The sequence below is a fragment of the Labrenzia sp. 5N genome (assembly GCF_012395805.1).
Classification (GTDB): Bacteria; Pseudomonadota; Alphaproteobacteria; order Rhizobiales; family Stappiaceae; genus Roseibium; species Roseibium algicola.
Genome location: NZ_JAAZTM010000014.1, coordinates 285662 through 342290, shown reverse-complemented (window position 1 = coordinate 342290; position 56629 = coordinate 285662). Strand labels below are relative to the sequence as shown.

56 protein-coding genes (2 of these 56 cut by a window edge) are annotated in these 56629 nt (G+C 59.8%); 38 read left to right on the top strand and 18 right to left on the bottom strand.

The features are described 5' to 3' along the window. Positions 1-182 carry the 3' portion of a helix-turn-helix domain-containing protein gene (locus tag HEP89_RS15155; RefSeq protein ID WP_077292189.1) on the top strand. 178 nt of this gene lie to the left of the window's left edge, so only the last 182 of its 360 coding nucleotides appear in the window; its start codon lies beyond the left edge, outside the window; the stop codon is at positions 180-182. Between the two features lie 37 nt (positions 183-219). Here the strand turns inward: HEP89_RS15155 and HEP89_RS15150 are convergent, their stop codons facing one another. Next, entirely contained in the window at positions 220-1350 is a 1131-nt protein-coding gene (locus HEP89_RS15150; RefSeq protein ID WP_208993780.1) for a hypothetical protein, read from the bottom strand. 439 nt (positions 1351-1789) lie between these two features. Here HEP89_RS15150 and HEP89_RS15145 point away from each other — a divergent pair, with 439 nt between their 5' ends. The 4 genes from HEP89_RS15145 to HEP89_RS15130 all read left to right on the top strand — a co-directional run bounded on the left by HEP89_RS15145 (position 1790) and on the right by HEP89_RS15130 (position 4660). Further along, positions 1790-2014: a hypothetical protein gene (locus HEP89_RS15145; protein ID WP_145915727.1), complete on the top strand. Its 225-nt coding sequence runs from the start codon at positions 1790-1792 to the stop codon at positions 2012-2014. A 43-nt stretch (positions 2015-2057) separates the two neighbouring features. Next, the gene (locus HEP89_RS15140) at positions 2058-2300 is read left to right on the top strand and encodes a hypothetical protein (RefSeq protein WP_022997977.1); all 243 of its coding nucleotides are present in this window, start codon (positions 2058-2060) and stop codon (positions 2298-2300) included. Between the two features lie 459 nt (positions 2301-2759). Continuing rightward, on the top strand, positions 2760-3320 hold the full coding sequence (locus HEP89_RS15135) for a DUF3775 domain-containing protein (protein ID WP_353622309.1): 561 nt from the start codon (positions 2760-2762) through the stop codon (positions 3318-3320). Positions 3321-3700: 380 nt separating this feature from the next. Next, positions 3701-4660, top strand: a complete 960-nt coding sequence (locus HEP89_RS15130) for a heparan-alpha-glucosaminide N-acetyltransferase (RefSeq protein WP_168692404.1) — start codon at positions 3701-3703, stop codon at positions 4658-4660. 36 nt (positions 4661-4696) lie between these two features. Here HEP89_RS15130 and HEP89_RS15125 read toward each other — a convergent pair whose 3' ends face one another. Beyond that, positions 4697-5662, bottom strand: coding sequence for a choline/ethanolamine kinase family protein (locus HEP89_RS15125; protein WP_168692403.1), 966 nt, complete (start codon positions 5660-5662; stop codon positions 4697-4699). Between HEP89_RS15125 and HEP89_RS15120 the strand changes: the two genes are divergently transcribed. The 3 genes from HEP89_RS15120 (at position 5661) to HEP89_RS15110 (ending at position 9523) form a co-directional block, all read left to right on the top strand. Beyond that, positions 5661-5960 (top strand): SelT/SelW/SelH family protein, encoded by a 300-nt coding sequence (locus HEP89_RS15120; protein ID WP_168692402.1) that lies wholly within the window; start codon positions 5661-5663, stop codon positions 5958-5960. The genes HEP89_RS15125 and HEP89_RS15120 overlap by 2 nt on opposite strands. A 142-nt stretch (positions 5961-6102) precedes the next feature. Next, complete coding sequence (locus HEP89_RS15115) at positions 6103-6813, top strand: transporter substrate-binding domain-containing protein (RefSeq protein WP_168692401.1); 711 nt, start codon at positions 6103-6105, stop codon at positions 6811-6813. 187 nt (positions 6814-7000) lie between these two features. After that, positions 7001-9523: a HAMP domain-containing methyl-accepting chemotaxis protein gene (locus HEP89_RS15110; protein WP_168692400.1), complete on the top strand. Its 2523-nt coding sequence runs from the start codon at positions 7001-7003 to the stop codon at positions 9521-9523. A 154-nt stretch (positions 9524-9677) separates the two neighbouring features. Here the strand turns inward: HEP89_RS15110 and HEP89_RS15105 are convergent, their stop codons facing one another. Both HEP89_RS15105 and HEP89_RS15100 read right to left on the bottom strand, forming a co-directional pair. Further along, positions 9678-10058 carry a carboxymuconolactone decarboxylase family protein gene (locus tag HEP89_RS15105; protein WP_062487764.1) on the bottom strand — a complete coding sequence of 127 codons (381 nt, stop codon included), beginning with the start codon at positions 10056-10058 and terminating at the stop codon, positions 9678-9680. Beyond that, entirely contained in the window at positions 10012-10488 is a 477-nt protein-coding gene (locus tag HEP89_RS15100; protein ID WP_168692399.1) for a MerR family transcriptional regulator, read from the bottom strand. The genes HEP89_RS15105 and HEP89_RS15100 overlap by 47 nt, the downstream gene beginning before the upstream one ends. A 249-nt stretch (positions 10489-10737) precedes the next feature. Between HEP89_RS15100 and HEP89_RS15095 the strand changes: the two genes are divergently transcribed. From HEP89_RS15095 to HEP89_RS15085, 3 genes are all read left to right on the top strand, one after another. Then, positions 10738-11328, top strand: coding sequence for a TetR/AcrR family transcriptional regulator (locus tag HEP89_RS15095; RefSeq protein WP_168692398.1), 591 nt, complete (start codon positions 10738-10740; stop codon positions 11326-11328). Between the two features lie 91 nt (positions 11329-11419). Further along, entirely contained in the window at positions 11420-11980 is a 561-nt protein-coding gene (locus HEP89_RS15090) for a carboxymuconolactone decarboxylase family protein (protein ID WP_168692397.1), read from the top strand. Between the two features lie 98 nt (positions 11981-12078). Continuing rightward, positions 12079-13386 (top strand): SRPBCC family protein, encoded by a 1308-nt coding sequence (locus HEP89_RS15085; protein WP_168692396.1) that lies wholly within the window; start codon positions 12079-12081, stop codon positions 13384-13386. Positions 13387-13518: 132 nt separating this feature from the next. Here the strand turns inward: HEP89_RS15085 and HEP89_RS15080 are convergent, their stop codons facing one another. Further along, positions 13519-15093 carry an ABC transporter substrate-binding protein gene (locus HEP89_RS15080; protein WP_035909848.1) on the bottom strand — a complete coding sequence of 525 codons (1575 nt, stop codon included), beginning with the start codon at positions 15091-15093 and terminating at the stop codon, positions 13519-13521. Positions 15094-15307: 214 nt separating this feature from the next. Here HEP89_RS15080 and betC point away from each other — a divergent pair, with 214 nt between their 5' ends. After that, the gene (betC, locus tag HEP89_RS15075; protein ID WP_077292176.1) at positions 15308-16825 is read left to right on the top strand and encodes a choline-sulfatase; all 1518 of its coding nucleotides are present in this window, start codon (positions 15308-15310) and stop codon (positions 16823-16825) included. A gap of 409 nt (positions 16826-17234) precedes the next feature. Further along, positions 17235-17603, top strand: a complete 369-nt coding sequence (locus HEP89_RS15070; RefSeq protein WP_197923222.1) for a mannan-binding lectin — start codon at positions 17235-17237, stop codon at positions 17601-17603. Between the two features lie 33 nt (positions 17604-17636). Here HEP89_RS15070 and HEP89_RS15065 read toward each other — a convergent pair whose 3' ends face one another. Beyond that, complete coding sequence (locus HEP89_RS15065) at positions 17637-17993, bottom strand: hypothetical protein (protein ID WP_077292175.1); 357 nt, start codon at positions 17991-17993, stop codon at positions 17637-17639. Between the two features lie 494 nt (positions 17994-18487). Between HEP89_RS15065 and HEP89_RS15060 the strand changes: the two genes are divergently transcribed. The 3 genes from HEP89_RS15060 (at position 18488) to uvrB (ending at position 22373) form a co-directional block, all read left to right on the top strand. Further along, positions 18488-18751 carry a hypothetical protein gene (locus HEP89_RS15060; RefSeq protein ID WP_168684768.1) on the top strand — a complete coding sequence of 88 codons (264 nt, stop codon included), beginning with the start codon at positions 18488-18490 and terminating at the stop codon, positions 18749-18751. Positions 18752-18884: 133 nt separating this feature from the next. After that, complete coding sequence (locus tag HEP89_RS15055) at positions 18885-19157, top strand: DUF1344 domain-containing protein (RefSeq protein ID WP_077292174.1); 273 nt, start codon at positions 18885-18887, stop codon at positions 19155-19157. 285 nt (positions 19158-19442) lie between these two features. Next, entirely contained in the window at positions 19443-22373 is a 2931-nt protein-coding gene (gene uvrB, locus HEP89_RS15050) for an excinuclease ABC subunit UvrB (protein WP_168692394.1), read from the top strand. Positions 22374-23436: 1063 nt separating this feature from the next. On the opposite strand, the gene HEP89_RS15045 is transcribed toward uvrB, so the two are convergent. From HEP89_RS15045 to HEP89_RS15035, 3 genes are all read right to left on the bottom strand, one after another. Next, a complete protein-coding gene (locus tag HEP89_RS15045; protein ID WP_077292173.1) occupies positions 23437-23724 on the bottom strand; it encodes a GIY-YIG nuclease family protein in 288 nt (95 codons plus the stop codon). A gap of 338 nt (positions 23725-24062) precedes the next feature. Next, positions 24063-24236, bottom strand: coding sequence for a hypothetical protein (locus HEP89_RS15040; protein ID WP_022997999.1), 174 nt, complete (start codon positions 24234-24236; stop codon positions 24063-24065). A gap of 262 nt (positions 24237-24498) precedes the next feature. Next, positions 24499-26406 (bottom strand): OmpA family protein, encoded by a 1908-nt coding sequence (locus HEP89_RS15035; RefSeq protein WP_156912448.1) that lies wholly within the window; start codon positions 26404-26406, stop codon positions 24499-24501. Positions 26407-26642: 236 nt separating this feature from the next. On the opposite strand from HEP89_RS15035, the gene HEP89_RS15030 reads away from it, so the two are divergent. After that, positions 26643-27848 (top strand): DUF1176 domain-containing protein, encoded by a 1206-nt coding sequence (locus HEP89_RS15030; RefSeq protein WP_077292171.1) that lies wholly within the window; start codon positions 26643-26645, stop codon positions 27846-27848. Positions 27849-27969: 121 nt separating this feature from the next. Here the strand turns inward: HEP89_RS15030 and HEP89_RS15025 are convergent, their stop codons facing one another. Both HEP89_RS15025 and HEP89_RS15020 read right to left on the bottom strand, forming a co-directional pair. Continuing rightward, positions 27970-28344, bottom strand: coding sequence for a hypothetical protein (locus tag HEP89_RS15025; RefSeq protein WP_077292170.1), 375 nt, complete (start codon positions 28342-28344; stop codon positions 27970-27972). A gap of 101 nt (positions 28345-28445) precedes the next feature. Next, positions 28446-28736, bottom strand: a complete 291-nt coding sequence (locus tag HEP89_RS15020; RefSeq protein WP_022998004.1) for a hypothetical protein — start codon at positions 28734-28736, stop codon at positions 28446-28448. Between the two features lie 267 nt (positions 28737-29003). Between HEP89_RS15020 and HEP89_RS15015 the strand changes: the two genes are divergently transcribed. Next, the gene (locus tag HEP89_RS15015; RefSeq protein ID WP_022998005.1) at positions 29004-30485 is read left to right on the top strand and encodes a hypothetical protein; all 1482 of its coding nucleotides are present in this window, start codon (positions 29004-29006) and stop codon (positions 30483-30485) included. A gap of 175 nt (positions 30486-30660) precedes the next feature. Beyond that, a complete protein-coding gene (locus HEP89_RS15010; protein ID WP_168692393.1) occupies positions 30661-31263 on the top strand; it encodes a sugar transferase in 603 nt (200 codons plus the stop codon). A 9-nt stretch (positions 31264-31272) separates the two neighbouring features. Here HEP89_RS15010 and HEP89_RS15005 read toward each other — a convergent pair whose 3' ends face one another. The 3 genes from HEP89_RS15005 to clpS form a co-directional block, all read right to left on the bottom strand. After that, on the bottom strand, positions 31273-32421 hold the full coding sequence (locus HEP89_RS15005; RefSeq protein ID WP_168692392.1) for an aminotransferase class V-fold PLP-dependent enzyme: 1149 nt from the start codon (positions 32419-32421) through the stop codon (positions 31273-31275). Next, a complete protein-coding gene (locus HEP89_RS15000; RefSeq protein WP_168692391.1) occupies positions 32421-33425 on the bottom strand; it encodes an NAD-dependent epimerase/dehydratase family protein in 1005 nt (334 codons plus the stop codon). Before HEP89_RS15000 ends, HEP89_RS15005 begins: the two co-directional genes overlap by 1 nt. A gap of 284 nt (positions 33426-33709) precedes the next feature. Continuing rightward, positions 33710-34012, bottom strand: coding sequence for an ATP-dependent Clp protease adapter ClpS (gene clpS, locus HEP89_RS14995; RefSeq protein WP_022998009.1), 303 nt, complete (start codon positions 34010-34012; stop codon positions 33710-33712). 430 nt (positions 34013-34442) lie between these two features. On the opposite strand from clpS, the gene HEP89_RS14990 reads away from it, so the two are divergent. Both HEP89_RS14990 and HEP89_RS14985 read left to right on the top strand, forming a co-directional pair. Next, positions 34443-35006, top strand: a complete 564-nt coding sequence (locus tag HEP89_RS14990) for a chalcone isomerase family protein (protein ID WP_077292166.1) — start codon at positions 34443-34445, stop codon at positions 35004-35006. After that, positions 35003-36328, top strand: a complete 1326-nt coding sequence (locus tag HEP89_RS14985) for an MFS transporter (protein WP_208997670.1) — start codon at positions 35003-35005, stop codon at positions 36326-36328. Before HEP89_RS14990 ends, HEP89_RS14985 begins: the two co-directional genes overlap by 4 nt. Before the next feature lie 59 nt (positions 36329-36387). Here HEP89_RS14985 and HEP89_RS14980 read toward each other — a convergent pair whose 3' ends face one another. Beyond that, positions 36388-38535 carry a bifunctional diguanylate cyclase/phosphodiesterase gene (locus HEP89_RS14980; RefSeq protein ID WP_168692390.1) on the bottom strand — a complete coding sequence of 716 codons (2148 nt, stop codon included), beginning with the start codon at positions 38533-38535 and terminating at the stop codon, positions 36388-36390. Between the two features lie 183 nt (positions 38536-38718). Between HEP89_RS14980 and HEP89_RS14975 the strand changes: the two genes are divergently transcribed. Next, positions 38719-39108, top strand: a complete 390-nt coding sequence (locus HEP89_RS14975) for a DUF6665 family protein (RefSeq protein ID WP_209014714.1) — start codon at positions 38719-38721, stop codon at positions 39106-39108. Positions 39109-39332: 224 nt separating this feature from the next. Further along, complete coding sequence (locus tag HEP89_RS14970) at positions 39333-40337, top strand: DUF1402 family protein (RefSeq protein WP_031268221.1); 1005 nt, start codon at positions 39333-39335, stop codon at positions 40335-40337. 131 nt (positions 40338-40468) lie between these two features. On the opposite strand, the gene HEP89_RS14965 is transcribed toward HEP89_RS14970, so the two are convergent. After that, on the bottom strand, positions 40469-41158 hold the full coding sequence (locus tag HEP89_RS14965) for an MBL fold metallo-hydrolase (RefSeq protein ID WP_031268222.1): 690 nt from the start codon (positions 41156-41158) through the stop codon (positions 40469-40471). A 169-nt stretch (positions 41159-41327) separates the two neighbouring features. Between HEP89_RS14965 and HEP89_RS14960 the strand changes: the two genes are divergently transcribed. The 8 genes from HEP89_RS14960 to HEP89_RS14920 all read left to right on the top strand — a co-directional run bounded on the left by HEP89_RS14960 (position 41328) and on the right by HEP89_RS14920 (position 47626). Further along, a complete protein-coding gene (locus HEP89_RS14960; RefSeq protein ID WP_022998016.1) occupies positions 41328-42425 on the top strand; it encodes a DUF1176 domain-containing protein in 1098 nt (365 codons plus the stop codon). Between the two features lie 214 nt (positions 42426-42639). Beyond that, a complete protein-coding gene (locus tag HEP89_RS29850) occupies positions 42640-43479 on the top strand; it encodes a cold-shock protein (RefSeq protein ID WP_022998017.1) in 840 nt (279 codons plus the stop codon). Between the two features lie 236 nt (positions 43480-43715). Further along, a complete protein-coding gene (locus HEP89_RS14945; protein WP_168692389.1) occupies positions 43716-44243 on the top strand; it encodes a GNAT family N-acetyltransferase in 528 nt (175 codons plus the stop codon). Further along, entirely contained in the window at positions 44240-45088 is an 849-nt protein-coding gene (rlmJ, locus tag HEP89_RS14940; RefSeq protein WP_168692388.1) for a 23S rRNA (adenine(2030)-N(6))-methyltransferase RlmJ, read from the top strand. The genes HEP89_RS14945 and rlmJ overlap by 4 nt, the downstream gene beginning before the upstream one ends. Positions 45089-45185: 97 nt before the next feature. Further along, positions 45186-45632 (top strand): hypothetical protein, encoded by a 447-nt coding sequence (locus HEP89_RS14935; RefSeq protein WP_208984223.1) that lies wholly within the window; start codon positions 45186-45188, stop codon positions 45630-45632. Between the two features lie 29 nt (positions 45633-45661). Next, positions 45662-46318 carry a ribonuclease T gene (locus HEP89_RS14930; RefSeq protein ID WP_055655794.1) on the top strand — a complete coding sequence of 219 codons (657 nt, stop codon included), beginning with the start codon at positions 45662-45664 and terminating at the stop codon, positions 46316-46318. A gap of 47 nt (positions 46319-46365) precedes the next feature. Beyond that, a complete protein-coding gene (locus HEP89_RS14925; protein ID WP_022998022.1) occupies positions 46366-47016 on the top strand; it encodes a glutathione S-transferase family protein in 651 nt (216 codons plus the stop codon). A gap of 148 nt (positions 47017-47164) precedes the next feature. Then, positions 47165-47626: a DUF6165 family protein gene (locus tag HEP89_RS14920; protein WP_286201051.1), complete on the top strand. Its 462-nt coding sequence runs from the start codon at positions 47165-47167 to the stop codon at positions 47624-47626. Here HEP89_RS14920 and HEP89_RS14915 read toward each other — a convergent pair. Then, positions 47561-48394, bottom strand: a complete 834-nt coding sequence (locus HEP89_RS14915) for an FkbM family methyltransferase (protein WP_168692387.1) — start codon at positions 48392-48394, stop codon at positions 47561-47563. The genes HEP89_RS14920 and HEP89_RS14915 overlap by 66 nt on opposite strands. 173 nt (positions 48395-48567) lie before the next feature. Here HEP89_RS14915 and HEP89_RS14910 point away from each other — a divergent pair, with 173 nt between their 5' ends. The 5 genes from HEP89_RS14910 (at position 48568) to HEP89_RS14890 (ending at position 53173) form a co-directional block, all read left to right on the top strand. Beyond that, positions 48568-49335: an FkbM family methyltransferase gene (locus HEP89_RS14910; RefSeq protein WP_062487718.1), complete on the top strand. Its 768-nt coding sequence runs from the start codon at positions 48568-48570 to the stop codon at positions 49333-49335. A 22-nt stretch (positions 49336-49357) separates the two neighbouring features. Continuing rightward, positions 49358-50737: a tetratricopeptide repeat protein gene (locus HEP89_RS14905; RefSeq protein WP_082809687.1), complete on the top strand. Its 1380-nt coding sequence runs from the start codon at positions 49358-49360 to the stop codon at positions 50735-50737. A gap of 160 nt (positions 50738-50897) precedes the next feature. Further along, positions 50898-51458 (top strand): hypothetical protein, encoded by a 561-nt coding sequence (locus tag HEP89_RS14900; RefSeq protein ID WP_168692386.1) that lies wholly within the window; start codon positions 50898-50900, stop codon positions 51456-51458. A gap of 16 nt (positions 51459-51474) precedes the next feature. Then, on the top strand, positions 51475-52260 hold the full coding sequence (locus HEP89_RS14895; RefSeq protein WP_168692385.1) for a hypothetical protein: 786 nt from the start codon (positions 51475-51477) through the stop codon (positions 52258-52260). Between the two features lie 91 nt (positions 52261-52351). Then, positions 52352-53173, top strand: a complete 822-nt coding sequence (locus tag HEP89_RS14890; protein WP_168692384.1) for a hypothetical protein — start codon at positions 52352-52354, stop codon at positions 53171-53173. 131 nt (positions 53174-53304) lie between these two features. On the opposite strand, the gene HEP89_RS14885 is transcribed toward HEP89_RS14890, so the two are convergent. Next, positions 53305-53529 (bottom strand): tautomerase family protein, encoded by a 225-nt coding sequence (locus HEP89_RS14885; protein WP_168692383.1) that lies wholly within the window; start codon positions 53527-53529, stop codon positions 53305-53307. A gap of 149 nt (positions 53530-53678) precedes the next feature. Between HEP89_RS14885 and HEP89_RS14880 the strand changes: the two genes are divergently transcribed. Both HEP89_RS14880 and HEP89_RS14875 read left to right on the top strand, forming a co-directional pair. Then, positions 53679-55286: a winged helix-turn-helix domain-containing protein gene (locus tag HEP89_RS14880; RefSeq protein ID WP_168692382.1), complete on the top strand. Its 1608-nt coding sequence runs from the start codon at positions 53679-53681 to the stop codon at positions 55284-55286. Between the two features lie 372 nt (positions 55287-55658). Further along, on the top strand, positions 55659-56629 hold the 5' portion of the coding sequence (locus HEP89_RS14875) for a glyceraldehyde-3-phosphate dehydrogenase (RefSeq protein ID WP_055655809.1). 463 nt of this gene lie beyond the right edge of the window; only the first 971 of its 1434 coding nucleotides appear in the window; its start codon is at positions 55659-55661; the stop codon falls past the right edge of the window.

Sequence of the window (56629 nt, the reverse complement as noted above, 5' to 3'; positions counted from 1 at the left end):
TGACCCAGGAACTGCGCCACCTGGAAGAGATTGGACTGGTCGCTCGTACCGAACTGGACGACGCCCACCGCCGCGTCCGCTATGCCCTCACACCGAAAGGCCGGAGCCTGACCGAAATCCTTGGACGGGTCTACCTTTGGGCCGTGGAACACCACGGCAGTGACGCAGCATCAGCGGCATAAAAGTACTGTTTCAGTCGCTCTCAGTGCCTGTCGAGGGTCAGCTTCTCGTTTCAAGGATCAGCTTCGGATCGTCCTTGTCCTCATCGATGATCGTGCACTTGAAGCGCTTTTTCTTGGTCTGGCCATTGAGCACCGTCACCGGCACCGACAGGGGAACTTCCGAGGCGTCTTTGGCAGAGGTCAACAGGGACGCATAATTGCTCGGGTGAAGCAGCATCTCGGTGATCGGACGGCTGTCGAGGACGTCCGATGTCAGATGGTAGGTCTTCATCGCTGCGTTGTTCGCCGCGATGATGATCTTTGACTTGATGTTGACCACCAGGATCGGCGCGCTGCACGCTTCGAAGACCCTGGCAAAGTCGACATCACCGCCGGCATGGCCGGCTGAAAACAGCACCCCGCCCACCGTTCCGCCGACACGAAAATACATGGCGTCATATTTCAGTTCGACGCTGTCGTTGGACGCCAGCAGAAACTTGCCACGCCCGGTCGCACTGGCCCGGCGCGTCAATGCCGCGAGCGTCAGGGAGACGATCGTTCGCCCGACCCGGTTCTGGATATGGGCAATGTTGCGCCCCAGGATCAGGCGAGCATCCTCGATCTGGAAGCTCTTGAGAAAACCATCGCTGGCAAAGCGCACGTAGCCGAAATTGTCGACCAGCAGCACAACACGGGTGGAGGACGCGACGAAATGCTGGAGGATCGGCGCCAGTCCCAGTACGACCCGGCCCGGATTATTGTCATTCTCACCGATGGAGGGGAAGCAGATCGCAAGGATCTTGCCGTCTGGCAACTCGTATCGATAGGCAACGATCGGAATGCCCGGGATACGGTGGTCCGGCCCGCCGCCGACGTCGAACGGCCCGGCCTGGCCTTCCCGGATCGCACCCTGGACCAGCCGGAGAATGGTCTTCCGATCCTCTGGCGACAGGTGGCGCAGCGCCTCGTTGGAGGGCGCCTCCTGCAGATCCCGCACTTCGCTATTGAAACTCTGGGAACCGACCTCGTGCCAGAGAATGGTTTTCTTGCTGATATCGGCAATGAAAAACTGGATACCCGCCAGCGACAAGGCCGGCGGCTCACCGGCCTTCTGGACCGATGGTTCTGTCGACGTTACTGGGTCTGTCGGCTTGCCCACCGTGGCGCTCTGCGCAGCGTTTATCGTCATTCCATGCCTGGTCTGTTTGTATCGGATGTCCCGGCGAGCAAGCATGCTTCCGAAATGCAAACAAACACTAAAATCGCATCGTAAAATATCTGGGTTATGTCAGTTTTTACAGTAATTAAACAATGCAATACGTTTTTATGAGAAGTTGTATTGTCAATTTTACGAAAGCTTAATTGGCCGGTTTCAGACCCTGGAACCACAGCCTTCCACCTTCGCACATCAAAACTGCCGGAATGGAAAACAGTACCGTCGCCCTCCTGAATGCAGCGCCATTCGGAGCACGGACACTACCTATTGTGCCGCCTTGCCAAGGCGGCAGCAAATAGATCGAATTTGCCGCAAAATAGTCACGAAAACACACGGTGCATGTCTAAATCGCGTCCGCGTGCCGGCGCAATTTCAAACGAGATTGAACTCATCCCAGCGGATGGAGGAGCCAATGGCCCACGCAACGACCGTACAGGCGACCATCAAGTCGCAGAACGTAAGCTTCCCACCGGTTTTGCTGTTCATAGTGGCAGCAGGCCTGTTGATGTTGATGTCCGCACTGGAGCCGTCACTGGTGCTGCCGATGGTCGCGTTCCTGACCATGGCTGCCGTTACCCGTCTGCTGGCCCGCCGACTGTTTCAGGACCTGACCGGCGTTCAAGCGCAGGCAGACTGACAGAAACCGAAATACAACCGCTCGAAGCTGACTGATCTTCACCATGGCACGCGTAGATAACCAGAAAACCAGAAAGTCCGTCCCCTCCAAAAGCGACCTGCATGAAGCCCGGCCGCTGTTGCAGGCAATCTTTCTGGGCATGCTGCTGGCAACCGCTTTGGTCGCAGCAGCGGCGATGGCAAACCCGGCCAACACGAACGGTGTCCCGAAGACCGAGCCCGTCGCGCACTCAGCAACCGGCCAGGCACCGGCAAACGCCGGTCGACCGGCAAGCGCCATGTTCTGACAGCTTGACATACAAGGAGCCGCCGCGGCGGCTCCATCCGTTTCAGGAAGTCAAGATCAGCGCCTGGGGCCCGACCTTTCAAAAGCCGAGACCCGGCCTCATGCTTGGCACATGAGTGCCGGGCCTCAGTGCCCGGTCCGCCCCCGGATAACTTTTCCTGCCCAACTATGGTTCTCTTTGAACCTTCATCCAAAACAGCCCCGCAGTGCATTTGTGCAAGTGCCAGCTGCCTCACCGCCCTCAGGTGGTCCGCTGGGTGCGTCCGCTGTTGATCATGGTCAAGGACAGGAATTTGTTCGTTCGCCAAGTAAAGCAAGATCACATGTCATCTGCAAGACCGCACGCGGTTCTAGGCTGGCATCGATCGGAATTAACCAGAGTCACATGGCGCGACCTTGAATACCGGGGATAACCGCAGTCCAGGTCTTTGCGAGTGCGTTCGGAAACTTCCGGCAAGCCATGTGGAACAAAATCCGCTACGGGGCATTTGCCCTCAAGTGGTACTATTACGTCGATGCAACCGGCGCCAGTGAGGGATTTCACATCATGACCATTGCCAACGGCGAAAAGTGGATCGATAAAGAAACGAAGGGTTTGTCGGAGGCAGTAATGGACATCGACCTCACACTTTCAGCAGACACGATCCGCCTGCTCGCCCAGAAGGCGCGGGCAGTTGCATCGTCTCTTCAGGATACGTTCGAGGACGGCCATGAAGGCGACGTCGAATTCGACGCCGATGCCCTGGAGCAAAGTCACGGTCACGATGGCCTTGCGGAGGAGGAAAACGACGACCTCTCCGACGAGGAACTGCGGGAGCTGATCGAGGATCTCAACGTGGATGAAGCTGCCGAACTGGTGGCTATCTCCTGGATCGGCCGCGGTGACTTCGAGGCTGAGGACTTCCAGCAAGCGGTCGACGAGGCACGCGATCGCGCCGCCGGTTCGACAGCAACCTATCTTCTCGGCATGCCGCTCCTGGCCGATCACCTGGAAGCCGGTCTCGATGCGCTTGACCTCTGACGGCCGACACAGCGCTGTTTTCGCCCGGGCTTCAAGACGTTCGGCGGGTCAAACCGGCTAGGTCATTTTTGCCGGGTCTTCCACATCAGGTCGTTTTCCTTGGGAAAACCGGTTAGCAATTGATTTACTATCTTTTCGCTGCCGGACATTTGGCCCACTCTTGCCCCACTTCGTGGTGGGACAAGGGAGTTGAGGGCATGCTGCAAGACCCGGCGAACCAAGACGTGTTTACCGTCCATCGTCCGTCTCCATGGCCATATGTCGGCGCAATGCTCGCTGCGTCGGCCCTGATCACGACACTGGTCGTGGCGTTCAGCAGCTAATCCATACCGGCACTACCGCTCGAAACCGGTACCGGTCATCGTTCAGAGAGTTCCTTAATGCGTTCAACGCGTCTGGCCGTGCTTGATCTTGCCCGCGGCCTAGCTGTTGTCGCCATGGCGATCTACCATTTCTCCTGGGACCTTTCCTGGTTTGCCTATGTCGACTGGCCCGTTGCCCAGGGCACAGGCTGGCGCATGTTCGCCGCCTCGATCGCCGGCAGCTTCCTGCTTCTGGCCGGCGTCAGCCTGGATTTCGCCCACCACCTGGGCATCCGTTGGCATGCCTTCTGGCGACGCCTTGCCGTGATCGTCGCAGCCGCTGCCGCCGTGTCGCTGGTCACCTATTTCACTTTCGGCGATACTTTTGTCCGTTTCGGCATTCTCCATTCCATTGCCCTGTCCAGCGTGATCGCCCTTCCCTTCACGCGCCTTCCGTTCGTCTTTGCCGGGCTTGCTGCGGCGTTCGTTTTCTCTTTGCCCTTCTGGGCAGCTTCATCCGCCTTCGACGGCCAGCTCTGGCTGTGGACAGGGCTCGGCACACCGGATTTTGCCAGTGTGGATTATGTGCCGCTGGCGCCCTGGGCCGGAGTGACGTTGGCGGGCGTCGCCATCTCGAAGATTTTCCGAAAGATCAATCTGTGGCAGACGCTGTCCGGACTGACATTCGCCAACCGTCCCGGCCGGCTGACGCGGTTCTTCGGCCGCCATTCCCTGCCAGTCTATCTGCTGCATCAGCCCTTGCTGTTCGGCCTTGTGTGGACGGCAACTCAGATCGGCCCGGAGATGGACCGCTCCGCCAATGCCTTCGTGCGCAATTGCACGGTTTCCTGCCAGGGTACGACCGCCACGACAGAAATCTGCGAAGCCGCTTGCGGCTGTACGCTTGAATATCTGAAATCGGACCGCATCTGGGACCAGCTTCTGGCCGAGCCCGAAAACCAGCCTCTGCGCAACCGGATGTCGAACAGATACAGCCAGTGCCTGGCTGATCCAAAGTGGCCGGATCCGCTCAACTGATCCCGGCTTTCAAGCCTTCGGTGCTGTTCCGGGCGCTCAGGAAAGACGGGCCAGTTGCCGGAGCGCCCGGCCCCGCCGCTGCCGTGCAAAGGGAAGAAACACCTCCTCGTCTCGCCCCGCCGCCACCTGCTCCAGCGCCCAGAGGGCCGACACGGCATCGCATTTGGCTTTCATGACACCAAGACGATCGGTCTCGGGCACCGCAGCGCCCGTTGCTGCATAGGCTTGCAGGAACACCTGTTCCTCATCCGCACTCATCTCGTGCTCCAGAACGGCGTAGGCAAGATCCCAGGCGGGATCCGACATGCCTGAGAATTCCCAGTCAATCAGCCAGAGCTGGTCGGATGACATGAGGCAGTTGCCGGGGGATGGATCGCCATGGCTCGGAACAAGCATCCGGCCAGCACCACCAGCGGTGCCGGCACCGATCGGCTGCAACACTATTTCCAGCCCGGTCATTTCCTCCCGGCACCGAACTGCGTCCCGAAGACCTTGCCACTGCGCCTGAAGCACGCTGTCCGGATCGAGCAGCCCTTCGAAGGTCACACCGGACCCATGCAATTGCCCCAATGCCTCGCCGAGTGCACGGGCCAGGCTGTACGACGGCTGCTCCGAAAGATCGGCAGGGCTGCCGGTGACCTCGACGGCGCGGGTCACCAGAATGCCGGCCTCCGCATCACAAAATACCGGTGGCACGGCAATTCCAGTCGCAGCGGCGAGCATCAGGTTTCTTGCCTCTGCCTTCCTGTCGATGTTGCCTGCCGCTTCCAGACGGGGAAGCCGCAGGAAGAACGTGCCCTTCTCAGCCTCCAGCCTGAACACGCGGTTTGTCAGCCCAGGCTGGGGCCGGGCTGACAGGGGAGAGCCACAAACACGATGCAGGTCCTGATGCCGTTCAAAGGCCTCCAGGATGTCCGGCAAAATGGTGTCTGGCGCGTCAGAGGAAAGCTGTGGCACAAGCAGGAACAATCGAGCGAAACAGAGGAGCTGGCCGGACGCCATGACGAACGTCCCATCGCCCCATATCATCATCACGTACTGCCGCCAATGCAATTGGCTGTTGCGCTCCGCATGGATGGCGCAGGAAATCCTGTCCACCTTCTCGGAAGAAGCCGGCGCTGTCACCCTTGTTCCGGGCACCGGAGGCATTTTCACAATCATCTGCGACGGTCAACTTGTCTGGGACCGCAAGACAGATGGAGGCTTTCCGGAGGCCAAGGTGCTGAAACAGCGGCTTCGTGACCTGCTTTGGCCGGAGAAGGACCTCGGCCACAGCGACCGCCAGGACAGGAAAGACTAGGCCGGACGCGCTCAAGTGAATTGACTTCTTGAAGTCGCGAATATGTATACTGTGGCATCCGAAGCGCAGCTTTCGGCAAGAAACTTCGAGACAGGACGCATGAACCGGAGCCTTCATGCACATCAGGTTATCACTGTTATTTATGACACTACTATCGCTTGCCGGAGCAAGCACCAGTTCTGCAGTGGAAACCAGCGAACCTGAAATCGTCATCTATACCGAGGACTACAAACCGCTCTATTTCCCTGGTGAAGACGGGAAAATCTCGGGAACTGTCACCCAACTTGTACAAGATCTCGCCGATGAGGCCGGCATAACGGTCGAGATGCACATGCGGCCGTTCAAACGCGGGCTGAACGCGGTGGAGAGCAACGCCAACCATTGTTTCATGGCCCTGTGGCGCACTCAGGAACGCGAACCGAATTTCACCTGGGTCGGACCTTTGGAAATCGACGGATACGGCCTTTTTGCCTTGAAGGGCAGTTCCATAGAACTTTCGACAGTGGAAGACAGTTTCGGCTATTCGACCGGAGCCGTCGGCGGCTGGACCAGCACCAATGAACTTCAGGACGCCGGCCATCCCCATCTTGTGCTGGTGGACGAAGATGGGCTCAATGCGAACATGCTGCGGTCAGGTCACACCAAGCTCTGGCTGGGCGGCCTGATTTCGGCTCCCTATGTTGCGGCACAGGAAGGGGTGGAGATCAAGAAACTGCTGACCCTGCAGACCGTCGAACTTGCCCTGGCCTGCAACTCACATATCGACCAGTCCGTAACCGACCGACTGCAGTCAGCCTTGAACGCGCGTCTTCAGAAAACGCCACAAAACAACCCCAAGCGATTGACGCAATAGACAATTTATCTCTGCTGCCGAGCAACCACCTCGAAAAGTTGCATAACTTCAGAAAACTACTTTCCAAAGTCTTACCTGCATAACAAGCACACAAAAGATCGCCCATAATTAATGCAACTCTCTTTTGGGTCTTCTTAAAACTTTCAATTCAAAATGCTTTCGGCAAGACAACGTCCGGAGCTCAAGAATGAAGTTCGTGAACCTTCCTTTCAGGAAGACTGCAACCGAGCCCTCAGCAACAAAGCATGAGCGGGCCGGACAACCGGCACGGCAGCGCCCCTTTTTCGACTGGCCGATCAAGACCCAGCTGCAGATCGGCTTCGGCGCCATGCTGTTGTGCGCCATCGGGGTCGGTGCGGGGGGCTTGTTCGCAAGCTCTGAGGTCAAGAACTCGGTTACGGTGGCGAAGACCGCCAACGAACTTCTGGGGAGCGTCCCCCGGTTGTTGTCCCACGCCCAGACATTCAGTCGCGATGGCAGCAGCCAGACGGCGGAAGCGGTTGCCGCAGACATTGACTTGATTTCGCAGGAAAGTCTCGCCCTGTCTGAAAGCCAACCCCAGACGGCAACGCAGTTCGCGAGCATCGTCGGCGACCTGGAGACCGGCTTTGCGACGCTGCGCGACACACGGCAAAGCCGTGACACAGCGGCTGCGAACCTCGACACCCTCACCTCCGAACTGGTTGCAACCACCAACAAGGCCTTCGAGGAATACAAGGCCCTTGCCGCCTACAGATCCGCCCTTGCCATCACCAACGAAGGCAAGATGACCAACCTGTCCAACGTCAGCCCCCGGCTCAGCAACATGCGCATCACCACTGTGGTGCTGGCGCAGGAAGCCGAAACCTTTGCGGCAACACCAGACAAGACCCTGGCAAAGAAACTGGCGGACCGGGTGGATGCCCTCGACAAGGACGCGAAGGCGGTTCGCCGCACGGTGAAGACAGACACGATCAAGGACAGCGTCAAGGACCTCACCAAAAGCTCCAAGTCCTTTGAGAAGCTTCTGAAAGCGCACCTGAAGTCCCCGGAAGAGGGCGCCTGGAAAAACAAACTGGAACCGGCCATCCTTGAACTGATCACCCTTGCCGACACGATCATCAAGGCCGCCGAAGCACCGATTGACGACCTGACGAAGGAACTGCGGGACTTCGACAAGGCGAGCGCCGATATCGCTCTTCTGTCGAACTACACTCAGAGTGTGGCGCGTAGCGTGCTCGGCATCCGCAGCGCGTATTCAGACTATCTGAACACATCCTCGCAAAACGCCGCTGATACATTCCAGCTCTATCTGGGCGATGCCCGGACGGAACTTGGCAATCTGGACACGGTGCGAACCTCAGCCGGCAAGAACACGTCTGACAAGGCTCTGAATGATCTTCTCAATGGTCCACTCAAGGCGCTTGTTACCGCCGGTGGCGATGCCTTGCCGAAACTGGAAGCTACCTTTGCCGAAGTCGTCACTTCGACAGCGGCACTGCGCGCAAGCGAACAATCCTTTGCCGCCGCCGCCTCCTCCCTGACGGATCAGGCAGAAATCATCAGCGCCAATTCCGGTGCGACCGCGCTGGCAAGCGCCGTCGGCGCTCAAACGCAGATCACCATTACGCTTGCCCTGGCACTGCTTCTGGGCATCGCCTTCGTCGTATTGCTCTCCACTGCCATCATCCGCCCGATCCGGGGCCTGACCGGCGCGATGCTCAAACTGAGGGACGGCGATACGGCTCTCGATCTTCCGGCTGCAAACCGCAAGGATGAAATCGGTCACATGGCTCAGGCCGTCGCAACCTTCCGTGACCGGGAAATCGAGCGGATGCGGCTGGAAGAAGAAACCCTTGCAAGCCAGGAAGGTGTCCGCCAGCGCCAGGCCACCGTCGATGCGCTTGTGGCCTCGTTCCGTCAGGATATCGAGCAGGCACTCGCCACGGTGACCGGCAACATGCATCAGCTCGACAACACGGCCGAGCAGCTTTCCGAGATTGCCCGCACGACGACGGGCAAGTCCGAAGACGTCAGCACCGCCTCCAGCCAGGCCAGCCAGAACGTCCAGACCATCGCCGCCGCCACGGAGGAACTCAGCGCCTCCGTTCAGGAGGTCGGTCGGCAGGTCAACGACACCCTCGTGCGCGTTGAGGAAGTTGCAGGGGCAACCCGCACTTCCAACGACCAGATCAAGGGCCTGTCGGCGGCTGCCGAACGCATTGGTGCCGTTGTCCAGCTCATCCAGGAAATTGCCGAGCAGACCAACTTGCTCGCGCTCAATGCGACCATCGAAGCCGCACGCGCCGGCGAAGCCGGGCGGGGGTTTGCCGTGGTTGCCTCGGAAGTCAAGTCACTCGCCGGTCAGACGGCCAAGGCAACAGAGGAAATTTCCAGCCAGGTGTCCGAAATCCAGCAGGCCACCAACGGCGCCGTCGACGCGATCAGCGCGATCATGGAAATGATGGAGTCCGTCAACGAGACCGCAGCCGCCATGGCAAGCTCCGTCGAACAGCAGGCCGGGGCCACCGCGGAAATCTCCACCGGTGTCTCCCAGGCCGCAGGCCAGACCGCAAGCGTATCGGAAAATATCGGCGATCTCTCCCGAGGCTCCAGCGAAACCAGTCTGTCGGCCCGTGAAGTGGAAGAAATCACCGGTGCAGCCACCCGGCAACTTGCCGAAGTCACCACACGGATCGACCGGTTCCTGCAGGATGTCGCCGCAGCCTGAGTTGGGGGCTCTGCAGAAGTTGGATACCGGCGTCACCGGTATCCAATCGCCTTGCACCTGACTGTCTTTAGTCATCCCGGACGCAGCGCAGCGAAGATCCGGGATGACCACGGCGGGTTTTATCTTGGCAGCAACGCTGTGTGCTTACATCCCATTACGCTGCATCCTGCGCCTCAAACACCTCCCGGGCCGCGTTGAGGCCGTTGATCGCTGCCGGCAGGCCGCCGTAGACAGCCATCTGCCAGATCGCCTCGACGACTTCCTTCCGGTCCGCACCGGCGGCAAGCGTGTGTTCAATGTTGATCTTGAGTTGCGGAGCCGTCTGCCCGCCAAGTACGGTCAGGGCCGCGATGGTGCACAACTGGCGTGTTTTCAGGTCGAGGCCCTCCCGGGCATAGTGCCGGCCGTAAGCCCATTCGATCAGGCTTTCGGAAAATCCGGGCAGAAGATCGTCGTATCGATCACTGAGAATGGCTTCCAGGTCGGGGTTAAGTTTCTGCGTCAGCGCGCGGCCGCGTTCCAGGGCGGTGCTCATGTTTCGGAGCTTCCTTGCTTGGCGGCGCGCCGTGTTCGGTCCGGGCGCAGCTTTCGAAGGCCGGATCAACGGTCTCACCCGCTTCCATCCTTCTGTAGCGATCAATCTTATCGTCCAGGACGTCCAGCATCTCGGTGAGCCGGGCAATATCGCCGACAACCTTTCCCCTGTGTGCTTCCAGCAGCTTCCGGCGCTCCGTCAACGAAGCTTCGCCCTTTGTACGCAGGTCCGCATAACGCAGCCGGTCCTTGATGCCCATACCGGTCGATTTCAGCCGGTCCAGGAAGTCGATCCACCTGAGGATCGTTGCATCGTAGACCCGCCGCCCACCACCGTCCCGCAGGGGACGCGGCAGAAGGCCGATCTTTTCGTAGTAGCGCAGGGTGTCGGTCGAAAGTCCCGATTTCTCGGCTAGGTCGCCAATCCGCATGTCAGTCTCCGAACGGAACGATTTCTCTCAGGTACCGGTTGGAGTGCACTCCAGGTCAAGCGTCTTTTTCAACTAAATCAAATCTGGCGACACGGAGCTGCATTGCTGACAGGGGTCAATCTCGTTCCGGTTCGGCCGTTTTCGAGGCATCCAGACCTGAAGACGGCAAGACCCCACCTCGCGACGTCGTGAACTTGGGGTGAGCGTCAATCAATTGACTGATCGGTCAGTTGGAAATATCAATTCCACATGACCACGACACGCGACATTCTCATCGACACGGCCACCGAGCTCTTTCTGGGACGCAACTTCGGTGCCGTCGGCACCACGGAACTCTGCAAGAGCGCCGGGGTGAACAAGGGAACGTTGTACCATTACTTCCCTTCGAAGTCGGATCTTCTGGCTGCAGCGATCGAGCGATATGCCACGTCTTTCGGACAAGCTTTCCGCGACATTGCCGACAGTGACGCAGCACCGGAAGACAAGCTCCGCCAGCTCTTCGACGTTCCCGCCCGGGCAAACCGGGACTGGAAAGCCCGATACGGCTTTGCACAAGGATGCCTTGTCGGAAACATGAGCCTTGAACTCGGGGCCGTCGATACCCCTGTACGCGAGGCCATCAAACATGCACTGACGACGTGGAAAGCCCCGGTGCGCGATATCCTGCACCAGCTCATCGAGACCGGTTCACTCGCCAGGATCGATTGCGACAAGGGAGCGGATGTCGTCATCGGCCTCATTCAGGGTGGGCTTCTGCTGGCCAAGGCGCAGAACGACCCATCGCACATCACCCTTCTTGCCCCCGGCGCCCTCTCTCATCTGAACAGCCTTAAACCCTAACCGCCGCCAGTTGCGGCAAACACCGGACGTCCGAGCACGTTTAAACATGACTTGACTGGTCGGTCAGTTGACAGACGAAAGGAAACGACAAATGCCAAACATGCTTCAAATCGAACCCAACCAGGCAACAGGAGCCACGAAGGAGGCGTTTGATGAGGCCAAGCGGCAATTCGGCGGCGTCATCAATCTCTTCAAGGTCACGGGCAATGCCCCAAATGTGCTGAAGGGTTTCCTTGCGCTCAATGCCGGCGTCAACGACGGCATAGAACTGACGGGCAAGGAGGTCGAACAGGTCGCCATGCTCGTTTCCGCACTCAATCGCTGCGACTATTGTGTCAACGTTCACATGAAAGTGGGCCAGATGCAGGGCGGCAGCGAAACCGAGATGCTGTCGGCAATGGAAGGCCGCGCGGAGGATGCGCGGACGCAGGCCCTGCTCGACTACGCAAATGAAGTCGTCCGCAACCGCGGCCAGGTGACCGCCCAGACGCTTGATGCAGTCCGGCAGGCCGGTTTTTCCGACAAGGCCCTTCTGGAAACCATCGGGATCATCGGGATCTACACCCTGATCCAGTATGTGCGGCACGTGGCGGACCCGGAGCATGATTTCCCGCAGGTTACGCAATACGACGCTCAGCAGATGGGCGCCTGAACAAACGGCCCGGTCGCGTCAGCCCGATGACGCGACCAAACCCGACCAATGAACAGCCGCCACTTCACGATTGCCCAAACTTGAACGGGAGGAAGACGATGATCGACGTTCACCGAAAAAAAGACCTGCCGGTCCATCCGGACCTGGTCCGACAGCTTGCAGGTGGTTTTGACCAGATCGGTGCATGGCATCCGGCCGTTTCGGACTGCAAGACGAGCGAAACACCTTCCGGAACGGTGCGCCACCTGACACTGCCGGACGGCGCGATACTCCAGGAAGCTCGGACCGACGACGGAACGGTTCCCGGAACCTACAGCTACCGCATCCTCTCTGGCCCCCTTCCCGTGCGTGACTACACGTCGACTTTCCGGATCCTTGCGACCGGCAACGGCTGCGAGGTGGAATGGTCGGGAAGGTTCGGTGCTGAAGGCGCTTCAGAAGAGGAGGCACGTTCCGTGGTTGCCGGCATTTATGAAACGGGACTTCAGGCACTGGCGGCGATGGTTGCCGGACAGTCCGGCAAGACCCTACAACGCCGCAAGCCCTCCCCCTTGCCACAGGTGACCACGGTTCCGGAGATCCGTGCCGACGAAGCGCTGCGCGCTGTCTACGAAGACACCAAGGCCGTGCTGCAAGTGCCATGGATGGGCGTGGTGACGATGGCCTTTGCACAATATCCGAACTTCTACGCCGCCTTGTGGGGTGGACTGCGAGACCTTGCCGGAAGGAGGGAATTCGTTGCAGCCTGCGCGGAGCTGAGATCATGCGCAGAGCAGGAAGTTGCCGCCTTTTCGGTTCCGGAAATTACAAGGGATTTGCGCAAACGCGGGTATGCGGATCAGGAACTCGAGCGGATAAGAGACGAGATCGAGGTCTTCTCCCACGGCAACATGCCCTATCTCCTGATCGCGACAGCTGCCCGGCTTCTGATCGAGAACCATGACCTTGGTGAAAACAGCACCATTTCACCCTACGACAGCGAACACGGGCCGCGGCGACTGGGAGCACCGGTGCTCATGGAAATGCACCACGTCGACAGCCAGACACGAGATGTCTACGACGACATCATGCGTACGCTCGGCCTGCCGTTCGTGAACACCGACTATCGTGCCCTTGCCCGCTGGCCGAGCTACTTTCGCCTCGCGTGGAATGCACTGCGTCCTCAGATCGAAACCACCGACTATGACAAGGCCTGCGAACGCGTTCACGACTGCGCGGTCAACCTTGCCCGTAGGCTGCCCAACCCTGGCGGACTGACACCGGAAATCCTGCAAGCGGCGATTGCCCGGGACACCAACGCGCAGCCGGTTGGCGATGTGGTGCGGCTGTTTCAATGGTTGCTGCCGGGCCTGATCGTCAACGTCGAGGCCTTTCGCCAACAATTGATTTCGGAAAAGTCCAATTGAAAAAAAGCGGCCGGCGGGACTTGCCCGGCCGGCCGTTGGAAAGGCCCCAAACAGGAGCGCTTTGAAGGTCGATCCGGCGAGGCGGTTTCTACCGCCTTCGCCTTAACGGCTACAGGTGCCGTCTTGGTTCTGTTAAGCGAACCACCAGCGTTCGACGGCGCGGAAACCGTCCAGGGTCCAGTTGGCGGCAACCTTTTCCGGATGCTGGACCTTTTCGTTGTGCGCCATGACATAGCTGGCGAACATCGGAATAATCACACCACCGTCGGTGCGCACCAGGTTCTGCATTTCGCGGTACATATCGGCACGCTTGGTTTCATCAAGCTCGGAACGTGCCGTCTTCAGCAACTGGTTGAAGCGCTCGTTCTCCCAGTAGGTATCGTTCCAGGGAGCGCCTGACGCATAGGCCACGGAGAACATCCAGTCTTCCGTCGGACGTCCGCCCCAGTAGACCGCGCAGAACGGCTTTTTCATCCACACATCGGACCAGTAACCGTCATTCGGCTCGCGCGTCGGCTTGATGTTGATGCCGGCCTTGCTCGCGCTGTTTGAATAAAGCACGGCCGCATCGACGGCACCGCCAAAGGCCGCATCAGCTGCTGAAAGGCTGACGTCGAGGGAATCGAGACCGGCCTGCTTCAGGTAGTATTTCGACTTGTCGGGATCGTAGGTGGTCTGCTCCAGGTCGTCCGCGAAGAAGCGGTTTGACGGGCTGATCGGATGATCGTTCCCAACAGCCCCGTAGCCGAACAGGATCTTGTCGACCAGTTCCTGGCGATCGACAGCATATTTCAGCGCCATACGTACATTGTTGTCGCTAAAGGGCGCCGTGCGCGTATCCATCGCAAACGTGTAGTGCTGCGTGCCCGTGGTCGACAGGATCGTGACGTTCGGCGACCGTTTGAACAGGCCGACGGTCTTCAGGTCCACCTGATCGATGACATCGACATTGCCGGTCAGGAGTGCTGACTGACGCGCTGCCGGGTCAACGATGGTCAGCAGCTTGACATCGTCGAAATGCGCCCGGTCGGTCTTCCAGTAGTTCTCGTTCCTGGTCAGCTCGGCAATGACACCCGGCTGGTAGTTGGTGACCTTGTAGGGACCGCAACCGTCGCTGCTGGTCGGATCGATCTTGCCATCGGAGGATTTCATGATCGGCAAGTGATAGTCGCTGACCACGAACGGGAAGTCGGCATTGCCCGCTTCCAGCGTGAACACGACACTGTCGCCGTCGACGCTGATGTCCTTGATGGGGTCGACGAAAGGCTTCGCCGCCGAGGTGCTGTTTTCGCCGCGGTGATAGTTGATCGAGGCCACCACGTCTTCCGGCTTGACCGTGCCGCCGCTGTGATACTCGATCCCCGGGCGGATCTTGAAGGTCCAGACCGTGGCATCGGGAGACGGCTCCCAGCTTTCCGCCACTTCGCCCACCAGGGTACCATCTGCGGTGATCTCGATGAGGTAGCCATGACGGGATGTGGCGAACACCTGCACGAAGACATTGTCCCAGGTGCCCGGATCATAGTTTTCACTGGTGTTGCCGGCGGCGATGCCAACCCTGAACGTACCGCCCTTCTTGGGTTGCGCGGCTGCCGGACCGATAGCGAACTGACCGGCAACAGCCGCTCCGCCGATCGCTGCCGCACCTTGCAGGATGCTGCGCCGGGAGACCCCGGACTGCAGGATGTGCTTGTTAAGATTTCCCATTTTCATGTCCCCTCTTTTTGATGTCCTCATTATGGAAATGACGCCGCGTGAACGTGTCCGCGCGAAAGAAATCTGCCCTGAACGTCCTTGATCCGGACAGAATTGCCAGCCACCAAGACGCCTGTTTTTCATACTATGCCGTTTTTGATTGATCGCTCAATTAAAAAAAAGCTAACACTTGCGGCAAGGTCCTCACCCGCGGCGGAGAAGCAGCATGGGAAAGCGCAAGAACATCCTGATCCTGATGGTCGACCAGTTGAACGGAACCTTGTTTCCGGACGGCCCGGCGGAGTTTCTGCACGCACCGAACCTGAAGAAACTTGCCGCTCGTTCGATTCGCTACGAGAACACCTACACCGCTTCGCCGCTGTGTGCGCCCGCACGCGCAAGCTTCATGTCCGGCCAGCTGCCACGCCGTACGGGCGTCTACGACAATGCCGCCGAATTCGCCTCCGACATCCCGACCTATGCCCATCATCTGCGCCGCGCCGGTTACACCACCTGCCTGTCCGGCAAGATGCATTTCGTCGGTCCGGATCAGATGCACGGCTTTGAGGAACGACTGACCACCGACATCTACCCTGCCGATTTTGGCTGGACGCCCGACTACCGCAAGCCGGGCGAGCGTATCGATTGGTGGTACCACAACATGGGGTCAGTCACGGGCGCCGGAATTGCCGAGATTTCCAACCAGATGGAATATGACGACGATGTCGCCTTCCAGGCCGTGCGCAAGATCCACGACTACGGCCGCGGCAAATACGACCGCCCGTTCTGCCTGACGGTCAGCTTCACCCACCCGCACGATCCGTATGTCGCCCGCCAGAAGTACTGGGACCTCTACGAGGACTGCGAGCACCTGCTGCCGCAGGTTCCGGCGATGGACTACGACGACCACGACCCCCATGCAAAGCGCATCTTCGATGCCAACGACTGGCGCAACTTCAACATCACCGAAGAAGACATCCGCCGCTCGCGACAGGCCTATTTCGCCAACATCACCTATCTGGACGACAAGATCGGCGAAATCCTGCACGCGCTCGACGCGATGGACCTGACCGAGGACACCACCGTCCTGTTCGTCTCCGACCATGGCGACATGCTGGGCGAGCGTGGCCTGTGGTTCAAGATGAACTTCTTCGAAGGCTCGGCCCGCGTGCCCCTGATGGTTGCCGACGCGGATCTCGCGCCGAAGCACATTTCCGATCCGGTCAGCACGCTCGACGTTCTGCCGACCGTCTGCGACCTCGCCGGCATCGACATGAGCGAGATCATGCCCTGGACGGACGGCACTAGCCTGGTTCCGCTGGCAAAAGGCGAAGCCCGTACCGCACCGGTGCTGATGGAATATGCCGCCGAAGCCTCCTACGCTCCGCTGGTCGGCATCCGGGAGGGCGACTGGAAATACATCCATTGTGAACTCGACCCGCCGCTGCTCTTCAACGTGACGGACGACCCGCACGAACTGACCAACCTCGCCGCCGACCCGGCCCATGCCGCGACCGCCGTGCGTTTTGCCGAAATCGCAGGGAAACAATGGGACATGGCCGCTTTCGACGCCGAAGTGCGCCAGTCCCAGGCCCGCCGCTGGATCGTCTACGAAGCTCTGCGCAACGGCGCCTATTTCCCCTGGGACTACCAGCCCCTGCAAAAAGCCTCCGAACGCTACATGCGCAACCACATGGACCTGAACATCGTGGAAGAAAGCCAGAGGTATCCGCGGGGAGAGTGAACCCGCTTTCTTCCTGGACCGGCTCGCTTACCCTTGTCATCCCCGCGAAGGCGGGGATCCAGTAATCCTCTGACCTCTTGTGTTTACACTTACCGGCTCCAAGGACTACTGGATCCCGGTCCTGGCTGCGCCAAACCGGGATGACAATGCTGAGCGAGACAACCCCGTACGCCTTTAAGCCCAATGGCCCACCACGCTCTGCTTGTCATCCCCGCGAAGGCGGGGATCCAGTAAGCCTCTGACCTCAAAATTTTCCAGAGACCGCCCCACGGACACCGCGATCCCCGATCGTGGCCCTGCCGAAGCAGGGCCACACCGTGCGAGAAACCCGTTCACACAGAACTTCCCGGTCGACACACGGCGAGAGGTAATGGAAGCTCTGGCGGATCGATTGTCTACGGAGGTCCCGATGCGATTGCCGAAGCTGCTCACAGCGCTCTTCTTCCTGCTCATTTCACTTCCCGCCAGCGCACAGACCTACAACGTCGAGGCCGGGCCGATCTGGAACAATGGTGACGCGCAGGCGAAGTGTCCGCGTGTCTGCGGCGGGCTGGGAGCGCGCTGGAATGGGCAGTGGCATACGACGGTACAGGGGCAGATGTCGGTCTGTGCTTGCGAGAAGGCCAGCCCCGGACGTGAAATTCAGGCCGGGCCGATCTGGAACAACGCCGATGCGCAGGGCAAATGCCCCGGCATCTGCTTTGGCAACGGTCTCAGCTGGAGCGGCCAGTGGCGTACCACCGTGCAGGGACGCATGTCCGTTTGCGACTGCCGCTAGCCCGCCCGTGGGGTGGGCGGACGCGACCGGGTGTTACTTCGTGCAGCCGTTGACATCGGCAGCGCAGTAGAACCCTTCCGAGGAATTGCCGCAGCAATAAAGGAAACCGGGCGAGTCGCAGTAATACTCCGATGAACCGCAACGGCCGGCAACCTGCATCAACGGACCCTTGTCCGTCGATGACCCCGGCAGCTCCACTGCGCCGGACAGGCGCGGCGACATGTTGGGCATCGGCGGCACTTCAAGCCCGCCCTCCAGGCTTGCAAGGACAACTTTCGCTGCTGTCAGATCCGGCTGATGGGTCAGGTCCAGCGGATCGGCCCCTGCCGGGGTTACCGCGTAAAACATGCCGGTCATCAGCGTGATTTCAACAATAGTTCTCAGTCTCATCTTTCGCCTCCTCCGCGCAAGATGCAGCTTGTCTGCTTGTGATCTGATGGAGCCGATTATAGCACGAGACTGAAACCCCGAATATTCAGCAAACTACGCAGCACGCAAAAGATTTACAAAGAGAAACAACAGCCTCACGTGGGCACATCACCCATTGCAGGTGTATTTTCCGGCGCGTGTACCTGGGCCTCCAACGCGCCCAAACGTGGCGAAAATCCCGCCGAAAAGGCGCTCTAAACCCTGCCGGAAACCTGGTCAGACAATATTTTTTGCACCCCCGATTTCGAACAAATTTCCGCCGCAATCCAAGCGCTGAATCCACGTCAGCAGGGTCAAGCGCGTCCCGCGTAAGCCACTCACCAGGCAGTGCTTTTGGACTTCCCAAGGCATGAGATGGATAGAGAACCCAAGCCGTCATGACATTGGCAACAAGCCGTCATGGCCGCGAAACCACTGCACCTTCAAACATCTCTGTCCTTGAAAGGATATCTGCAATGGCCATTCGCGGCTTTGTCCTTGGTGCTGCCTTCCTTGCTGCCGGCCTGGCGCCCGCAACTGCCGACAGCGTGACCGCTTCCGTAGAGACCTGGAACCCGGCAACTCGTACGCTTGTTCTGAGCGACAAGACACAGTTCCAGACAATTTCCAGCTCCGTCGCTGTGCCGGACACCCTGGCTGCGGGAAAGACCGTCACCATTCACTACAATGGCTCGGAAAACGGCGTCGACTCGATCCTCTCCATAGAGGTTCAGCCCTAAGCCAGCGTCATGCCACTGCGCCACGAAACTGCCTCGGACTGACGGAGGCTGACGGTGCGCCGCCTTCATTTTCCAGGATCCGCGAAGCCCCCGAGACCGGTTCCTGACGCCCCTTTTGCACAAGGAGACGTGAATGCCAAAATGGCTCATCGCGATTGCGACGGCGCCGTTGTTGCTGACTTTGCCCCCGCACAGCCTTCGGTCCGCGCTCGCAGATGAAATCGCAGGTACGATCCTGTCCATCGATCCCTTCGAAGGCCTGTTTTCCCTAGAAGACGGGTCCAGGTTTCTTCTGACCGATACGCTCATTTCGCAAGATCTGATGATCGGATCGGAAGTCCTGATCACCTTCACGACAACAGTGTCCGGCGACCGCCTGGTGACCGCACTCCAGGTCGTGAACTGAACTGCCCGGCATCTCGCCCTGTCATTCTCACCTTCCGGACAGGGCGAGATGCCGGCCCAATACTGGCCAAGGCCCCATCAAACGGCCAATGTCCAACTTTTCCATCGGCCCGCACCACCTGCCCTTCGCGGGCCGATTTTTTTCTGATCTTCATCCACTGACCTCCGTCTGTCGGCGGACTTCCTGACAGCCTTATGTCAGGAGACTGACAGGAAGTGGCAAAAAGCGGAACAAACCCGCAACCACCCCCTTTCCTCACGCGTGCAACCGGACCATATTGCGGTCATGAGCAAGCGCCCGACCAAATCCTCCTCCGACGAAACGACTTCTGCTGACGGCTTCGGCGAAACGCCCCAGAAGTCACTTTCGGGAACGCCCCTGTCCGGATCGATCAGTGATTGGGCAGCGGAAATATCTCAGGAAGCAGACAAGCCGGAGCCCAGGAAGGCAGCCCTCCGGAGTGCTGGTGAGGGAAAAGAGGATCGGAACGACGGTGCACCGTCACGGAAGTCCGGCCGCAAGGCCGGTGCCACCGTAAGTGCGAAAAAGGAAAAGCCGACCAAGTCGTCGCGCGGCACCTCCATCGGCAAGGCAGACAGCGCCCGCGAACGCGCGGCAGGCGGTCTTAACCCGGTGGCCGGTCTCGACATGTCGCTGGAAGAGGCCGAAAACCTCGAAAAGCAGCTCAAGCAGCACCAGAAAGACAACAAGAAGAAGAACAAGGAAAGCAAGTACGGTGAACTGACCGGCAACCAGGGTGCCACGGCGACCGTCGAAGCGCTGTCCGCGCTGATCGAAAGCGGCAACCCCCTGCACAAGAACGGCGAGCTCTGGGTGCCGCACCGGCCGGAGCGCCCGGAAAAGTCCGAAGGCGGGGTGCCGATAGTCCTGAAGTCCGCCTATGAGCCCAAGGGCGACCAGCCGACCGCCATTGCCGACCTGGTGGAAGGCATGGAAAACGGCGACCAGACGCAGGTTCTGCTCGGTGTCACCGGCTCGGGCAAGACCTACACCATGGCGCAGGTGATTTCCCGCACCCAGCGCCCGGCGTTGATCCTGGCGCCCAACAAGACGCTGGCGGCCCAGCTCTACGGCGAATTCAAGTCGTTCTTCCCGGACAACGCGGTCGAGTATTTCGTTTCCTACTACGACTACTACCAGCCGGAAGCCTATGTGCCGCGCACGGACACCTATATCGAGAAGGAAAGCTCGATCAACGAGCAGATCGACCGGATGCGCCACTCCGCTACCCGCTCGCTGCTGGAGCGCGACGACGTCATCATCGTCGCCTCGGTGTCCTGTATCTACGGTATCGGCTCGGTCGAAACCTACACCGCCATGACCTTTGCCATCGAGGTTGGCGAGCGCATGGACCAGCGCCAGCTGATCGCCGATCTTGTGGCCCTTCAATACAAGCGCAACGATGCCGCTTTCCAGCGCGGCACCTTCCGGGTGCGCGGCGACACCATCGAGCTGTTCCCGGCCCACTACGAGGACACCGCCTGGCGCATTTCCATGTTCGGCGACGAGATCGAGTCGATCACCGAGTTCGATCCGCTCACGGGACAGAAGTCGGGCGAGCTGAAAAGCGTCAAGATCTACGCCAACTCGCACTACGTCACGCCCAAGCCGACACTCAACCAGGCAATCAAGTCGATCAAGGACGAACTCAAGCACCGGCTTGAGGAGCTGAACCAGCACGGTCGCCTGCTGGAGGCTCAGCGGCTGGAACAGCGCACCATGTTCGATCTGGAAATGCTGGAAGCCACCGGCTCCTGCGCCGGCATCGAGAACTATTCGCGCTATCTCACCGGCCGCAAGCCGGGCGAGCCGCCCCCCACCCTGTTCGAATATCTGCCGGACAACGCCATCGTCTTCGCCGACGAGAGCCACGTCACCATTCCGCAGATCGGCGCCATGTACCGGGGCGACTTCCGCCGCAAGGCGACGCTGGCCGAATACGGCTTCCGCCTGCCGTCCTGCATGGACAACCGTCCGCTGCGCTTCGAGGAATGGAACGCCATGCGGCCGCAGTCCATCGCGGTGTCGGCAACTCCCGGCTCCTGGGAGATGGACCAGTCCGGCGGTGTCTTTGCCGAGCAGGTCATTCGCCCGACCGGGCTGATCGATCCGCCGGTGGAAATCCGCCCGGCTACCAGCCAGGTCGACGACCTTCTGGGCGAAGTGCGCGAGGTGGCCCAGAAAGGCTACCGTACGCTGGTGACCACGCTCACCAAGCGCATGGCCGAGGATCTGACGGAATATCTGCACGAGAACGGCGTGCGCGTGCGCTACATGCACTCCGACATCGACACGCTGGAACGCATCGAGATCCTGCGCGACCTGCGCCTCGGCGCTTTCGATGTGCTGGTCGGCATCAACCTGCTGCGCGAAGGCCTCGACATTCCCGAATGCGCGCTGGTCGCGATCCTGGATGCGGACAAGGAAGGTTTCCTGCGCTCCGAAACATCGCTGATCCAGACCATCGGCCGCGCGGCGCGTAACGTCGACGGCAAGGTCATCCTCTACGCCGACAACATGACCGGCTCCATGGAACGGGCGATCGCCGAAACCAACCGGCGCCGCGAAAAGCAGCTCGCCTACAACGAGGAAAACGGCATCACCCCGGAAAGCGTCCGCCGCTCCATCGGCGACATTCTGGAAAGCGTCTACGAGCAGGACCACGTCACCATCGACGCCGGCTTCGCCGAGGAAGGCAACCTCGTCGGCCACAACCTCAAGGCCCATATCGAGGATCTGGAAAAGCAGATGCGCGATGCCGCAGCCGATCTCGACTTCGAGACGGCCGCCCGCCTGCGCGACGAGATCAAGCGCCTGCAGGCAACCGAACTCGCCGTCGCCGACGACGCCATGGCCCGCCAGTCCGACGTCGACGGCAAGACCGGCGGCTACAAGGGCGACCGCAAGTTCGGCGCCGGCGGCACCAAGGAAGGCGCGAGCGGCAAGAAGAAACAGACCGCCCGCGACAAGGCGCAGGCCGCCAAGGACCGGAACGCCCTGCCCACCCCCAGCGCCAAAGTGCGCAAGAACACCCTCGACGAAATGACCGTCGGCCGCACGGAAGTCCCCCTCGGCTCGTCAGACCCGGTCAAACCGCTGGTGCGGGCAAAGATCGGTGCGGGGTCCTACGAAGACCCGGCAGAGGAGAAGCGCAACCGCGGACGACCGAAGAAAAGCGGGCGTCCGGGACGGTAAAGAAATCCCCCCGCTGGAGGGTATTCAAAGGCTCCACGGACCGGGATGACGAGGCTTGGATTGATCGCATCGCCCTGCTTTGTCGTCATCCCATGGCTTAACCATGGGATCCATTCCCTGACGGAGCCCAACACAGAAGCTTCGATTGTCGAATAGACACGGCATGGATTGCAGGGTCGAGCCCTGCAATGACGGTGGAAGCCTGAAGCTGCGAGGCGACCGCAGCCTCTCCTCCTCACAGTCATTCCGGACAAGCGCAGCAAAGCTGCGCGACGTTCCGGAACCCTAAACATCAGTGCGAGCGTAGCTCGCTCCTTAGTCCCCTCTCCATGGGAAATGAGCGCGCCTGTGGCGCAGATTATGTCTGGATCCCGGATCTGCGTTCGGCGTTGCCTCACTTGTCCGGGAGGACGGGTGGGTGGAGCTAGGGACAGGTGTCTTTGACAATAAGCTCGGCGGCGAGACCAGCCCTACGACGCTAACGCCTCCTGTTCGTGATGCCTTGGCGAACTGGCAAACCTCTCATCCCCAACGTCATTCCGGACAAGTGCAGCGAAGCTGCGCGCCGATCCGGAACCCAGCACGTCAGTGCGAGCGTAGCTCGCTCCTTAGTCCTCCCTACCTAGAAGTTGAGCGCCTCCGGCGCAGATAATGTCTGGATCCCGGATCTGCGTTCGGCGTTGCCGCACTTGTCCGGGAGGACGGGTGGGTGGGGCTGAGGCTCCGGGTATCCAGGAAAACCGAGGGGTCTGCGTGGCGCTTTACAAAAGCGCCGACGACGATAGGTCCAGCTCGTCAGACCTTGCGAAACCAGCAGATCTCTCCTCCCCACAGTCATTCCGGACAAGCGCAGCGAAGCTGCGCGACGATCCGGAACCCAGCGCATGAGCGCGAGCGCAGCTCGCTCCTTAGTCACCTTCTCCATGGGAAATGAGCGCGCCTCTGGCGCAGACGATGTCTGGATCCCGGATCAGCGTTCGGCGTTGCCGCACTTGTCCGGGAGGACGGGTGAGTGGGTTGAGGCTGCGGGTATCCAGGAAAACCGAGGGGTCTGGGTGGCGCTTTACAAGAGCGCCGACGACGATAGGTCCAGCCATTCCGGATTGCTGCGTTCGATGAGGTCAATCTTCCAGCTGCGCCGCCATTTCTTCAGCTGTTTTTCCCGAAGGATTGCCTCATCCATCCGTTCAAACCGTTCTGCATGAACGAGCCTGGTAACCCCGTAGGTCTTGGAGAAGCCGTCGATCAGGCCGTTCTGGTGCTCGTAGAGGCGGCGCGAAAGGTTGGAAGTCACACCGATATAGAGCGTGCCGTTGCGGTTCGAGGCGAGAATGTAGACGGCAGCGGGCATGGTGCGACTATTCCGTGCATCGCCAAGCCTTTCAAGAATTAAGGACATGCCTGCGGCATGAAATATGTCTGGGTTCCGGATCTGCGCGCAGCTGCGCTACGCTTGTCCGGAATGACGAGTGGGGATGAGAGGCACCCCCTGTTTCCTTAGGCCTCTGGAGCCCTAAGGCTGAGGCGGTCGGCGGGCGGGCTTTACCAACGGCTTTATCGTCAGGGTTACCATTCCCAGGCCACACCCACCGTCATTCCGGACAAGTGCAGCAAGGCTGCACGCTGATCCGGAATCCAGCGCGTCAGCGCGAGCGTAGCTCGCTCATCTTCTTACGAGATCTGAGCCGCTCAGATGCCCTTGAACAGCACGCCGGCGGCCAGCACGGCCCAGGAACCGATCAGCAGGTGGACGGTGGACACGCCGATGCTCGGGACGGCGACGCCCAGCATGGGGAGCACCGCGACAACGAAAAGGGCCAGAGAAATCAGGAAAACGATAATGGAAGGGGGTGTCAGTCGCATGAAGACCTTCGAAAATGGTTCTGTCGTATGTGCCGCTCGCCTACGGAGGGTCGGCCGGGCGGATCGTATCAATCCCGGACCACCCGGAGAATTCCGGCGCGGACCGATCTGTGCGGCCACATGAGCCGGGCCATCAGGAATTGTCAATGTCAGTTATGGCAGGGATGATGCCTTCCCACATCTGACGAGGCTTTCCTGTCCCGAGCCCGGTTCGTGGCAGGAAACGCGGCGCCAATAAACTTGGCGCCGCGCCGCTATCCTGTTACCTGCGCGCGCTCAAAAGCGGCGTGATGTTGCGGATCGTCACGCGGCGATTGCGCTCTTCAGCGCCTTGCGTATCGACCTTCAGATAGTCCTCGCCATAGCCCTGAACGACCATGTTCTCCGGCGACACGCCATAAATGTCCGCCAGAATACGGGCGACGGTTTCAGCACGGCGGTCGGAAAGCGCGAGGTTGGAAACATCCGAGCCGACAGCGTCCGTGTGACCTTCGATCAACAGCACCGTTGTCGGGTCCTGATCGATCAGGGCTTGGGATGCGCGGGCGATGTCCTCAAGTTGCGGAACCTGGCTCTGGCGCACCACGGCACTGCCGGTGTCGAAGGTGATCGTGTCGAGATCCACCCGGCGCACCTTGTCGCGCAGGCGTTCGTTTTCACGAATGTCGCGCAGGGAATAGGCCTGTTCCACCTGTTCCACCGGCGGCGCGGTGAAGGTCTGGTAGATCTCGTCATAGTTCGCTCGGCCCGCCGGCACGATGTAACGATCGCGCGGGATGCCGACTTCCAGCGGCGGCAGTTCGCGGTCGTAGTTACGGCGGCGGTGGTTGAATTCGCGATTGTCGATCAGCACGTATTCGCGGCCATCCGGCAGAAGGCGCGAGCGGTAAAGCACATAGCCGCCCTCGTCACGGATGGTGATGATCTTCACGCCGTTGGTGCGAGTGACGGTTTCGCGCGTGCGGCCGCCACGCAGGCGTTCGGCATGGAATTCATCATCGCCATAGCGCAGCAGGCTGCTTTCGTCCTTGCGCACGAAATATTCGCCATCCCGCTCGACGATGATACGGTCACCCTGATCCTCGACCACCTTGCCGCCAAGGGCCGGGATCAGCATGCCGACGCCGACACCAACAGCCGCGGCACCAAGCAGTTCCAGCCTGCGGTCGCGGGCTTCATCACGGCGGCGTTCTTCCTTCGCCTTGATTTCGGCGCGCTGCGCTTCCGTAGCGTCGTCCGAGACGACGGCCGCCGGTTCTTCCGCCGGTGCGGCCGCCTGGGCCGCGATCGGCTCACCCGGCTCTTCGGTCACGGTTTCATCTGCCGCGGTGGCTTCGACCGGGGCGACAGCAGGTGCGATCTCTTCAGAAGTCTGCGGCTGTTCCGCTGTTTTCTGATCGGCACCAGCTTCATCGGTAGCGGTTTCTTCCGCAGCCGGCTCTGCTGGGGCGGTTTCCTCGGCACTCTTCTCGGTGCTCTCCTGCGCAGTGGGTTCCTCCGCCGCAGGCGCTTCAGTCGAAACGGCATCCGCCGGCTGTTCTTCCACCTGCGGTTCAGCGCTTTCCGCGGCATCAGTCGGTTGCTCTTCCACCGGCTGTTCGGATGCCGGTTCGGCCGCGGTCTCTTCCGCGGGCGCAGCTTCTTCGACAGGCGCTTCCGGCTTTGCCTCCGGCGCGGTCGTTTCTTCCGCGGTCAGGGGTTTTTCCACCGGCGCGGTTTCTTCAACCGGCGCGGCGGGTTTCTCGGCGGGAGCTGCCTCTTCCACGGGGGCTGTCGGTTTCGCCTCAGGCTGCGCATCTTCCGTCGCGACGGGCTCAGTAGCGGCAGGCGCCGGCTCTTCCGCCTGGGTTTCCTGAGCAGCTTCGGGGGCAGTTTCTTCCACCGCACCTTCTTCAGGTGCCGGCTCGGCAGGGGCTTCTTCAGCCGGAGCTTCCACGGCAGGAGCTTCCGTAGCAGGTGCTTCTGCGGCGGGGGCTTCTTCGGCAGGCGCGTCAGTGGCTGGCGCTTCTTCCGCAGGTGCGGCTTCCTGGTTCTTGCAGGCTTCCTGATCCGGATTGGCCGCACAATCGACAGTCGTCTCCTGAGCACGTGGCAGGCCCGGCTGCAGCGGCAAGCCGATCGCCAGGACAAGCGCCATGGCCGTTGAATTTCGAAGCAATCTCGACGTCATTCTTTTCATCCTCTCGCCCCCCAACGAACTTTCCCGAACCGATCACGGCCTGGAACACTCGAAGGAAAACAAGTGACCGGAGCTTTTGTTCCAACGTCATTTTGGCGGATGCGGTTGTGCCCTCGCGTCACCTCGACTTTCCGTACATCCGTCTTTCGCCCGATTGACTTGCGGTCGCACAGGGTCATGGTGGGTTGGGGGCCGGCGACCAGCCGGCATTGTCAGAGGGGGCTGACATGACAAAACAAATACTTGCATTTTCATCGCTCGCGCTGGTCCTTGCCGGGCCAGCGGCAGCCGAACTCGCGAGAACCGAATTCGGCGACTGGTCGCTACGTTGCAACGAGAAGACCTACTGCATTGCCGAAACCGAAGGCACCGGTTCCAATGACGAAGCGTTCAGGCTGAAGGTGGAACGCAGCGCCAAGGCAGACGCGCAGGTTTTTGTAACCCTGAGGCCGAAAACGCCGCTCGAAACCGGCATGCGCGCCCGGATCGAAATCGAAGGCGACGAGGACAATGTCGGTTTCTTCGGCAAGGCAGCAAAGGTCTACACCGGCAATGAGATGACCTTCGGTGGTGACGCCGACCGGGACCTGATCGAAAACCTGCGCCTCGGCCAGGACGCTGCGATCCAGATCGAATTTGGCGGTAGCACAGGCACGATCACCTACGAAGTCTCGCTCGTCGGCATCACCCATGCACTCCTGAAAATGGATGAAGTGCAGGGTCGCATCGGCCGGCAGGACGCCATCGTGGCCTGGGGAGGTTTGCCTTCTGCCAAAGCCACCGGCATTGCCGCAGCCGCCGCTTCATCCCCGTCACCGGCACAGCCTGCTCCCGCCCCGTCTCCGGCACCAGCCGAAACGGTTGCCGAGGCACCCGTCGACGATCTGCCGCCACCGATCATGCCCTCTCAGGAGACCAGCAACAGCGGCGTCAACCGCGGCGGGATTGGTCAGGTCTATACGGTCAGCGAGCTTCCGGACGAGATCCAGATGATGGGCTACCGCACGCTGGGGTGTCAGCTTGCGGAAACGGTGCCCGCCTTCGGCGCGCAATACTACGCGGAAGGCGACGTGGAGACCTGGGTTGTTCCCTGTCAGATGGCCGACCTCAACGTTCCTTACTACATGGCGATGCATGTTCCGTTCGATCCGTCGCTGGACGAGTGGAAGGAGTTCGAGACCCCCCCCGGCTTCAACCAGCCCAACCATGCCCTGGTCAACAACCTGTTCTACGACCCGGGCAGCGGCCAGGTGACGGGCACCACCTACCACTCGCCCAACTACGACTGCGGCACCTTCGAGCGCCACGAGGTAGAAGCTGAAAGCGGCAACTACACCCTGATGGAATATCTCGAAAAGACCGACTGCGACGGCATCACCGGCCCGCCCGAGGGCTGGCCCCTGAGCTGGACGATCGACGAGATGGGGGACTAGAGCCTTCGCGGGAGGGGCTGAAAGGAACCTTTGCCCCAAAACACCACCATCATTTCGGACAAGCGAGGTGCAAGCCGAGAGCCGATCTGGAATGGCGGTCGATTGATGCTTTAGGGCGGACCTATTGCTTCTCCGGAAACAGCCCATGAAAGACTGCACACTGGATCATCAGGACGCCGTTCATGGTCTGGGCATTCATGTCGACGACGATTTCCGCATAGGCCGAGTGCGATCCCATGATGGTTTCAAGCTGGAGCTTGCATTCTTCAATGTCGCCGTCGGTCTCGATCGCCAGATCGGTTGTTTCCCCACTGCCGATGTCGAGCTTCAGGGACAGGACAAGCGGGTCTTCATCGACATGGTTTCCTTCAGCAACGGCCAGAATATCGCTGCCCGCAATCCTGTAGGTGTGAAACACCTGATAGGCACTGGCAGGGAGATACGAAAAGAAAAAGAGAGCAAGACCCAACAGGAATGTCTTTTGGAAAATACGCATATCTGTCTCCGCGGAAACTTTCAGAAATCCCCGGCATTTCGGCGGATACGGCAAGTGACGTCAACTGCAATCAGTGAAGATTAAGCCAATCCGGCCCGGATTTATCGAGGGACCGCCGGCAGAACGAAAAACAGGACGATGGCAATCGCGAAAGCCGCCAGCGCCAGAAAATAGAGCCGAGCGATGCGGCGGCGTCCGGGTTCAGCCTCGTCACCAAACCCGCCAGGCGTGAACATCCGTTTCCACATACCAACGCCCTTCAGCGGCGAAAACGCAGCCTCCTCCAGAAGGTTGAGACGCTTGATGAACAAAAGAGCGCTCACATAGCCGGCAATCATCAGGAGAAATGCCAGCGTCATGAAGGTCATGAAGATCAGATAAGCGGGTGTCATGCCCTCTCTCCTTCCCACTTCGGAACGGCCCTCAAACAGTCTTTGCGGCATGTGCGGCCCGTTGCAACCCGCCACGCTTGTTAACCATAGGTGCAAATCCGTTAAAATGCCGGGGATATCTGTCTTTTGAGGGTAACACTTCACACTGTATTCTGCGGTCAGCTTGCCCTGAGTCGTTGAAACCGCCAGCGCTTATGGGTTAATAAAGAGTTAAAGTTTTGCGTATCTTTCGCCGGGCGGCGCCGGCGGGAAAGTCAGGAGACAGGAATGGGCATTTTCTCGAAATCCTCGCGCCCCGGCGGTGACCAGGAGCAGCGGGTCGAGACCGTGAAAGAGGCAAGCGAAATTCAGGAAACCGCGCAGGCTCCTGAAAAGAGCAATATCGAGCATCTTTCCCCGTTCGCCCTGAAAATGCAGGAAAAGATGAACCATCTGGACGGGCTCAAGTCCCGCATCGGCGGTCTGAACCAGACCTTCGAACAGATGGCTGCGTTTGCTGCGGAAAGCCAGACGTCGATCCGCCTGATGGCCGAATACCTTGAAGGCTCCCGAACGACCGTGGAAACCGAGGTCCGGCTGAAATCCGAAAACGCCAAGATCTCCACCGACCTGCTTGACGCCGAACACAAGGTCCGGACGCTCACCACCCAGCTGGAAGATGCCCAGGCCGAAGTCCATTCCCTGCGCAAGCGTGCAACAGAGACCCGCACGGCGCTGGAAACCGCCCGTAACGACATCGTCTCCATTCGCGACAACAACAAGAAGGTCAACGAGGAATACCGGCTGCAGAGCGCCAAGCTTGTGGAAGCCAATTCCCAGGTGTCTGATCTCTCCGGCAAGCTCAACGACCTCAAGGCCAAGTTCGAGACGCTGGAAAAACATGCCGAGAGCCTCGGTTCCGATCTGGAAGCGGTTCGTCACCGCGAAAAGGAACTGCAGCAGAACCTGTCCGAAAGCGCCAAGCTGCTGGAAGACGAAATCCGCAAGAACAACCAGGTCACCAGCGAGCTGGAAGCGGTCAAGCGCGAAGTCGGCGAATTCCGCAACGACAACATCGACCTCAAATCTCATCTGGATGTTGCCAATCAGGAACTGGCCTACGCCAAGAGCCGGCTTGAGGAAGAACAGCGCAAGCACGACAACGAGGTCTATGCGCTGAATGCGGAAATCGAAAACCTCTCGTCCCAGCGCCGCATCGGCGCCCAGTCTCTGCAGGAGATGGCGCGCGAGAACTCCACGCTGAAGGAACGCAGCCGCGATCTTCTCAAGCGCATGCAGGAAATCGAACATCTGCTCGACAGTGCACAGAAGAACCACGAAAAAGACCGCAACGAGCTGATGGCGACCACCGCCAAGCTGCGTGAACTGAACCTGCGCTACAACTCGGCCCTGACGGACCTGAACCACCAGCGCAACCAGAACCAGAAATACGCCGACAATCTGGAAGACCTGATCGAAGAGAACAAGCGTCTGCAGCGTTACAAGATCCAGGTCGACACTGCCAACGAGCAGATCGTCCAGCTGAAGTCGGTCATCGTGAACTATCAGATGGCAATGGAAGGCCGCGGTCCGGCCGAAGAACTCGGACTGACCGAAGGCTACGATCCGGCTGCCGAGCTTGGCATTACCGAGCCGCTTTCGAACGAATTCGAGCCGATCGACATTGACGGCGACGGATCCGACGACGACGGTCCGGACGACAACACCCCGAACGGCGGCGACGACAAGATCGTCAAGCTGCGCGACTGACGCAGCCCTCTGGCTGGCATTTTTCAACCGGCCACAGATAACACGAGCAGATCAGGCCCCGGCTATCCAAGTCCGGGGCCTCGTTTTTCAAAGACCGTTTTCCTGCCGCGTTTCCGGCAGAATGTCCGGGCACACCGGGCGTATTTCAGCGACATCCCCGTACAATGACGATTTGATGAGCAAGGTATTCGCCGCCGTTTTGTTGATCCTGCTGTCGCCGGTTCTGGCCGGCATCGCCGTTCTCGTCTGGCTTGGTGACCGGAAGGCACCGTTTTTCATCGCCCGGCGAACCGGCCTGGGCGGTGGTACCTTTGCGATGGTGAAATTCCGGACCATGCGCCCCGGCACGAGCGACGCAAGCGCGATCACCGAAGTGCGGGACAACCGTATCACCCCCTTCGGCAGCTTCCTGCGGAACACAAAACTCGACGAACTGCCTCAGTTGTTCAACATCCTGCGGGGGGACATGGCGTTCTTCGGGCCGAGGCCGGAAGACCCTGGCATTGTCGCCCGTTACTATGACGATGAGATGCGAAGATCGCTGTTGTTCCTGCCCGGCCTGATCAGCCCGGGCACCCTGTGGGCCCTGACCAATTTGAACCGGATCGAAGGCACGAACGACGCCGAAGATGTCTATGCACGCGAAATCCTGCCCGAACGGCTCGCGCGCGATACCGCCTATTTCGAACAGGCCGGTTTCATGTCCCATACGCAGCTTGCAATGAAGACCCTGGCCACTCTGCTGCACCGGGCGGTTTCGGCTGAAAATCGGGAGTAACTGATCGCTTCAGCCAAGTTCAGCTTTCAGGAACTCGCAGATCCGGGCTGCATCAACCGTGCTCAGGTCCATGTGCACCGGCAGACGCACCAGCCGACCCCACGTGTGTTCCGCTCCAGGGCAGCTTCCCGCCAGAGTCCGCCCGGCAAAGCTGGAAAGATGCAGCGGCTTGTAGTGTGACTGCAAACCAAGCCCCATTCGGGCAGCCCCCTGCAATATCCGGTATGTCGTTTCCCGGTCCTTTCCGAGAAAGGCAAAGGAATATCCATTCGCCTTTGTACCCTTGCCTGGCCGCAGGATCTCGATCGGCAGTTCCCGCAGAGACTTTTCGTAGTACGCCCAGATCGCGCGGCTTTTCAGGAGGATCTCTCTTGAATGCACCAGCTGGCTGTAAAGCAAGGCAGCATTCAGGTCCGGCATTTCGAAGCTCGAAGAAACCGAGGTCCATTCATAGTGGTTGACTTCGCCCCTTGCGAAGGCGGGAAAGTTCGTGCCTCGCGCCAACAGCTCTTCAACACGCTCGCGCAGGTGGGAATTGTCGCTGTTCAACACCAGCGCGCCGCCGTGCCCGGCGCTGATGATCTTGGTTTCATGGAAGGAATAGGCGGCAAACAGACCGCACGTCCCAACGGCCCGGCCATCCTGCTTCGCGCCGAAGGCCTGGGCCGCATCTTCCAGAATGACGACCCCGTGCCGATCGCACAGATCCTTGATTGCCGCCATTGGAGCTGCCGCGCCGCCATAATGCACAACGACGACAGCTCTGGTCCGGCTTGTCAGCCGTGCCTCCAGTGTTTCCGGCGTTACCATCATCGTTGCCGGATCAATGTCGGCCAGCACGATCCGCGCTCCCTTGCGGGCAAAGGCCGTCGCTGTTGCGCAGAAGGTGTACGAAGGAACGATGACCTCGTCTTCCGGCCCCAGATCCAGCGCAAGGGCCGAAATTTCAAGTGCGGACGTGCAGGAATTGGTCAGGAACACACGGTCATGGCCAACATGCTGGCTCACCAGCGCCTTCGCCTTCCGGCTATAACTCCCGCCGGAGCGCAGATGTTTGCTGCTGAGCGCCGATGCCACCGCATCGTAAGTTGCGGGTGGAATATGCGGCGCATGAAAGCGGATCGGCGGAAGCGCAGCTTCTGTCGGCAGGCTCAGCATCAGAACCTTTCTTCGTCGGCAAAGCGACGGACACGGGCCCGCATTTCGCGGTAAATCGCGCGCAGCTCCTGATCGACTGAGCTCTTCTGTCGGTACCCGAGAGACCGCAGGCGGCTGTCGTCGATCCGGTAAGCCGCATCGTTGGTTACACGATCCCGAATGAAATGAAGACCGGTGGAGACGCCGGTTATTTCGCAAACCCGCCGCGCCACCTCAAGCACAGACAAGTCCTCTTCCCCGGAAACGTTGAAGATCTCGAGCGCCTGTTCGTCCTGTGTGTTGAGCACCAGACCGATAGCGGCGGCGAGATCGCTGACGGGCAGAAAACTGCGTTCCTGGGCCCCTGTGCCTTCAATCGTCAGCTTCTGGCCCTTCAGTGCCTGCATGACGAAACGCGGAAACAGCTTTTCCGGGTTCTGTCCGGTGCCAACAGCATTGGTCGGTCTCAGGATCGTTGACCTGAGGCCATTTTGCGCAGCCATCATGACGGCTTCCTCAGCCATGGCCTTGGAGGTCGCATAGGGTGTCGTCGGCCGCATCGGAGCGGTTTCGCGAACCTCCTCCATTGCAGGACCGTAGACTTCGTCCGTGCTGACATGAATGAAATGCTTCACGCCGGCGTCCTGTGCGCCTTTCAGAAGGGCTTCAGTGCCGGTCACATTGACGTCAAAGAAGAGTTCCGGGTCGGCGAACGACCGCGGCACATGGGTTTCTGCCGCCAGATGGATCACGGCGTCGCATTCATACAGCGCAGCAGCCACATCGATCGGCGAGCGGATGTCTCCGCGAATGACGGGAAGATCTCCCGCTTCACCGATGGGTGCCAGGCGGCGAAAATCAGCCGCGTAGGAGACCCGGTCCAGGATCACCGTCTCGGCGACATTCGCCATCCTTGCAACACGTCTGAAAACTTTGGACCCGATAAAACCCAGGCCACCGGTTACAACGATCTTGCGAAAGGAAATGTTCTGTTTCGGAGCAACTGTCTTTGCACAATGTTCCATATTGGCACAAATCCTGATATATGCAGCGTTTGATTGCATATTCAGCAGATTTCGTGCCAGTCACCTCCGGCATGAGGGTGTGCAAGGGTGAAACGCAGTCTGAGCAGCACAGCGTCCCTGGCCGGTGTTTGGCGAGAACGAGTTGCGCCCCGGAAGTCACCCCAAGACAAATAGCTCTTTTTTGTCAGTTACCTGACACAAGAAGATCGTCTCTGCCGGCAGAGCGCGCGGCTAAGCCTGCATGGACGATGACAATTGACGAAGGAATTTAGCCGACCGTAGATTCACTCAGGCTCAACGGTGAACTGCAGCGGATAGCCAAGCTGAACCGCAGCATCGATAGCGCGCGTAGCCTTGGTTTCGGCGACGTCTCGCGGATAGACGGAGACAACACAGATGCCCTTCTGGTGCGCTGTCATCATCACGACCTCAGCTTGGGACTCATCCAGACGGAACTCCGCCTTCAGGATCAGGACGACAAATTCCCGCGGCGTATAGTCGTCGTTCAGCAGCATCACCTTGTAAAGCTTTGGCCGCTGCACCTTCGTCTTTTGCTTCAGTTTCGGTTTGAAATCGATCTCACTCATGACAATCGTCCAAGCTGACGCCTAAGGTTCCGCACGATGCGGTCTCACCTGAGAAATGGAAATTGTGCCGGAGAATTTCACCGGCTGCATGCTGTTAGACCCGATCCGCTCCAGATGCCGTCATCTTGAGTGACGCAGCGTCCGCAGCAGGCCCATGCTTTCCCTTACTATACTGCATCGCGAAATCGAAGAAAACATGACAGCTGGAAATCTTGCCACCGTTTCGAGAAAAAACAGCAGGCGAGACATGATGAGACCGTATCGCACATAGAGCCGTGGTTTTGACGCCAGACAGCCGCGAGATGAAAAGCAGGCCGTTTCCTCTGTGGCGGTTTTCCGAAAGAAGGTTGCTTTCACTAATCCGGCAACGCGGTTCCCCCGTAGATCCTTTCAGGCTGGGTACACGACAAGATCTGCGGAGGGTTGTTCGATGTTTCCTCATTTGAAGACACAAGGGTTCCGGTGGCGCAGGTTCGCTTTCGCGCTCGCCCTGGCATTCGCTGTTACAGCACCTGCCGGCGCGGCCTTCGCCGACCTGGGTTCAGCAGCCAGGCTGCTTCCGTCTGCCGAACTGGTTGGCAAGGGCCGGATGACCTTCCTCGGCTTCAAGGTGTTTGACGCGGAACTCTATGCCCCGCAGGGCACCTATAGCCCGTCCGCCCCTTTTGCCTTGAAGCTCACCTATCTGCGCACCTTCAAGGGCAAGCAGATCGCCGAAAGCTCGGTCAAGGAAATCCGCCGGCAGGGTGGCGTCTCGGATGCTCAGCTTGCCAAGTGGCAAACCCAGATGGAAGCCCTGTTTCCAAATGTCTCCCCTGGACAATCGATTACGGGTGTACGCACCAGCAGCGGCAAGGCCGAGTTCTATCTCGGCAACCAGAAGCTCGGTACGATCTCCGACCCGGCATTCACGAAGAAGTTCTTCGCTATCTGGCTGGGCAACAACACGCGTGATCCCCAGTTGCGCGCGCAACTGGTCGGGTCCGGTTCGTGACGACACGATTGTCGGACGACGCTGCGGCTCTGCCAAAAAAATCCGGTAATACTGGAAGCGTGACGCTTTCCGGCCTTGCGACCTATGGGGTCATGGCATTTCCCCTGGCATTTGCCGGTTTGCCGATCTACCTGCACGCCCCGGATTTTTATGCCGTTACATTGCAGCAACCCGTGGCGACGCTCGGCGCCATTCTTCTTGCCCTGCGCCTGTTCGACGCCATCCAGGATCCTTTCATTGGCAGCCTCAGCGACCGGTTTCACCAGTGGCGCGGGACTGTTCTGGCACTTGGCGCAATCCTGCTTGGCGTGGGCTTCTGGATGCTGTTTCATCCCTGGAAGGAGGCACCGCTTGTCTGGTTTGCTGCCTCCGTGCTCATCTGCACCACAGGATATTCGGTCGTCACCATCAACTACCAGACACTGGGCGGTCTCTGGAAAACAAGTGCCTCCGACAGGACCCCGGTAACGGCAGCGCGCGAAGGGTTCGGTCTTGCCGGCCTCCTCATTGCGTCGGTCCTGCCCGCCGCACTGGCAACACGGACCGGCATCGAAACGGCATTTCTCTATGTGACGCTTGGCTATCTGCCACTTTTGGCGATCTCCTTGTGGCTGCTGTTACGATGGATGCGGTCGGCACCCCTTGAAAACCCGCAAACAGCTGGTCCGGTAATGGGCTGGTGGACCCTGTTGCGGAGCCGCTGGAGGCGCCTGTTTTTCGGACTGCTGTTTCTCAATATTTTCGCAAGCGCGATCCCCGCCGTCCTGGTGCTGTTCTTCATCCGCGACAGACTGGGGGCCGAGAGCTACACAGGGCTGTTTCTGCTGGTCTACTTCCTGTCAGGCGTCATCTCGATGCCGCTCTGGACCCGGCTTGCCCGACATTTCGGCAAGGTGCGGGCATGGCAAATGTCACTGGCCGGCGCCATCTTCACGTTCTGCTGGGCCGCTCTTCTGGGAGAGGGAGATCTGACAGCCTATGCGTTTGTCTGTGCACTGTCCGGCCTGGCGCTAGGCGCTGACCTTGCCTTGCCACCCGCCATATTGGCCGACCATATCGACACGGACCGGCGCCAGGGGGAGGCTTCGCGCCTTTTTGCGGTTATGGCGTTCTTGTCCAAGTCCGGTCTCGCCCTTGCCACCGGCCTCACGCTGCCTTTGTTGGGCCTGTTCGGGTATCAGCCGGGAACTGCCCTCACCGCACAACTCGGCTTTCTGCTCAGCCTCACTTATGCGGGCGTGCCCTGCCTCATCAAACTGTGCGCACTCTTGTGCCTGATCGCGTTTGAAAAGGACCTGACACAGGAAAAAACCGCTGGGTAACCCGTCCCGGCATCTCGACACGCCGCTTGCAACCCTGACGACAAGACCGCAGCCCTGCCTCAACTGCGTGCGGCAAGAGGCGAACGCAGGGAAACCGGGCCACCATCTTTGTCGCCTCCAGTTTCACTCTTCGATGCTGCCATCTTGCGCGTTGGTTCCGCCGGTTTGCGCGCCTCGTTTTGCACCGGCCCGCCGTGCTGGATCAGGCGATCGACCTGCGATGGACGCCCCAGCAGAAAGCCCTGACCTTCGTCGCAGCCTTCCTGTTGCAGGATCTCCATCTGCTCTTCAGTCTCAATGCCCTCAGCCAGCACCGGAATGTCCAGGCTCTTTCCGAGAGCCAGAACGGCGCGCACGATCGCCTTGGACTGGCGGTCCTGCTCCATTTCGCCAACAAACGCCCTGTCGAGCTTGATCTTGTCGAACGGAAAGGTTCGCAAGGTTTCAAGCGAAGAATAGCCTGTGCCGAAATCATCCAGCGCAAGACCGACGCCCAGATCCTTGATCTGGCGCATGATGTGCAGCGAACGGGCCTTGTCTTTCACAAGGGCGGTTTCCGTCAGCTCCAGTTCCAGGCGGTGTGGTGAAAGTCCGGTCGTCACCAGGGCTTCATGCACCAGCCGTGGCAGGTTGGTGTCCATGAACTGTACAGCGGAAACGTTCACGGCAACCCGGTAGGCAGGCTCCCATCGCGAGGCGTCCTCGCAGGCCTTGTTGAGCACCCAAGCTCCAAGGGAAGCGATCAACCCGTTTTCCTCGGCAACGGGAATGAACTCGGACGGTGAAATCGGGCCGATTACAGGATGGGTCCAGCGAAGCAGGGCCTCATATCCCCGGATGCCCTGGCTGGAATTCAGCGACATCTGCACCTGATAATGGATCTCGAGCTCGCCGCGCTCCAGCGCCCGTCTCAGATCTTCTGCCAGTTGCCGCCTGTTTCGAACCGTCGCACCGATGTTGGCATCGTAAAAACAGATCGTTTCGAGAAACCCATGCTTGGCGTGATACATGGCAAGGTCGGCATTGTTGACCAGTTCGTCCGGCGTCTGGGCATCGTCAGGCCAGATCGCCGCCCCGAGACTCGCGCCAACGATGCCGTCCATTGCGCCTATTTCGATCGGACGGGTGAAAACGCTCTCTATCCGTTTCGCAAAAGACAGGATTTCATCCTTGTCGCTGAAAGGCTTGATGGCTGCGAATTCGTCGCCGCCGAGGCGGGCGATGAATTCATCATCGCGCAGGATCTGCTCCATGCGCCGGGCCAGGATGCGCAGAACCTCGTCACCCGCAGCGTGGCCAAAGGTGTCGTTGATTTCCTTGAAGCGGTTCAGGTCGATCCCGATCACCGCCAGCTTCTTGCCGGGGTTCAAATACCCATCGAGATTTCCGGCAAGCTGTCTCTGGAAGCTCGTGCGGTTCGGCAAGCCCGTGAGTGCGTCATGAGCGGCAACATGGTGCAGTTGCCGCCTGGATATGGCTCGCACATTGTTGTCGATCAGGAAGCTCGTCAGCCCGGTGCCGACAACCAGCAGGGCAACAACGGCAATCGCCAACGCAAGGGCAAGGGCAGCACCGTTATCGACCTCCGTGAAATTCTGCGACATCGGGATGATCCGCAACGCGGTCATGCCGGTGAAATGCAGGCTTACGATCCCGGTCACCATCAGGGCAACGGCAACCCAATACCGACGAGAGCCCAGGTAGGTGCGCCAGATCAAGGTGATCGCGGCAGCGGACAGGGCAACAGACAAAAGGACGGACGCGACGATGTAGCCGAAGTCCCACTCGACGAGCCCTGTGATCCGGTAGGCGAACATCCCGGTGTAATGCATGGCCGCAAATGAAATTCCGACGAGAGCCCCACCCATGCCGGTCAGGATCTTTCCGCTACCGAGGCCGCTGACCACGAAACTGACAAACAGCCCGACAATCGCGATCACCAGCGAAATGAGTGTCAGGGCCGGATCAAACGAGACCGGAGCGGTCGGCTCGTACGCCAGCATTGCAACGAAATGCGTGGTCCAGACACCGCCGCCACCGGCAACGGCGGCCAGAAACTGCCACCCGAGACGCTGCGTGCCTTGCGCACGCACACAACGCCGCAACAGCCGCAGGGTAACGGCCGATCCAAACAGACAAACGAGAGCTGCGAGCCCCACAAGCGCGATGTTGTGCTGATAGAAGATGCAGCCAAGCACATTGAACATGGTCGGGAATGATCCGTATAAATGCGTAGATAATCGGGTAGGTAGCACCTAAAAGTTACGGTTGAATTGACTAATTCCCGAGAAACAGATCGACCTTCCGGCCCCTCCCGAGGCCGAGCCTCACCGCGTTTCAATCGACGTCGGCTCTTGCGGAAAAAGGCTTGCCTTGAAAGGAGCCGTCGTGTGACCCTGCGTGAGATTGCCGCAACAGCTTCCGACGTCATGACCGTACGCCCACCCCAACTGACCAGACCTGCCGACAAGGATCCGCTCTCGGCAGCGCTTGAGAACGAGATTCTCAACGAGAAGGCATCCACGCTTTCGCGGCTTACCAAAAAGCTGGAGACGGCTCTCGCCGATCTGAAATCGGCGGAAGACGGTTCCGAAACAGCTAGCGAAACCCTGCAAAACCGGCTTGCCGACGCCGGTGAAGCGCTCTGGCATGTCACCATCCAGCGCGAGTTATGCGGCTTGCGTCAGCACCGGGCCTTCTACGATTTCCTGGACGTTCCAAAGGCTGTCCGCCTGCGCATGGGGCCTGCCGCGGCCTTTCGTTCGGCACCCGGCTCCTGACAATCCACCGGGCTGTGACCGGTATCACTTCTTTGTTGATGTCCCTGCCCTAGAGACAGGAACCGGTTGCATCTTCGCGGCTGCGGTGGTTTTTTCTGGGGGCTTTTTGCAAGATGAGTTATTTACAGTCGCATCCAGCGAGCTATGTGAACCAACTGGAGCTCGCCGGCACGACCGCATTTGGTCGGCGAGAAACACAAGATAAAGCCAGGCGCAGAAAAATTATGGTGTGCAGGAAGACCCGTCATCTCGGCCGAATTTCCAGACTGGTGACTGGATGTCTGGTTTTTGGCCTGCTCCTGGCTCCTTTGGCGCTGCCTCTCGCGACAAGTACGACCGTGCAAGCCCAATCCGTGCGGGTGGTGCCGGAAGGCAACCGGTTCAAGAGCCAGCCGAAGATCCCCTTCGCCTCTTCGCGCCGTACCGCCGCCTCCAAATCATCCTACGATGCCAAGTTCGACAAGGTTCTGGCCGTATTGAAGCGTGATCGCCGCCTGATGGGGTCCATCAAGCGCGTGGCCGCCCGCTACGGCATCGACCCGATCCACATCATCGGCGCCATCGTCGGCGAACACACCTACAACTACGACACGCTCGACAGCGCCCAGTCCTACTACGTCAAGGCTCTCGCCTATGCCGGCATCCGCTTCGACTTCGAGCTGAACGGAGTACACGTCGACAAGTTCGTCGAACGCCCGGAATTCGAACGCTGCCGCAAGGACCATGTTCAGAAAAGCTCGGACCGCCGTTGGTCCTGTTACGAGAACGTCTGGAACGGCAAGTTTCGCGGCCGTTCGGTTGACGGCGTCCGTTACCCGAAAAAGAACTTCAACGAAGCGTTCTTCCAGCCGCTTTATTCCGGCCAGAGCTTCGGCCTTGGCCAGCTGAGCCCGCTCACGGTCCTCAAGATGACCGACCGGGTTGCCAAGCAAAGCAACTTCCGCAAGCTGACGGCAGCCGATTCAGAAGCGGTCTACAAGGCCACCATGGACCCGAACATCTCGCTGCACTACATGGCCGCGATCATCCAGGACTCCATTGCCGCCTATAAATCCGTCGGCAAGGTGGATATTTCGAAAAACCCTGGCCTGACCGCGACGCTCTACAATCTCGGCGACCCCTGGGGCCGAGCCGCGAAATACCGCCGCAGCGGCCAAAGCTGGCCGCAGGAAAACTACTACGGCTGGCTGGTCAATGATCGCATCGACGATCTGAGAGCCCTGCTCTGACAGGTAAAGTCACCAGCCTTCGCCCTACCGGCGCAGCCGCCCCCCTAACGACGCCAGGCTACTAGTGTTTCGACCCGCCGAGGGCTGCCCGAAGCGGGCAATCCCTCGCCGGATCAAGGCATCACCGCACCTCAGGTCAGGAACGGATTGGTCTCACGCTCATGGCCAATCGTCGAGGCCTGGCCGTGACCAGGAAGAAAGGCAACATCGTCTCCAAGCGGCAGCAGTTTTTCGCGGATCGACTTGATCAGGGTCGCATGATCGCCACCCGGCAGATCCGTGCGACCGATGGAGCCGGCAAACAGAACATCGCCGGAAATCGCGAACCGCAGTTCCTTGTCGAAGAACACCAGGTGGCCGGGTGAATGGCCCGGGCAATGCAGAACATCGAACATCCGCCCGGCGATTTCCACCTGGTCGCCTTCAACCATCCAGCGGTCCGGCATCACGGGCTTGACGCCTTCCACGCCGAATTGCACCGCCTGGTCGGCCACCCTGTCGATCAGCATCTGATCGGCTTCGTGTGGCCCCTCTACCGGCACCTTCAGCGCTTCGGCCAGGTCAGCCGCACCGCCAACGTGATCGATATGACCGTGCGTAAGAACGATCTTTTCGACATTCACGCCCTGCTTGTTCACCGCTGCCAGGATCTTGTCGACATCGCCGCCCGGATCAACCACCGTTCCGCGCATGGATGAAGGGTCCCAGATGAGCGAACAGTTCTGCTGAAACGGCGTAACGGCAATCACCATCACCTGGATTGGCGGCATGCCGTCTTCCGGATTTTCATCCCCACCGGAGTTCGTCGTGTCCTGCGCCATGGTAGCCTCCTTCAACAGCGGCCTCGCACGGCCCATTGTAACAAATACGGGACAACACCATCCGGTGTCGTGTTTCTGGTCAATCGCGGCTTCACCTGGCCGCGTGCATTTCGTACAAGATGTATGGACCTGTTGGAAGACGCCAAGCACATTCGGATAGCCGGAGCTAATGACGCCACGACTGTTGACATTGCTGATGACTGTTGCCGCAGCGCTTTTGGGCGCTTCGAGCACAATGGCGCAGCCTGGCCGGACGACGCCCAGCTTCGAAAGCTGGACGGTCGATTGCGGCAATACCGGCGTGTGCTTTGCCTCCTCGTTCACCCGCAGCCAGTCGGTCTGGGTCGATGTGCGCATCGTCCGCGACTGGCAGGCGGAGGCCCAGCCTCTTGTCCGTGTAACCACCAACACCGAGCTGCCCAAGGACGGCACCTTGAAGTTCGAGGTCGACGGCGCTCCGATCGAGGCGCTGCCGATCGAACAGCTGCGCGAGATGCAGCCGGCTGTCAATCCGCCAGCCGGCTTCCGTCCGCTCGGTGGAGAAGGCTTCTGGTATCCGACAGGCCCGGCGACAACGACGCTGCTTGACGCCATGCGCAAGGGCAAGGAACTCACCATCAGCGTACCTGCGACCACCGGAACCGACCCGGTCGCGGTACCCGTCCCCCTCCTCGGCCTCAAATCCAGTCTGCTATGGCTCGACAATCGCCAGGACCGCACCGGCACCGTTGCAGCCATCGTCTCCCCCGGCACCGATCCTGCCAGGGACGCCCCGCACGCCATTCCGCTGATGAGCGCCGACCAGCTTCCGCCAGAAGTGGCTGCCGTCTGGTCTGCCAACCGCCTGTGCTCTGAAATCGACCCGACCATCTTCGCCAGCCTGAATGCCGTTCGCGTGCCGCTTGCCGACAGCGCCGCGCTCTACATCATCCCCTGCGGAGCTCCAACCGCCTACAACAGCCCCTATGTAGCTGTCCTTTCCGGCAAGGACGGCGCGGCCCGTCAGGTGCATGTCGCCCGCATGTCGGAAAAGGGTCCGGTCGCAACGGATCTCATCTACAACGCAAGATGGATTCCGGCCGATCAACAGCTCGTAAGTTACTTCAAGGGTTCAGGAGTTGGCGAATGCGGCCTGTGGAACCGATGGGTGTGGAACGGCACCGGCCTGGTGCTGCTGGAAGAAGCGGCCAGGAAAACATGTGACGGTACGGAACCTGACTTGTCCAATTGGTCAAGTACCTGGCCTCCGAAAAACGCTTCCAATTAGCGCCTGCACCAAGGATTTTCTTGCGATTTTCCCTGTCCCGCCCTTATGATGATAACGCAGCGGCTGGAGAGGGATGTGGCAAGATTGTTTCAACCCGATCCCAGAATGTTGATCAGACGCACGGAGTGCGCCTGAGTGTGGTGACTCGACTGTGAAGGCGGGTGAGGTTGGTCGTTATGTGCCGAAAGGGCGCAACAATTAAGGTGATTCGGTAATGCACGATGGTGATTCGGACCGGCGGTCGCGTGGTCGGCGCGGCGGCAAGCGCGAGTTTGGCGGTCCGCAAGACTTCGGCAGTGATTTTGGCGGAAGCGAGTTCGGTGGAGACTTCTATGGCGGCGGCCGGGATGGCGGCTACCGCGGCGGACGCGACAATGATTTTGGTGGCGGCTACGGCCGCGACGACAATAAAGAAGGCGGCTATGGCGGCGGCCGCGGCGGTTACGGCGGCGGTGGTGGCCGTGGTGGCTACGGCGGTGGCGGCGACCGCGAAGGCGGCGGCGGTTACGGCGGCGGCGGTGGCCGTGGTGGCTACGGCGGCGGCGGACGTGAAGGCGGCGGCTATGGCGGCGGCGGACGCGAAGGCGGCGGTTATGGCGGCGGTGGTCGCGATGGCGGCGGTTATGGCGGCGGCGGCGGTGGCCGTGGCGGATACGGTGGCGGCGGTGGCCGTGAAGGCGGTTACGGCGGTGGCGGACGCGGCGGATATGGCGGCGGCCCGCGCGAAGGCGGCGAAGGCGACGGTTTCCGTCAGCAGCGCCCGCGGCGTGACATGCCCCCGGTCGAGCGTGGCCCGCGTCAGTCTGGCACCGTGAAGTTCTTCAAGAACGACAAGGGTTTTGGCTTCATCACTCCGGACGAAGGCGATGCGGATGTGTTCGTGCACATTTCCGCGGTCGAGCGGTCCGGTTTTGCCGGCCTGGACAGTGGACAGCGGGTGTCCTTCGAGACCGAACCGGATCGTCGTGGCAAGGGACCGAAAGCGGTCAACCTGCAGGCGCTCGAAGAAGGCGACGCACCGCAGGAAGACGACGGCGGACCTGCCGAAGAATAAGCTCCCCTAGCCCCTGCCACACAGAGGCTTGAGAGCATGAAGCAAGTGGGCGCAGCCTTGCTGCGCCCACATTCTTTTTACCGACAATGCCGGCACCGCCTCCCCCGACCTGACTTGGAGCCGTGCCGGTTTCCCTTGATCCTCAGCAGTAGCTGCAATCAACGGATCCAGCGGACATCTTTCCACTTCCTGCCGAAGCCCCTATAAGGCGGGTCCGAAATCCACCGTGGTGCCCCATGCTTGCCGTTTCATCCGATACCCTGACCATCCGACCGTTCCTGCCGGGCGACCTCGGCGCGTTGTTGCCGCTGAACAATGCTGCTATTCCGGCAGTCAACGAACTGACAGCCGAAGAACTGCTCGATCTGGTCAATTCCGCCCTTGTCTGTCTTGTTGCAGTCGTGGACGACACGCCTGCCGGTTTCCTGCTGTGCCTGGGCGACGGCGCCGGCTATGACAGCCGCAATTATCAATGGCTGAGCGAACGCGTTTCAAATTTTGCCTACACCGACCGGATCTGCGTCGACGAGAGCCTTCGGGGCAAGAAGATCGGCGACGCCCTTTACGGCGCGCTGTTTGAACATTTTGCCGGAAGTGGTCGTGTTTTCGTCTGCGAAGTCAACGAACGCCCCGCCAACCCGGGCTCGATACGGTTCCACAGCCGTCTCGGTTTCTCGGAAATCGGCAAGGCAGACCACGGCGACAAGGCAGTCATCTTCTTCAAGCGCAACGCTGAACCTGCCTCCGGGAACCAGTCCGAATGAACTACCGCCATGCCTATCATGCGGGAAACATCGGCGACGTTCTGAAACACGTCGTGCTGGCCCGCCTGATCGCCTATCTCCAGCGCAAGGACAAGGCCTTCCGCATCCTCGACACCCACGCGGGCATCGGTCTTTACGATCTCAATTCGCAGGAGATGCAGAAGACAGGTGAATGGCAACTGGGCATCGGCAAGGTGCTTGAGGCCGATATTCCGCCTCAGATAGCCGAATTGCTTGCTCCCTGGCTGACGGCAGTGCGCGCGCTCAACGACGGCGACGCGCTGAAGGTTTATCCGGGCTCGCCCATGGTCGCACGGCAGTTGATGCGCAAGCAGGACCGCCTGACGCTGACGGAACTGCACCCGGCGGATTTCAAGACGCTCGCGGAGCGGTTCGCGGGAGACCATCAGGTCAAGACCATCCACCTGGACGGGTGGCTTGCCATGGGAAGCTTTCTGCCCCCCAAGGAGAAACGCGGCCTTGTGCTGATCGACCCCGCATTCGAGGTGACGGACGAATTCTCCCGTATGACCGATGCCGTGGTGAAGGCCTACAGAAAATGGCCAGGCGGCACCTATGCACTCTGGTATCCGATGAAGGATGTCAGAGCGATCCGGCGCATGCATGGCGACTTCGACGAAGCTGGCCTGCGCGACGTACTGAGCCTCGACCTCAACGTCGGCAAGAGCGGCCCGGACACCAGAATGCTCGGTTCGGGCATGACACTGATCAACGCCCCTTTCACGCTTGCGGAGGAAATGCGCCTGGTTCTGCCCTGGTTGTGCGACGTCCTGCACCAGGGACCCGGCACCAGCTGGAACGTAACGCAGCTGATCGGCGAATAAAGCCCCTACAGTGACACTTTTACCGGGATCGAACCTTGACCTTCCGACCCGGCTCCCCCATCGTCTCCTACACAGTTTGATTTCCGGAGTTTATGCCGTGAGTATTGCCCGATCCGTCTGCTTGACCCTGTCAGCCTTGGCCTTTTGCGCAAGCTTGGCTGCACCGGCTGCCGCGAATGACGACCGTGTCTACTTCTCGTTTGGCAGTGACAAGCGCTTGCCGGATTGCACGGCCGCATCCGTTCAAAGTGCCGTCGCAGGCACCGTCGCCCGGGCTCGCAAGGACTATTACGGCGGCCGCACGATCCTGAGCATCGACGGCATCAGTGAAGTCAACAACAGCGGCAATGACGTCAGCCCGATCGAGCGCCGCTACTGCAAGGGCACGGCCAGCCTGTCGGACGGCACCATTCAGTCCGTCCACTACATGGTGGAAGAGCACGCCGGTTTCGTCGGGCTCAGCTGGAATGTGGAGGCCTGCCTCGCTCCTCTGGACAAGTGGCGGGTCTACGGCGACCATTGCAGCACGGCGCGCCCGCACTAAGGCCACGGCTTCCCCAAGAAGGTTGATCCATGGCGCTGCTCGGCCATATCGGAAGACTGTCCGCCTGCCTTCTGGCGGGACTTCTGAGCCTGCCAGCCTCTGCTGATCAGTCCGGAAAATTCGATTTTTATGTCCTCGCCCTGTCCTGGTCGCCGACCTACTGCAAGCAACAGGGCGCGGATGCCAATCCGCATCAATGTGATGTCTCCAAGCCCTTTCGCTTCGTCGTGCATGGCCTGTGGCCCCAATACGAGCGTGGCTTCCCGGAAAGCTGCCCCGGCGCGCCGAAGCGCATCGACCGGCAAATCGCCGTTTCGATGGAAGACATCATGCCGAGCCACAATCTCGTCTTCCACGAGTGGCGCAAGCATGGCACCTGCTCCGGCCTGACGCCGGAAGACTACTTCGATCTCACCCGCGAGGCTTTCGACAAGATCACGATCCCCGGGGCCTTCCGCACACTCGACAAGCGCGGCAAGGCCGCACCCGATACCGTTGAAAAAGCCTTCCGGCTTGCCAATCCGGGCCTCAAGGAGGACGGGCTTGCCGTCACTTGCGACCGGGGCGAACTTGAGGAAGTCCGCATCTGCCTCACGCGGGATCTTGAATTCCGTGCCTGCCGCGAGGTCGACAGATCCGGCTGCCGCGCTGGCAGCCTGTCCGTGCCGCCGCCCGGCGCACGCTAACCGTCTTAGACACCCCAACCGCCTTCTTCTTTCAGGAGTTCGGACCCATGATGAAACTTCGCTCGTCTCCCCCTTCGCCTTTCGGCCGCAAGGTGAAGCTCGCCCTGTCCATTCTCGGCCTCAAGGGCAAGGTCGAGATCGAAGACGCCAATACTGCCGATCCCTCTGACAGCCTCCGCAGCCAGAACCCGCTCGGCAAGATCCCGGCACTGGTCCTGGAAAACGGCGACGTTCTCTACGACAGCTCCGTCATTCTGGAATACCTCGACTTCCTGGCAGGCGGCGGCAAACTGTTTCCGGAGGGCGAAGCCCGGTTTCCGGTCCTGCGGGACCAGACACTGGCGGACGGCATCATGGATGCGGCCATCCTTCGGGTCTACGAGAAGCGCTTCAAGGAACCGAAGTACCGCGACCCGGCCTGGGACGCCTATCAGGCAGCCAAGATGGACCGTGGCCTGAAGCACTTTGAAGACAACACGCCACCTGTTCCGGCAACCGCTGCAGACGTCAATGCCGGCTCCCTGACGCTCGCCTGCGCCCTCGGCTACCTGGATATCCGTTTTGCCGGCGAATGGCGGCAGACCCATCCGAAACTTGTGGCCTGGCTGGACGCCTTTGAAGCAGCCGTTCCCGCCTTCACCGACACGAAGGTGCCGCCTGCCCCCGTTCCGGACAACGCCCCGGCCCTGCTGCAGTAATCGCCTGCCTGCAGCAACATGCAATCAGCCGGCCCTGGTAACGCAGGGCTGGCTTTTTTTTGTTCGGAGGGTGGTTCAGTGCCCCTGCTCTGCAAGCACGCCAATTAACGGACCAGCGACTTGATGCTACAGTTCTGAAACCAGCGGGATGAACATAAAGGCATGTGTCTTGGTCGAGATGATCTACATACCGATTTCACCGGCTGAACTCCTCGACAAGATCACCATCCTTGAAATCAAGGCCGACCGCATATCCGCTCCGGAGAAACTGGAACACGTCCGCTTCGAATTGGCTTCGCTCAGCGAGATTTACGACCGGCACATGCCTGATACGGGCCAGGTCCACACCTGGAAGGCCCGGCTGAAAAGCCTCAATGAAAGTCTGTGGAGTTTCGAAGACGACATCCGCAACTGCGACCGATCGCAGGATTGCAAGGACCACTTCGTGGATCTGGCACGACGCATTTACCAGACAAATGACAAACGCGCGGCACTGAAGCAGGAGATCAATACGGAACTCGGGTCTCGTATTGTCGAGATAAAATCATACGCCACCGTCAGCAGTCTGCAGAAACTCCCCTTGTCCGTTCAAGACGAACACGAAGTTTGAAAACTGGTAGAAATTCGCCAATGAATCTCTCGGCTCCCGCCGCGTCCAACCGTTCGGCAGCAACTGATAGACGTCGTATTCTGGAAGCATTTCCGCGAAGTCGTTCAGCGTCCTGCTGCGGAACATCTGGTGCCAGTTGAACTCCATCTGGATGAACCGCGGCCTGATTTCGGAAAACACCCTGGCAGCCCCTTCGAACACTTCGGTCTCAAAGCCTTCCGTGTCGATCTTGATAAGATCTACCGCCGTTATTCCGGCTACCCGGCAATAGGTATCAAGCGACGTCACCCGCGCCTTCACCGTTTGCTCGTTTGTGACATAACTCACCTTCTTCACCTCCTGCGAGAAGGAGGCAAGAACAGGGTTCGTTGCATCGAAATGCAGTATCCCCTCGCCGTCGAAGTTACCAACCCCGACGTTTTCGCAAACGATCCTGTCGCCGTACGCCTGCGTGTTTCGCACCAGCTCTCCATGCGTTGAGATCAGCGGTTCAAAGGCAATGACGTCGGCGGACGTGTAGTTCAACAGATCAAGACGGTATCGGCCGACATTCGCACCGATGTCGAAACAGAGCCTCGGTGCAGTGGCGGCCAGGATCTCTTTCACGAAGAAGGTCTCGCCGCTCTCCAGATTGTTGTAGCCCCGCGCCGACAAGGCGGCATTCAGCAGATAGTCATTCAGCTGGGCCAGATCCGGACTGTGCCGGTTGGCGATGTACCACTCCAGGAATGCCTCGGTCAGGCTGGATGCGGATGTCTGGTCTTTCATTCGCGCCGTCACCTTTCGCCCTCTCCAGTGCGTGCTCCTTGCGCCCCCTTACAGCGGGATCATCAAAGACTTTGAATTTGGGCAGCACCCTGAACTAACCTAAGGTAACTTTCGCATGGACTTGAACCATTCAATTCAAAGCAATTTCAAATCAGCCAGGACCTCACTGCCTCATGACCATGCCGGAATTCTACAGCGAGTATTCCCCGCAAGCCCTGACAGACCTTCGGGAAACGCTTGTCGGTCAGCTGAAACATGTTTTCGGACCGAGCCGGGGCGGCTTGCGGCACGAGATCTGGGCCGTGGAAAAGGCCCTGGGCATGCACCAGCAGTATTTCAGCCAATCCGGCCAGGACAAGTTCCTGAACGACGAGATTCTGAAACACCGTACAGGCGGCGTTTTCCTGGAACTTGGCGGATATGACGGGCTCACTGGTTCAAACAGCCTTTTCTTCGAAAAGGAACTTGGCTGGACCGGGCTTTTGATTGAGCCGTCGCCGGCAAACTTCGCAAAGGCGACGTCCGTTCGCGGCTGCAGCTGCCTCAACGCTGCGGTCGGCTCGCCGACACCTTTCGCGGAATTCCTGGAAATCCGAGCCGGCTACACCCAAAGCGGCGGTCTGCTTGCAAACATCGCTCCGGACCTTCTGGAGAGGATCCGGCAGCATCCCGAGCACGACGAGCGCATTGCAAAGATACCGGTCCGCTCGATCAGGGAGATACTGGCAGACGCGGGAATTGAGCATATCGATTATGTGTCTCTCGACGTTGAAGGCGGCGAGATGGCTGTCCTGGAAGAGTTTCCCTTCGAGACCATCCCGGTCGAAGTGTGGACCATCGAGAACATTACCGACAGTCCCGAGATCCCTACCTTCATGGCTGGAAAGGGATACGAGGTGATCGAGTTTATCGGCATAGACGAAGTCTACAGAGCAACGTGAACGGGACAGCGCAGCAGACCAAATGACCAGAGACCCCGGCCCCCTGAAGGCAGATGACTTGTACGAAATGGCGCTGCGAAGCTTCGGCCGGGAGCAATGTGCCACGGCAATTGCCTATGCCGATGCCTGCCTGAAGCTCGCTCCGGGTCATGTGGACGCCTGGCTGTTGCAGGCGGAGGTTCATCTTCTGGAGGAGCGGGATACGGCTGCACTTGCCTGTCTTACCCGGGCTGCTGCCATCACGCCGCCAAGCATCGTCGCCCTGCACCGCCTTGCTGCGCACTATCTGCGCCTCGGACGCCCGGAAAATGCCTTGGCCGTGGCAGAACAGTTGAAAAACCTGCAGCCGGACGATCCTGAGATAGACTATGTCCTGGCTGTCGCCCGCTCCAGATCAGGCAGGCATGGCGAGGCATTCAACATCTTTCAGAGGCTCTTGCACGACGATCCGGACGACGCCGGTTCAGCTATCGAAGCCTCCTGGCTGGCTCTGGGGCAAAGGGACTATCGGCGTGGCTGGCCGCTTTGGGAGCATCGTTTCGGCGCCGGCATCACTCCGGCCGCCGTTCACCACCTGCCCTTCTGGGACGGATCTCCGCCAGCGGAGAGGAAAATCCTGGTTCTGCCCGAGGGTGGGCACGGCGACATCATCTGGGCGGCGCGGTTTCTGCCAGGCTTGAAGGCTGCCGGCGCAAGCGTCCATTTTCTGTGTCCCCCCGCCCTGTCGCACCTCCTGCAGAACCTTCAAGGTGTCGACATCTGGGTCGAGAATGCTGAAGAGCTCCCTGGGTATGGCTGCGAGTTTCAGATCTCGCTTCTGTCACTGCCTTATCTGCTTGGTGTCGATGATCCGTCCCGTTACCCACCTCCGCGCCTGAAGTGCGATCCGGCGTTTGCAGAAAGGCGGGACGCCTTGCTTGCAAGGGCGAGAGCACCGCTTCGTGTCGGTATCCTCTGGTCGGGAAACGTGGACTACGGTGGCAACGCGGACCGGGCAGCGCAGCTCTCGGATTTTCTGCCGCTTGCCGAACTACCCTTCGTTCAACTCTACAGCCTGCAGAAAGGGCCGCCCCATCGCCAGCTTATCGAAGGCGGGTTGGGTGACCTTGTCATCGATTGCGACGATTTCGATTTTGCCGAAACCGCCGCCATGATCCAGTCGCTGGACGTCATCGTGATGACCGATAGTGCGGTGGGACATATTGCCGGGGCGATCGGCACACCGGTCTGGCTGCTGCTCGACACTTTTCCCCACTGGTATCACTGCTTTGAGGGAGACCGTTCGGACTGGTATCCGGACATGCGTTTTTTCCGGCAACAGCATCCGCGAGACTGGAGCAATGTCGTCAGGAACGTAGGCGAAGCTCTGAAAGGAGTTGCGGAAAGCAGAGGCATTTTGTAACTTTGTGTCAGTTTAGCACTTAAATCTTTTATAGTATTTGGTTCTTGAGGGATAAGCTTTGGTTGACCGAAAGAAACCGGGGATCGATCAAGATCTCGTAAAACTGGGCGCAGGCAGAAGACCCTCAGCCGACAGCTCCATGGGCAGTCGGCCCGGACAGATGCATTCCGAAACCCTAACCGCCGGTCCGGCTGGATACGCTCCCTTCTCCAAACGGCCGGCGATGAACACGATCTATGCAGGACATCCGGGCGCGCGGCGACCGGTGATGGACACCATCTATGCAGGTCATCCAGGCTATCGCCGACCGGTGATGGATACCATCTACGCTGGACATCCCGGCCATCGCCGACCTGGGATGGATACCATCTATGCCGGCCATCCCGGTTTCCGGCGGGCAGCTATGGAGACCGTCTATGCTGGTGGCGCAGGCTACCGCCGACCGGGAATGAACACCATCCACCCGGGACATCCCGGCTCACGGCGCGCGGTGATGAACACCGTCTACGGGGGGCGCGCGGGGTCACGGGTTCCAAACGCAAATACCGTCTTCTCACCGGGCTACGGCGTGTCTCAAATTCAGACGCGGCAAGTCACGGATCCCTTTACCCGCCAGCCCGTGACCGTTTCCTACAATACCGTCACCGGCCTTTATCTCGACAAGAGCCTCAATCGCTGGCTCCCAGCTCCGCCCTGGATCAGTGCACAATTCCGGCGATAACAAGGGCGGTGCTCCCGTGCTGAGTTTCAACGTTACCGTCGATGCAAGCGGCGGAAACACTGAAGGCAGCGGGCCGGCAACGATCGGCTGGCTGCTGGCGGGCGACGAATCCCAACTGGTCTACAAGCCACCGCAAAGGCTGAAACAGCCCTCAGCCCCGCGCCAGCGAACCCATGCCAAATCCGTGACAGCCTGCCCTGCGGTCCTGGGACTCGAAAGCCGGCTTTTCGAAGTACTATGCCCTTGCGACCTTTCCCTTCAGATGGCCGAAACCGACTTCGGTGAACCCGTGGTCGTGAACGCCGACGGGCCAATGTCCTCGGTTCGAGACGATGTCTTCACTCACCTGATCATTCTTCATCCGCGCGAAGAATGGCGCTCGCCCGACCGCCCCATCCTGCAGATGCGCCTGCCGTATATCTTCGTTGCGGACGAGCCCACCTACATGTCGCAGCTGCCACCGTTTCAACATGTCGGGAGATCTTCGCTTCCCGGCCTGATGATACCGGGAAGGTTCCCGATCAACGTCTGGCCGAGAACGCTGACATGGGCGTTCGAATGGCACGATATCTCCGCCCCCCTCATCCTGCGCCGCGGAGACCCGCTGTTTTATGTTCTTTTTGAAGTCTACCCCCAGTCTCGCGCCATCCAGCTGGTGGAAGCGGAACTCACTCCGGAGCTGCAAGCCTATCTGCAGCAGATCAATGGCGTCGTCGGCTACGTGAACCAGACCTTTTCACTGTTCAAGGAAGCAGAAGAGCTGCGACCGGCGCAACTCGTAACTCCAAAGAAAGCACCGTAGGAAACCGGTGAAACTCTGCCGAGGTCCTGACGCCTGTCCCGAGACACCCGGCATCCATGCCCCGGCATCACCTTCAGAGAGGCAACAGGAAATGGCGAATGAGGCCGACGGAGCAACACCGCTCATCATCATGATTGCGATGCCGACCCGCGGCCAGGTCGAGCTGCCGACGGTTCGCTCCCTCATCGCGTTGACGCAAGAGTTTCAGCACCACGGACTACCGTTTGCGTTCGAAACCTATGGTGCCGCAAACCTCGTCATCAACCGCAACCACCTTATGAGCAAATTCCTCGCCCACAAGCAATTCAGCCACATGCTGATGCTCGACTCCGACATGGAGTTCACGCCTGAGGCCGTGTGGCGTCTGGTCGCCTTCGGCGGCGATTTCGTCAGCGCCTCCTACCCGCAGAAATATTACAACTGGGATCTGCTCCGGCAGCTGATTGAAGCGGAAACCGCCCTGCCGGAAGCCGAGCGCAGCCCGATGGAACAGCTCGTTTCCCGCAGCATGACCTACAATCACCAGCTTCGCGACTATGACAACACCGATTGGCACCCCGACCATCGGGATGGTTTCATCTCTATTCCCGCCGGCGGCCAGGGCCTGACGCTCTTGAGCCGAAAGGTGCCGGAAACCATGGTGGAACGCGGTGTCGTCACCAACTACCCCGACATGTCGCTGATCCCCGCCCATGCCGACATGGAGTATTACGACTTCTTCGGCCACCTTCCGACGCCAAGCGGTCGGTTATTCCTGCATGAGGACCAGAGCTTCAGCCTGCGCTGGGTACGCGGTTGCGGCGGCACCATCTGGCTGGACTACCAAACCGAAATCCGTCACGCAGGCTTGCATACCTTCGAAGGCAGGTATTCCGACAAGCTGCAGGACGATTTTCCCTCGCTTGAGGTTTGACGGCAGGTGATGCGTTCAGCATGGAAGCAAGGGTCTCACTGCGCATGAGCGCCTACCGGCATCTTCCGTTCAAAACGCAAAAGGCCGCGCTACAAGGCACGGCCCTTCTTGCAACAGTTTTTTTTGCAGCGTCAGGCGACTTTCTTGCCCGACATGGCATGAACGTCCGCTGCGCCCAGGCGCTGACCGCCAATGGCCCAATCACCCTGCTCGACTTCCACGATGCGGACCCAGGTGACCGGGCGCATGGCTTCGCCTTCCACGGCGACCATGGCTTCGGTCACCTTTTCGATCAGCTGGTGCTTCTGTTCGGGGGTGAAAACGTTCTTGATGACATCGATCGTAACCAGCGGCATTTCATATCTCCTAGTTCAAGTAACAGTGTTTCCAAGCAACATCGGACGTTCCCGATGAACAAGAGATACGCCTTACCCAGCGGCAATGCTTGACGGGGACATGAATATAACTGACCTTTTCATGAAGACTTTCGGGGAAAGGGGAACGTGTGCCGCAAGCCGACGCCCTGGTGTTTACCTTTGACGGATTTGAACTGGACGGCACACGTTTCGAATTGCGCCGTGATGGCGAACGCGTGGCGATCGAGCCGCAGGTCCTCTCCCTTCTCTTGCTGCTGGTCGAAAACCGCGACCGGATGGTCAGCAAGGACGAATTGATAGAGCATGTCTGGGACGGACGGATTGTCTCCGAAACGGCAGTGGCAGCGCGGATCAAGGCTGCGCGCAAGGCTGTCGGGGACAAGGGCAGCACACAGAAAGTCATCCGGACGATCCATGGCAAGGGGTTCCGGTTTGTCGCGGAGACCGAAGTTTCCGGTGTCCAGGCAAAGGCACCCCCGGCGCGTTCGGGCCTGATCACCGAGGAACAGGCCGCCCCGGCAATTGAGGAAGCGCTGAAGACCGCGCGCGACGGGCGGCCCTCCATCGCCGTCCTGCCCTTCCAGTATTTTGGCGAACCGGGCCAGCACGAAATCGTGGCCGATGCCCTGCCTGCCGACATCATTGCGGATCTGTCGCGCCTGCACTGGCTGTTTGTTATCGCACGTGGATCGAGCTTCCGCTTTCGCGGACCCGATGTGGACCCGTTGTCCGCCGGTCGCCAACTCGGCGTTCGCTACGGGCTCACCGGCACAGTCGAACTTGCGGGTGAAAGCGTCACGATCGGCGTTTCGCTGATCGACATGACCAGCAGCGGCACGATCTGGGCGGAACACTATCGTGGCAGCCTGTCCGAATTGCAGCAGCTCAGACCGGAAATCGAAAGCCATGTGGTTGCCAGTCTGGCGGTTCAGATCCCGCAGAACGAAGTGCGTATCGCACGCAGACGCGCTCCGGGAGAACTGGATGCATGGGCCTGTTTTCACCTGGGGCTGGATCACATGTACCGGTTCAACCGGCAGGACAACGCCCGTGCGTCAGAACTGTTCACACGATCCCTGGAACGCGATCCCTATTTCTCCGGCGCCATGGGCGGGCTGTCCTTCACGCATTTTCAATCAGCCTTCATGCGCTTTGCGGAAGATCCCGAAGCCGAGGTCGAAAAGGCCCGCGCGCTGGCGCAGCAGGCGGTGGAAACCGACAGGCTCGATCCTTTTGCTCACTTCAATGCCGGGCGGTGTTCCTGGCTCGATGGCCGGCTGGAAGATTCAATCGCCTGGTTTGACCGGGCAACCAGCCTCAGTCCCAGTTTCGCCCAGGGTGTCTATACACGCGGGCTGGTGAGCGTGATGGCAGGTCAGGCAGCGCAGGCCGATGCAGATCTTGCTCTGGCGCTGGACCTCAGCCCGCTCGACCCGCTTGCCTATGGCATGGTGTCGGCACGTGCGCTGGTGCAATTGCAACTGGGCGACAGGCACAGGGCGGCAGAGCTTGCCGTGAAAGCAGCGCAGATGCCTGGTGCGCACAAGCATATCTCCTTGATCGCGGCCCTGACATCACACCTGGTCGGCAAGAATGCAGAAGCCCGGCAATGGCTGGCCCGGGCGAGACAGGCAGATCCGGAAATCAGTTCGGAAGTCTTCTTCGCGTCCTTCCCGTTTGCCGAAAACGGCGCTCGCGAAACGATAGAGAAAGGCCTGCGTGAACTCGGGGTGTGAAAAGGCTTCGCGACCCCATGACTTCGGGAACCCGATACGTCATCAACACAGGACTTGCCTGACGCCCGATGTCTGCTTGAAACCGCAGTCCGAATTCAACAGCAAATGCCGTCGACGGGCGTGAATTACCAGATTTTGCTCTGCACTTCTGCGTTCAGACCAAGTCTCTGCGAGTTGATTATCTGCACTTGCAAGGTTCCAGATGTAACGCTTCCAGCGGCCTGGATGCGACCAAAAGCACCCTCCCCAAATTTCAATCGATTAGTCTTCAAACTGCTTATGGACATTACGTTTCCACAAGAGCTAAAGACCGTGCGCAGGACAAAGACTTGCTACTCAGCGCGCTGGAAAGACCATAAGGGAGTTTTGTGTATGGCGGCCATGGATAACCACTTCGACAACTGGAAGGAACAACAGTCCGCTGCCGAGCAGATGATCCCGCTGGTTGGGCATCTCTACCGTGACTACGGCATCAACATCCGGATTTTTGGCCGGCGTCTTCTGAACAACTCCGCCATCGAGATCCTCAAGGCACACCGCTATGCCCTGCAGATCACCGGGCAGGAACTGGACGTCACCAAGAGCCTTGAAATCGTCAAGGCAATGCTGGAGATGGACCTGGCCGCCTCGCGCGTCGACCTCGGCAAGCTGTGCCACGGCTATATGGAAGAAGGCGGTGACGTTAAGAGCTTCCTCGAGAAGCAGCTCGCCAGTATCAACACTGGCAAGACATCCATCCTGCAGGAACCCCAGGATGTTGTTCTCTATGGCTTCGGGCGCATTGGACGCCTTCTTGCTCGCATGCTGATCGAACGCGTCGGTGCCGGCAACAAGATGCGCTTGCGCGCGATTGTTGTGCGCGGCGGCAAGGCCGGCGACCTGAAGAAACGGTCCAGCCTGCTGCGACGGGACTCCGTCCACGGCGCTTTCAGCGGATCCATCACCGTTGACGAAGAGCAGAATGCGATCATCGCCAACGGCAACTACATCCAGGTGATCTACGCCAACTCTCCTGCCGAGGTCGATTACACCAAATACGGCATCCGCAATGCGCTGGTGGTCGACAACACCGGCATCTGGCGCGACGAGGATGGTCTTGGCCAGCACCTGAAATGCCCAGGAGCAGCGAAGGTGATCCTGACCGCGCCGGGCAAGGGCAGCATCAAGAACATCGTCTATGGCGTGAACCATGGCGACATCTCGGCGGACGACAGGATCCTGAGCGCGGCCTCCTGCACCACCAACGCCATCACGCCGGTGCTGAAGGTGATCAATGACGAGTTCGGGATCGAGAACGGCCATGTGGAAACCATCCACGCCTTCACCAACGACCAGAACCTGAT

Coding starts and splice junctions, on each gene's coding strand:
- betC (WP_077292176.1), top strand. CDS start 15,308: ATGGGAAAGCGCAAGAACATCCTGATCCTGATGGTCGACCAGTTGAAC.
- HEP89_RS14930 (WP_055655794.1), top strand. CDS start 45,662: ATGGCGCTGCTCGGCCATATCGGAAGACTGTCCGCCTGCCTTCTGGCG.
- HEP89_RS15130 (WP_168692404.1), top strand. CDS start 3,701: ATGCGTTCAACGCGTCTGGCCGTGCTTGATCTTGCCCGCGGCCTAGCT.
- HEP89_RS15005 (WP_168692392.1), bottom strand. CDS start 32,421: ATGCTGAGCCTGCCGACAGAAGCTGCGCTTCCGCCGATCCGCTTTCAT.
- rlmJ (WP_168692388.1), top strand. CDS start 44,240: ATGAACTACCGCCATGCCTATCATGCGGGAAACATCGGCGACGTTCTG.
- HEP89_RS15125 (WP_168692403.1), bottom strand. CDS start 5,662: ATGGCGTCCGGCCAGCTCCTCTGTTTCGCTCGATTGTTCCTGCTTGTG.
- HEP89_RS14900 (WP_168692386.1), top strand. CDS start 50,898: ATGCATTCCGAAACCCTAACCGCCGGTCCGGCTGGATACGCTCCCTTC.
- HEP89_RS14920 (WP_286201051.1), top strand. CDS start 47,165: ATGAACATAAAGGCATGTGTCTTGGTCGAGATGATCTACATACCGATT.
- HEP89_RS15150 (WP_208993780.1), bottom strand. CDS start 1,350: ATGACGATAAACGCTGCGCAGAGCGCCACGGTGGGCAAGCCGACAGAC.
- HEP89_RS14905 (WP_082809687.1), top strand. CDS start 49,358: ATGACCAGAGACCCCGGCCCCCTGAAGGCAGATGACTTGTACGAAATG.
- HEP89_RS14890 (WP_168692384.1), top strand. CDS start 52,352: ATGGCGAATGAGGCCGACGGAGCAACACCGCTCATCATCATGATTGCG.
- HEP89_RS14960 (WP_022998016.1), top strand. CDS start 41,328: ATGACGCCACGACTGTTGACATTGCTGATGACTGTTGCCGCAGCGCTT.
- HEP89_RS15100 (WP_168692399.1), bottom strand. CDS start 10,488: ATGCGGATTGGCGACCTAGCCGAGAAATCGGGACTTTCGACCGACACC.
- HEP89_RS15035 (WP_156912448.1), bottom strand. CDS start 26,406: ATGACGTCGAGATTGCTTCGAAATTCAACGGCCATGGCGCTTGTCCTG.
- uvrB (WP_168692394.1), top strand. CDS start 19,443: ATGAGCAAGCGCCCGACCAAATCCTCCTCCGACGAAACGACTTCTGCT.
- HEP89_RS14925 (WP_022998022.1), top strand. CDS start 46,366: ATGATGAAACTTCGCTCGTCTCCCCCTTCGCCTTTCGGCCGCAAGGTG.
- HEP89_RS15010 (WP_168692393.1), top strand. CDS start 30,661: ATGAGCAAGGTATTCGCCGCCGTTTTGTTGATCCTGCTGTCGCCGGTT.
- HEP89_RS15065 (WP_077292175.1), bottom strand. CDS start 17,993: ATGAGACTGAGAACTATTGTTGAAATCACGCTGATGACCGGCATGTTT.
- HEP89_RS15015 (WP_022998005.1), top strand. CDS start 29,004: ATGGGCATTTTCTCGAAATCCTCGCGCCCCGGCGGTGACCAGGAGCAG.
- HEP89_RS14970 (WP_031268221.1), top strand. CDS start 39,333: ATGGTGTGCAGGAAGACCCGTCATCTCGGCCGAATTTCCAGACTGGTG.
- HEP89_RS29850 (WP_022998017.1), top strand. CDS start 42,640: ATGCACGATGGTGATTCGGACCGGCGGTCGCGTGGTCGGCGCGGCGGC.
- HEP89_RS15120 (WP_168692402.1), top strand. CDS start 5,661: ATGACGAACGTCCCATCGCCCCATATCATCATCACGTACTGCCGCCAA.
- HEP89_RS15145 (WP_145915727.1), top strand. CDS start 1,790: ATGGCCCACGCAACGACCGTACAGGCGACCATCAAGTCGCAGAACGTA.
- HEP89_RS15115 (WP_168692401.1), top strand. CDS start 6,103: ATGACACTACTATCGCTTGCCGGAGCAAGCACCAGTTCTGCAGTGGAA.
- HEP89_RS15080 (WP_035909848.1), bottom strand. CDS start 15,093: ATGGGAAATCTTAACAAGCACATCCTGCAGTCCGGGGTCTCCCGGCGC.
- HEP89_RS14910 (WP_062487718.1), top strand. CDS start 48,568: ATGACCATGCCGGAATTCTACAGCGAGTATTCCCCGCAAGCCCTGACA.
- HEP89_RS15140 (WP_022997977.1), top strand. CDS start 2,058: ATGGCACGCGTAGATAACCAGAAAACCAGAAAGTCCGTCCCCTCCAAA.
- HEP89_RS14945 (WP_168692389.1), top strand. CDS start 43,716: ATGCTTGCCGTTTCATCCGATACCCTGACCATCCGACCGTTCCTGCCG.
- HEP89_RS15095 (WP_168692398.1), top strand. CDS start 10,738: ATGACCACGACACGCGACATTCTCATCGACACGGCCACCGAGCTCTTT.
- HEP89_RS15090 (WP_168692397.1), top strand. CDS start 11,420: ATGCCAAACATGCTTCAAATCGAACCCAACCAGGCAACAGGAGCCACG.
- HEP89_RS15110 (WP_168692400.1), top strand. CDS start 7,001: ATGAAGTTCGTGAACCTTCCTTTCAGGAAGACTGCAACCGAGCCCTCA.
- HEP89_RS14965 (WP_031268222.1), bottom strand. CDS start 41,158: ATGGCGCAGGACACGACGAACTCCGGTGGGGATGAAAATCCGGAAGAC.
- HEP89_RS15045 (WP_077292173.1), bottom strand. CDS start 23,724: ATGCCCGCTGCCGTCTACATTCTCGCCTCGAACCGCAACGGCACGCTC.
- HEP89_RS15040 (WP_022997999.1), bottom strand. CDS start 24,236: ATGCGACTGACACCCCCTTCCATTATCGTTTTCCTGATTTCTCTGGCC.
- HEP89_RS15070 (WP_197923222.1), top strand. CDS start 17,235: ATGCGATTGCCGAAGCTGCTCACAGCGCTCTTCTTCCTGCTCATTTCA.
- HEP89_RS15030 (WP_077292171.1), top strand. CDS start 26,643: ATGACAAAACAAATACTTGCATTTTCATCGCTCGCGCTGGTCCTTGCC.
- HEP89_RS15060 (WP_168684768.1), top strand. CDS start 18,488: ATGGCCATTCGCGGCTTTGTCCTTGGTGCTGCCTTCCTTGCTGCCGGC.
- HEP89_RS14885 (WP_168692383.1), bottom strand. CDS start 53,529: ATGCCGCTGGTTACGATCGATGTCATCAAGAACGTTTTCACCCCCGAA.
- HEP89_RS15085 (WP_168692396.1), top strand. CDS start 12,079: ATGATCGACGTTCACCGAAAAAAAGACCTGCCGGTCCATCCGGACCTG.
- HEP89_RS14980 (WP_168692390.1), bottom strand. CDS start 38,535: ATGTTCAATGTGCTTGGCTGCATCTTCTATCAGCACAACATCGCGCTT.
- clpS (WP_022998009.1), bottom strand. CDS start 34,012: ATGAGTGAGATCGATTTCAAACCGAAACTGAAGCAAAAGACGAAGGTG.
- HEP89_RS15105 (WP_062487764.1), bottom strand. CDS start 10,058: ATGAGCACCGCCCTGGAACGCGGCCGCGCGCTGACGCAGAAACTTAAC.
- HEP89_RS15020 (WP_022998004.1), bottom strand. CDS start 28,736: ATGACACCCGCTTATCTGATCTTCATGACCTTCATGACGCTGGCATTT.
- HEP89_RS14990 (WP_077292166.1), top strand. CDS start 34,443: ATGTTTCCTCATTTGAAGACACAAGGGTTCCGGTGGCGCAGGTTCGCT.
- HEP89_RS15000 (WP_168692391.1), bottom strand. CDS start 33,425: ATGGAACATTGTGCAAAGACAGTTGCTCCGAAACAGAACATTTCCTTT.
- HEP89_RS15135 (WP_353622309.1), top strand. CDS start 2,760: ATGTGGAACAAAATCCGCTACGGGGCATTTGCCCTCAAGTGGTACTAT.
- HEP89_RS15025 (WP_077292170.1), bottom strand. CDS start 28,344: ATGCGTATTTTCCAAAAGACATTCCTGTTGGGTCTTGCTCTCTTTTTC.
- HEP89_RS15055 (WP_077292174.1), top strand. CDS start 18,885: ATGCCAAAATGGCTCATCGCGATTGCGACGGCGCCGTTGTTGCTGACT.
- HEP89_RS14915 (WP_168692387.1), bottom strand. CDS start 48,394: ATGAAAGACCAGACATCCGCATCCAGCCTGACCGAGGCATTCCTGGAG.